This is a genomic window from Pseudomonas sp. ADPe (assembly GCF_014843515.1).
Lineage (GTDB): Bacteria > Pseudomonadota > Gammaproteobacteria > Pseudomonadales > Pseudomonadaceae > Pseudomonas > Pseudomonas citronellolis.
Map to the genome: position 1 here is coordinate 964,749 of NZ_CP062122.1, position 54,651 is coordinate 1,019,399.

Here is a 54,651-nt window from a genome sequence, read left to right on the forward strand (position 1 = left end):
CCGGCATCGCCCAGCTGCTGCACCACCCGCCCGGCTGATAGCCGGCCGCATTTCCCCCAACGCCTCCACATCCCGACGCCGCGTCCGCGCGCGGCGCCAGGGGAGGCTTTCGCCCGCCTCACCGACAGAAGAAGAAAACCACCATGAAGCTGCACCGAAGCCTTTCGCTCTGCGCCCTTGGCGCGCTGTACCTCAGCCCGGCCCAGGCCGCCGACCTCAACGCCCGCGACTTCTTTTCCGCCCCCGTGGGCACCAGCCTGGGGGTGACCTACCTGCCGCTGACGCGCTCCGACGACTACCACGGCGCGGCGGACAGCAGCGGCAAGGCCGACCTCAAGGTGAATGCCCTGGCCTATCGCCAGCTGTGGTTCAGCGACATCTGCGGGCGCCTGTGCACGCCGCAGTTCATCGTGCCCTACGCCGACATCGAGGCGCGCGGCCCCGGCGCCGCCGAACGCAGCCGCGAACGCGGGGTGGGCGACCCGCAGGTGGGCGGCACGCTGTTCTTCATCGACGAGCCGCAGACGCGCACCTACAGCGGCCTGCTGGCCCTGGTCAGCCTGCCGCTGGGCGAATACCACGCCAAGGACCCGGGCGTGTCGCCCGGCGCCAACCGCTGGGCCCTGCACCTGAACTACAACTACACCCGCGGCGTGGGCGAGAACTGGGTGCTGGAGGCCAACCTCGAAGCCCAGCTCTACGGCAACAACGACGACTACCTCGGCGCCACCCTCGAACAGAAGCCGCTGTACCGCCTGCAGGCCTTCGCCTCCTACGACTTCACCCCCGCCACCTATGCCGCGCTGCGCCTGATCGCCGCCGACGGCGGCGCCCTGCGCCTGGGCGGCCACGACATCGACGACAGCCACCAGCGCTACACCCAGGCCGGTTTCGAGGTCGGCCACTGGCTGGACAAGCGCAACCAGGTGCTGCTCGGCCTCACCCGCAATGTCTCCACCGCCAACGCGTATGCCCAGGACAACCTGCTGCTGCGCTTCGTCCACGCCTTCTGAGGTCGCCGCCATGACTGTTCCGCGCATTCCCTCGCCGGCCCTGCTGGCGGCCGTGGTGCTGTTCGCCGCCATCACCCCCGCGGTGCTGCTCACCGCTCCGGCCATCGCCAGCCAGTTGGCCGCCCAGATGCACCTGGAGCCGGCGCGCATCGGCGACCTGTTCGCCGTCGAGCTGGGCGCCATGAGCCTGGCCACCCTGCCCTCGCTGTTCTGGCTCAGGCGCGTGGACTGGCGCCTGGCCGGGCTGCTGGCGGCGCTGGGCTTCATCCTCGCCAACCTGGCCTCGGCGAACGCCGGCGGCTACCAGGCGCTGCTCGTGCTGCGCGCCCTCAGCGCCTTCTGCGGCGGCTCGCTGATGATCCTCTGCCTGTCCTGCGCCGCCGGCATGCCCAACCCCAGCCGCGCCTATGGCATCTGGGTGCTGGGCCAACTGGTGCTCGGCGCCGTCGGCCTGGCCGTGTTGCCGCGCCTGTACCAGGCCTACGGCCTGGGCGCCGGCTACCTGGCCCTGGCCGCGCTGATGCTGCTGGCGCTGCCGCTGGTGCGCGCCCTGCCGAGCGGCGCCATGGCCGCCGCCGGCCCGCGCAGGACCGTCGAGGCGCCGCGCTGGAAGATCGCCGCCGCCATCCTCGGCCTGCTCGGTTTCTACATCGCCCTGAGCGCGGTCTGGACCTTCGTCGGCGCCATCGGCGAACGCGCCGGGCTGGCCGCCACCCTCGGCGGCGAGGTGCTGGCCGTGGCCACCCTGGCCGGCATCGCCGGCGCCACCTGCGCCAGCCTGGCGGGCGAGCGCTGGCGCCGCGAGGGCCAGTTGGCCGCCGGCTTCGCGCTGATGGCCCTGGCCATCCTCCTGCTGCTCGGCGCCCCGGGCCTGGCGCGCTTCGCCCTGGCCGCCCTGCTTTTCAAGTTCACCTGGACCTACGCCCTGCCCTTCATCCTCGCCTGCCTCGCCGAGCTGGACGCCAGCGGCCGGCTGATGAGCCTGAGCAACCTGGTGATAGGCGCCGGCCTGGCTCTGGGCCCGGCCCTCGGCGGGCGGTTGATCGGCGCCGACGGCGGCTTCCACGGCCTGCTGCTGGGCGCCGCCGCGCTCACCGCGCTGTCCCTGCCGCTGATCCTCGGCAGCCGCCCGCGCGCGGCGGCCGCCACTGCGCAACCCCTATGAACACCTATGAATGGAGCCTTCCATGACCCGACGCACCGCATTCTTCTTCGATGAGCTGAGCCTCTGGCACAGCGCCAGCCAGCACGCCCTGTTCCTGCCCGTGGGCGGCTGGGTGCAGCCGCCGGCCGGCGGCGGCCATGCCGAGTCGCCGGAAAGCAAACGGCGCCTGAAGAACCTGATGGACGTTTCCGGCCTCACCCGCCAGCTGGACCTGCGCAGCGCCGAGCCGGCCAGCGAGCAGGACCTGCTGCGCGTCCACCCGGAGCACTACCTGCAGCGCTTCAAGGCCCTGAGCGACGCCGGCGGCGGCGAGCTGGGCGACCACGCGCCCATCGGCCCGGGCAGCTACGAGATCGCCCGGCTCTCCGCCGGCATGGCCATGGTCGCGGTGGACTGCGTGCTGCGCGGCGAGGCGGACAACGCCTACTCGCTGTCGCGCCCGCCGGGCCACCACTGCCTGGCCGACCAGGCCATGGGCTTCTGCATGCTGGCGAACATCCCCATTGCCATCGAGGCGGCCAGGGCGCGGCACGGCATCGAGCGGGTGGCGGTGGTGGACTGGGACGTGCACCACGGCAACGGCACCCAGGCCATCTACGAGGAGCGCGGCGACGTGCTGAGCGTCTCGCTGCACCAGGAGAACTGCTTCCCGCCCGGCTACGGCGGCGTCGCCGATCGCGGCCGCGGCGCCGGCCTGGGCGCCAACCTGAACGTCCCGCTGCCCGCCGGCAGCGGCCACGACGCCTACCTGCAGGCGCTGGACGAAATCGTCCTGCCGGCCCTGCGGCGCTTCCGCCCGCAACTGATCATCGTCGCCTGCGGCTACGACGCCAACGCCGTAGACCCGCTGGCGCGCATGCTGCTGCACAGCGGCTCGTTCCGCGCCATGACCGCGCGCCTGCGCGAGGCCGCCGAGCAGCTCTGCGACGGGCGCCTGGTGCTGGTCCACGAGGGCGGCTACGCCGAAGCCTACGTGCCCTTCTGCGGCCTGGCGGTGCTGGAGGAACTGAGCGGTATCCGCACCGCGGTGGAAGACCCGCTGCTGGAATTCCTCGGCCTGCAGCAACCGGGCAGCGAGGTGGCGGCCTTCCTCCGCCAGCGCGTGCGGGACCTGGCGCGGCAACTGGCGCCCTGAGCCATCGGCGGCCGGCGCACCCGCGGCGGCCGCCGATCCGTTTGTCCAGGCGTGGAAGAAAGCCCGGCGAACCCGTGGTCCAATCCAGGAGAAGGCCGGGCATCCGTGCCGGCCGACGAAGAACTGGAGGCCACGCCATGAGCACCCTGACCATCGAAGGTTGGTACAAGCCCGACCCCGACGCCAAGTCCATGCCCATCGAGGACATCCACTTCTACCTCAGCGGCACCGACCGCCGGCACCTGGAAGACGCCGAGGAAGAACTGCAGCGCACCCACGAGCGCGAGGCCTGGGTGGACGTCGACATGAGCACCCTGGAACTGGACCTGCCCGAGGGCTACGGCCCGCTGTCCGACTGCCGGATGCGCGTCTACCTGGACCAGGAGGAACGCGGCCACTTCCACCTGGTGGGCCACCGCGCCAGCGACGGCAGCCTGATCTACAGCAACGCCGTGCTCATCGACCAGCTGCTCTGACTCAGGCCACGCTCAGGGCGCTGGCCCGGTAGTCCTTGGGCGAGCGCTCGAAGTGCTTCTTGAAGGCGCGGCTGAAGTGCGCCGAGTCGGTGAAGCCCCATTTGTAGGCGATGGTGGTGATCGACTCGCCGCGCAGGATGGGGTTGGCCAGGTCGTCGGCGCTGCGCTGCAGGCGCGCGCGCTGGATGTAGCGGCAGACGCTGTCGCCCTGCTCCTCGAACAGGCGGTACAGGTGGCGCACCGAGATGTTCAGGCGCTGCGCCAGGCCCTGGGGGTTCAGGCCCGGCTGGGTGAGGGATTCGTCGATGACCTTCTGCACGTAGCTGCGCAGGTTGCCGCCCTGCAGCGCCTCGCTGCCGGGCGCCTCGCCGTGGCTGCCGAGGGCCGTGGGCAGGAGCGCGATGAAGGCGTTCTCCAGGGCCTCGCTTTCGGCGCCGGCGGGGTTCGAGCCGGACTCGCGGCACAGCTGGTCCACCAGCAGGTGCAACATGCGCCCGCTGGCGCAGGCGGCGGAGACCTTGCCGAACTTGCTGTGCCCGGGCAGCACCTTGTCCAGCGCCGCGCGCGGCAGGTGCAGGGAGGCGTGCTCGATGAGGCCGAAGGGGGTGATCTCGCAGCTGCCCACCGAATCCATCAGCAGCAGCTCGCCGGGGGCCAGTTGGATGTCCACGCCGTTCTGGCTGACCTGGGAGAAGCCGCTGCGCTGGCTGATCAGGAAGCAGTGGCGGTCGTCGTCCTGGTCCGCATTGAGGCGCTTGCGGGCGATCAGCCCGGCATTGGTGCGCAGGTGCGCCATGGTCAGGCCGGAGTGCGATTGCGCGTGGATCTCGCCGATGAACAGCGAACGGCTGAAGGCCAGCTGCGTCTCGAACTGACCGCAGATGGAGCGCAGCGCCGCGCTCCAGCCTTCCAGCCCGACCTGGGCGGCATGATGGGCTTGCATACGCACCTCCGTGGGGTGGCGTTGTTGTTGTCGCGAAACAGTTAACATGTTATCGAAATGCTCGCAACGAATTTCTGACAGCCGTTTCCTATGCAGCTGGCATGCCAGTGGGCGTGGATAACCTGTAAACGAACGCTGCGCTCAGAGCTCGCCGAGCAGGCGCCCCAGGTGGAACAGCGCACGCAGCAGGTGGTCGCGCTGTTCGCGCTCCAGGCGCAGGTAGCGGCGGAAGCTGGGCAGGCGGTTGACCACCTCGCTGGCGGCCATATGCTCCAGGCGGATGCGCCAGCGCCCGGCGCCGAATTCCAGTTCCAGGCGCTTGAAGTCCAGCGGCGGCAGCGCCCGTTGCAGGTGCTCGTCGGCCGCCAGGCGCTCGGCCAGGCGCGCGCCCAGGGCCGGGTCGCCGGCACGCTGGCGGCATTCCACGCCCTGGCGCCGCAGCACACCCTGGTGGCGCAGCTCGAAGCGCGCCTCGCCGGCGTGCGCCGCCGGCCCTTCGACGACGAACTCGGTGAGCACCAGGTGCATGAGGAACTGCGCCTGGGGCCGCTCGCGCAGCTCGAAGACCAACCCGCCGTCCACCGTGCTGAAGCGCCCGGCGCCGGGCTCCAGCGCTTCGAAGGCCAGGCCGCCGAGGTTGCGCCGGGCCTGCGCCAGGGTCACCCCCGGGCGGTAGCCCGAGGGCGGCCGGCGCAGCCAGTCAGACAGCCTTGGAAGCATGGCCGTAGAACTCGCTGGAATGGATGCCGGGCTCGGCGCGGAACTCCTTCTCCAGCACCTCTTCCACCGGCACCGGGCGGAACGGGTTGACCTTCTGCACCAGCAGGGTCCAGACCAGCGCGTAGGCGGCGGTGAGGCCGAGCATCACGGCGAAGGGCACGTAGATGTCGGCGGGGTTCATGCCCGGCGGGGTGATGTACCACATGCCGATGAGGATGCCGACGCTGGAGACGATCTGCGGCAGCGGGAACAGCGGCGAGCGGTAAGCCCGCGGCAGGTCCGGGCGGCGGATGCGCAGCAGCACCACGGAGAGGGTCACCAGCAGGTAGGCGGTGCTCCAGGCGCAGACCGCGGCCAGCACCAGGTTCATGATGTGGTCGGTGTTGCCGCGCAGCCACAGGGCGTGCAGGCAGGGGATCAGCACCGCCACCAAGATGCACAGCACCGGCGTCTTGAAGCGCGGCTGCAGGTAGGCGAAGCACTTGGGCAGCGCGCCGTCCACGGCCATGCCGTACATGATGCGCGGCACCCCGGCCATCAGGGTGTTGATGGTGGCGGCGCCGGCGAACAGGAAACCCACGCCCAGCCACAGCGGGCCGACCTGGCCCATCACCTGCTCGGCGAAGCGCGGGATGGCCATGGGCGTGTCCAGCAGGTGCACGCCGGCGGCCGGGTCGAGCAGCACGTTCTCCACCTGGCGCTTCATCGCCGCGCCGTAGATGAACATGCACGAGGCCACGCCGAACAGGCCCAGGGCCATGGCCCGCGGCATCACCTTGGCCGAGTTGCGCAAATCCGGCGCCAGCGGGGTGACGAACTCGCAACCGACGAACATGAACATGGCCATGCCCACCAGCGAGAGGATGGTCTGCAGGTCGGTGCCCACCAGCGAGGCGCCGAACCAGCCGTCCAGCTGCACCGCCGGGGCGGCCAGCAGGCCGAGCACGCCGAACACCATCAGGGTGCTCCACATGCCGAAGGTCAGCACCACCTCGGCGCGGCCGAAGGCGTTGACGCCGAACACGTTGAGGATGCCGAACACCACCACGAAGCCCACGCCCAGCAGCCAGGAGCCGCCGGCGGACTCGGCCAGGGTGTTGAGGTGCTCGAAGTTCACCAGCGCCATCACCCCGGAAAGGATGGTCTCGGCGGTGCCGGCGAAGACGTGGACGATCAGGTAGGCGGCGATGGTCCCGGTGATGGCGAAGAAGCGCCCCATGCCGCAGGAGATGTAGTCGTACACCGAGCCGCTGGTGGGCAGGATCGAGGCCGCCTCGGCGAAGGTGGTGGACTGCGCCAGCATCATCAGCACGGCGATCACCATGGCCGCGGCGAAGGCGCTGCCGCCGATGCCGAAGCCCATGGTGGCGGTGAGGATGACCGGGCTGGCCATGATCAGGCCGATGGTGCTGGCCAGGGCGGTGGGAAAACCGACAGTGCCGCGCTTGAGGTGCGCGTCGAGCTGCTGCTGGATGGACATGGTGGTGGGCCTCTAAGCAAATGTTCTGGTTTGTTGTGGCTTAGGCAGGGGCGGCACGATGGGGCCTGGCCGACACTCTGCGCCCGGCGCCTGCTGGCGTCTTGCCCAGGCTTGCCGGCGGACTTGTCCATGGCTGCCAGGGCGGCAGTGAGGGTCATGCCCGCCTGGCAGGCTCGGACAAGCCGCCGGCGCGCGCCGCGGCTAGCCTGGGCCATCGACCATCGCAGCCCAGGAGTTGCCCATGTCCAGCCCGCTGATCCCGATCCTCCCGGAGGTGCAGGCCTACCTCGCCCGCGCCCACGCCTCCTTCATCGACGGCGAACAGCGCACGCCGCGCGGCGACGCCCGCCGCACCCTGCGCAACCCCGCCGACGACAGCCCCCTGGCCGAAGTGCGCCTGGCCGACCTGGAGCAGGTCGACGCCTGCGTGCAGTCGGCCCACCGCGCCTTCCGTTCCGGCATCTGGAGCGGCCTGGCGCCGAGCGAGCGCGAGCGCCTGCTGCTGCGCTTCGCCGAGCTGGTGGAGCGCCACACCGAGGAACTGGCGCAACTGGAAAGCCTGGAACAGGGCAAGTCGATCCACATCGCCCGGGCCATCGAGGTCGGCGCCTCCCTCGGCTACGTGCGCTACATGGCCGGCTGGGCCACCAAGATCGAGGGGCAGACGCTGGACGTGTCCATCCCGATGCCGGCCGGCGCGCGCTTTTCCGCCTACACCCGGCGCGAACCGGTGGGCGTGGTGGCCGGCATAGTGCCGTGGAACTTCCCGCTGATGATCGCCCTGTGGAAGGTCATGCCGGCCCTGGCCTGCGGCTGCGCCATCGTCATCAAGCCGGCCGACGAGACGCCGCTGACCGCCCTGCGCGTGGCCGAGCTGGCCATCGAGGCGGGCATCCCCGCCGGCGTCTTCAACGTCCTGCTCGGCGGCGCCGAAGCCGGCGCGGCGCTGGTGGCGCACCCGCTGCTGAACAAGGTGTCCTTCACCGGCTCCACCGCGGTGGGCAAGCTGGTGGGCGGCGCGGCCCTGCAGAACATGACGCGCTTCACCCTCGAACTGGGCGGCAAGAACCCCATGCTGGTGCTGCCCGACGCCGACCTGGACAAGGCCATCGCCGGCGCCATCGGCGGCGGCCTGCTGAACCAGGGCCAGGTCTGCGCGGCGGCCTCGCGGCTGTTCGTCCACGCCAGCCGCCACGCCGAGTTCGTCGAGCGCCTGGGCGAACAGCTGGGCAAGCTGAGCATCGGCCCGGGCCTGGACCCGCAGGCCCAGATCAACCCGCTGGTCTCGCGCCGCCAGCAGGACAGCGTGCTGCGCCACCTGGCCCTGGCCCGGGAACAGGGCGCGCAGTTCATCTGCGGCGGCAACCGCCCGGACCTGCCCGGCTACTACGTCGAACCGACGGTGCTGGCCGGGGTGAACGCCGGCATGGCCTGCGCCCGCGAGGAAATCTTCGGCCCGGTGCTCTCGGTGCTGAGCTACGACGACCTCGACGCCGCCGTGGCGCAGATCAACGACAACCCCTACGGCCTGGCGGCAAGCATCTGGAGCAACGACCTGGGCCGGGTGATGGACCTGATCCCGCGGATCGAGGCGGGCACGGTGTGGGTCAACAACCACGTGCCGGTGGACCCCAACCTGCCGTTCGGCGGCTACAAGCAGTCGGGGCTGGGACGGGAGTTCGGACGGGCGGCGATCGAGGGGTTCACGGAGGGGAAGTCGGTTTGTATTGCGTATTGAGATGAGGGGGAGTTTGCCGGGGATATTAGTGTCTTGGGTTGACTCCGCTCCCTCTCCCTAACCCTCTCCCTGAAGGGAGAGGGGACCGTTCGGCGTGCGTTGGTATTCCACAGTTAGCCGGCAAGCACGAGGTATCCGGCATAGGCCATTCTCCCCTCTGGCACGGACAAGCCCCCTCTCCCTTCAGGGAGAGGGCTGGGGAGAGGGCGCTCTTGAACCCAACACCGATACCCCCGGCAAACCCCATTCGCGAGCAAGCTCGCTCCAATGGAATGCCACACCACCCCACATAGGAGCGCGCCCTGCGCGCGAATCGCGGGCAGGGCCCGCTCCTACAGGTGCGGGAACGCCCGGCTCAGAAACTCAACAACCACAGCGACAACCCCGGCACCAGCACCAGCAGCACGATGCGCAGCAGGTCCGAGGCGAGAAACGGCAGCACGCCCCTGGCGGTTTCCATGTAGGGCACGTCCTTGGCCAGCTTGTTGACGATGAACAGGTTCATCCCCAATGGCGGGTGGATCAGGCCGATCTCCACCACCATCAACGCCAGGATGCCGAACCAGATGGACTTCTCCCCCGCCGTCAGGTCGAAGAACTCCAGGCCCATGATCATCGGGTAGAAGATCGGGATGGTCAGCAGGATCATCGCCAGCGAGTCCATCACGCAGCCCAGCAGCAGGTAGATCAGCAGGATCACCGCCAGCACCAGCAGCGGCGCCAGGCCGCTGTCGCGGACCCAGGTGGCCAGTTCCACCGGCATCTGCGTCAGCGCCAGGCCGGAGTTGAGCAGGTCGGCGCCCAGCAGCACCAGGAAGATCATGGCGCTGGCCTCGGCGGTGCCGGTCAGGCTCTTGCCCAGGCCGTCCCAGCGCATGCCGCCGCGCAGCGCCGCCAGCAGGCCGCAGGCCGCGGCGCCGATGGAGGCCGCCTCGGTGGGGTTGGCCCAGCCGCCGTAGATGCCGACGATCACCACCAGGAAGATCGCCAGGATCGGCAGGATCTGCACGAAGGCCGCCAGCCTTTCACGGCCGCTGGCCTTGGGCGCCGGCTGGCAGGCATTGGGGTCGCGGGCGACCTGGATGCGGATCACCAGCATGTAGCCGATCACCGCGACCAGCGCCGGCAGCATGGCGGCGACGAACAGCTTGGCGATGGATTCCTGGGTCAGCACCGCGTAGATGATCAGCGGCACCGACGGCGGTATGAGGATGCCCAGGGTGCCGCCGGCGGCCACCGAGGCCGTGGCCAGGCGCCCGGAGTACTTGTGCCGCGCCAGCTCCGGCAGGGCCACCTGGCCCATGGTCGCCGCGGTGGCCAGGGACGAGCCGCAGATCGCCCCGAAGCCGGCGCAGGCGCCCACCGCCGACAGCGCCAGGCCCCCGCGCCAGTGGCCGATGAAGGCCGAGGCGCAGCGGAACAGCGCCTTCGACAGGCCGCCGTGGGTGGCGAACTGGCCCATCAGCACGAACAGCGGGATCACCGCCAGGTCGTAGTTGGACAGGCGCGCGTAGGCGAGGTTGTTGAGGGTATAGAGCAAGGCGCTGAGGTCGCCCTGGTTGATCACCAGGAAACACAGCGCGCCGGCCAGGAACATCGCCACGCCGACCTGCACGCGCAGCACCAGCATCGCCAGCAGGCCGGCGAACATCCACAGGCCCAGGGCCATTGCGCTCATCGTCCGGCTCCTTCTTCCAGCAGCGCCAGCAGGCTGCGGCACAGGGCGCACAGGCAGAGCAGCGCCAGGCTCGGCACCACCAGCGCCAGGGGGATCCAGTGCGGCACCGCCAGCAGGGTGCTGCTGTCCTCGTGGGCGTGGGCCTCCAGCACCTGCAGGCCGGTGCGCCAGGCCAGCACCGCGGCGACCGCGGCGAACAGCAGGTGCGCCACGGCATCGAGCCCGCGGCGCACAGCCGGGGGCATCCAGTTGGAGAACATCTCCACGCGGATGTGGCTGTTGCGCATCTCGCACAGCGGCAGGAAGGCGGCGATGGCCACCGCCGCGCCCATTTCCAGCAGTTCCATGTCGCCGGTGACCGGCGTCGACCACAGCTTGCGGCCGACGATGGACACCAGGGACATGCCCACCAGGGCCAGCAGCAGGGCGCCGCCGGCATAGGCGAAGCCCTGCGCCACGGATTCCAGCAGGCGCACCGGCAGGCCCTTGCCGCGAGCCGGCACGGCGCCTTCGAGGGACAGCATCTCGCTCATCGCGGCCACCCCTTACAGCTCGACGCCGGCGGCCCGGGACAGCTCGCGCAGCCGGTCGGCCAGTTGCCCGCCCGCCAGGCCCTTGCCCTCGGCGTCGGCCACCCACTCGGCGGTGACCTTGTCGCCGGCCTCGCGCAGGGTCTGGTAGGCCGCCGGCTCGAAGCTGGCGACGCTGTCCCTGGCGACCATGTCGCGGGCCCGCGCCAGTTCGTTCTCCCAGGCTTCGCCGAAGCGCTGCACCAGGGCGTCGCCGCTGTTGCGGTCGAGGATCGCCTTGAGGTCGTCGGGCATGCGCTCGTAGCTGCGCGGGTTCATCAGCATGCCCAGCAGGGTGATGGAGAAGGTCGGGCGGCCTTCCGGCACGTCGGTATGGTGCTGCGTCACCTCGTCGAGCTTCAGCGCCGGGATCAGCTCCCAACTGGCCAGGGCGCCGTCGATCACGCCCTTGGACAGCGACTCGGTGAGCTGCGCCGCCGGCATGCTCACCGGGGCGGCGCCCAGGCCGGTGGCCAGGCGGGCGCTCATGCGCGAGGAGGCGCGCAGCTTCAGGCCCTTGAAGTCTTCCAGGCTGCGCACGGCCTTGCCGGTGGTGTGCAGCTGCATGCCGCCGTCGCTGTGCAGGGCCAGCACGCGGTAGCCCTTGTAATCCTCCTGCAGGGCCTGCTGGTAGAACTGCCAGATGATCTTCGAGGCCTGCACGCCGTTGGCCGGCAGCATGAACGGCAGCTCCACCGCCTCGCTGCGCGGGAAGCGCCCGGGCGAGTAGCCGGGGGCGGTCCAGACGATGTCCACCACGCCGTTGCGCACCTGGTCCGGCAGTTGCCCCGGGGTGCCGCCGAGCTGCATGGAGGGGTAGATCTGGCACTGGATGCGCTGCTCCGACTCGCGGGCCAGGGTGTCGCACCAGGGCTGGATGACGTGCTGCTGGGCATTGGAGCTGGCCGGGAGGAAGTGCGCGATCTTCAGCGTCACGCGCTCGGCCGCCACGGCCGGGGCCAGGCTGCCACAGGCGAGCAGCAGGGCCAGGAAAGAGGATTTCTTCATGCCGTTACCTCGGTGTTGTTCTTATCGTCGGGTGGACACCTGGCGGCGCCCGGGGGCTAGATTCAGGCATATAGTTAATATTTTAACAATACGCCAAGCGAATCAGGCGGCGGATTGCCATCCGGGCAAATGTGACAAAATGTTATGAGACGCCCCTGAAAGGCCTATGAACACCGGGATTAAGGCTTTCTCAAGCAGGCAACGGCGCGCATTCCGCGGAAAACGGCCGATCCGCAGGAGGAAAGTTCCGGGTTGCTCCGGCATATCGTTAACAAATTAATTATGTGGTACAACCTCTCCCCGCTCGCTCCCGCCGAGGAGCGAAGAACAAGAACAAAACAAGAACAACAAGGGGAAGAGCATGTCCGCCACACACATTCAGAAGCGCATTCCGTTCCGCCTCGGCCTGTTGGCCACCGGCCTGCTGCCGCTGGCCGCCCAGGCCGATTTCATCGACGACAGCAGCGGCCGCCTGGACCTGCGCAACTTCTACCAGCTGCGCGACTACCGCCAGGACAACGCCGCGCAATCCCAGGCCGGCAACTGGTCCCAGGCCTTCGTCCTGCGCCTGCAGTCGGGCTTCACCGAAGGCCCCATCGGCTTCGGCCTGGACGCCACCGGGCTGCTCGGCGTCAAACTCGATTCCGGGCGCGGGCGCAGCGGCGACGGCACCCTGCCCTTCGGGCCCAACTCCCGCGAGCCGGTGGACGACTACAGCCACGCCGGGCTGACCGCCAAGCTGCGCTACTCGAAGACGCAGCTGAACATCGGCCTGCTGGAGCCGCAGCTGCCGGTGGTATTCCGCGACGACGTGCGCCTGATGCCGCAGACCTTCGACGGCGCCCTGCTGACCTCCAACGAGATCGACAAGCTGACACTCACCGCCGGCCAGCTGTGGAAGTCGCGCACCCGCGAGTCGGCGGGCAACGACGACATGTACATCATGGGCCGCAGCAAGGCCTTCGCCAGCGACGAGTTCAACCTCGCCGGCGCCAGCTACGCCTTCACCCCGAACCTGACCGCCAGCTACTTCTACGGCCAGCTCAAGGACATCTACCAGCAGCACTACTACGGCCTGGTGCACACCCTGCCGCTGGCCGAGGGCCTGTCGCTGCGCAGCGACCTGCGCTACTTCGACAGCGACGACGACGGCAAGGCCATCTCCGGCCCGGTGGACAACCGCAACCTGAGCATGATGTTCACCCTGCGCGCCGGCGCCCACGCCATCGGCGTGGCCTACCAGAAGATGATCGGCGACGACGGCTTCCCCACCCTCAACGGCTACACCCCGCCCTACTCGCACAACCTGATGACCATCCAGACCTTCACCCAGCCGGGGGAGAAGTCCTGGCAGCTGCGCTACGACTACGACTTCGCCTCCCTCGGCGTTCCCGGCCTGAGCTTCATGACCCGCTACACCCGCGGCGACGACATCCGCCGCGGCGCGGGCCTGGAGGACGGCCACGAGTACGAGCGCGACAGCGACCTGGCCTACACCCTGCAGGACGGGCCGCTCAAGGGGCTGTCGCTGCGCTGGCGCAACGTGACCGCGCGCAGCAGCCATGGCGCGGACATGGACGAGAACCGCCTGATCGCCAACTACAGCATCCCCATCTGGTGAGTCTCAGGCGGCCGCCCGCCGCCGCGCGCGCGGATCGCCCGGCAGGTAGGCGCCGGTGACCAGGCGCCAGGCCTCGGAAGTGCGCTTGCCGGGCACCCCGTCGATCTTGACGAAGACGCCCGGGAAGCTGTTCAGCCAGGTCTGCAGTTCCTCCACCCGGCGCACCTCGGCGGCGTCCTCGGAGAGGCTCATGGAGTAGTTCACCAGCAACGGCTGGGCAGCGCTCGGCTTGGGCTGGTCGACGAACTCCAGCAGGCCGCGCTCGGCCATGCGCCGCAGCAGCACCGCGGCGCCGCACTGCTTGGACTGGGCGCTGTCGGACCAGGTGCCGTCCTGCACGTACTTGCCGCTCTGGTAGTGGTTGCAATAGCTCCACAGGTAGGGCGAGAGCACGTGGGGGTGGTACAGCCGGTAGCCGAAGCCGTTGTAGGCCTCCAGCTGGTAGAGGGTGCCGGCCAGGCTCCAGTCGGTGGCGGCGCCCAGGCGCTTCAGGCGCAGGGCGTCCTCGGCGCTTTCCTCCCAGGTGAACGGTGGCTTGCCCTCCTTCGGCCGTCCCGCCGGCACCTGCACGGTGCGCGCCGTCAGCGGGTCGCCGTTGTGCAGGTGGCGGTCGAAGCGCAGGCCGCTTTCCATGCAGTGCACCACGCCGATGAAGCCCCAGGGGATGCCCAGGGCCTTGCCGACCTCGGCGTAGCGCGGCTGGTTGTCCTCGATGCGTTCGACCAGCGCCTCCACCTGGGCGGCGCGCGCCGGGCGGATCTGGCAGCTGTTGAAGAGTTGTTCGTATTCGCCGCGCAGCGCGGCGGTCAGCAATACCTTGGCCATGGCAGCAATCCCGTGTTGTGGTCCGACTCCGTTCAGGTCGTACCACGGCACGCGCCACCGGCCCTCAAGTGAAAGTGAAGGCCGCCAGCGGCAGCCGTCAATGGCGGGCGACGAACGCGGTGCCTCACTCGTCGCGGCGCAGGTCCGGTGGGATGGGCACGTCGGGCATCGGCCCGGGGCGCTTGCCCTTGCCGGCGCGGAACTGCCTGAGCTGGTAGACGTAGGCCAGCACCTGGGCCACCGCCAGGTAGAGGCCGGCGGGAATCTCCTGGTCCAGTTCGGTGGAGTAGTAGACCGCACGGGCCAGGGCCGGCGACTCCAGCACCGTGACCTTGTGCTCCTGGGCCACCTCGCGGATCTTCAGGGCGAGGAAGTCGTTGCCCTTGGCCAGCAGGCGCGGCGCGCCGCCGGCCGCCGCGTCGTACTTCAGGGCCACGGCGAAGTGCGTCGGGTTGGTGATCACCACGTCGGCATCGGGCACCGCCTGCATCATGCGCCGCTGCGCCATCTCGCGCTGCAGGCGGCGGACCTTGGCCTTGACCTCGGGCTTGCCCTCGGAGTCCTTGTACTCGTCGCGCACTTCCTGCTTGGTCATCAGCAGCTTCTGGCGGTTGTCCCAGAGCTGGTAGGGCACGTCCACCGCGGCGATCAGCAGCAGGCTGCAGGCCATCCAGAAGGCGCTCCAGCCCACCACCTTGACGCTTTCCACGATGGCCATCTGCAGCGGCTGGTGCAGCAGCGCCAGCAGCGCCTCCTTGTCCGAGCGCAGCACCAGCACCGCCACCGCCAGCACCACGACGAACTTGATCAGCGCCTTGAACAGTTCCAGCACCGACTTGGCGGAGAACATCCGCTTGATCCCTTCCAGCGGGTTCATGCGGCTGAACTTGGGCGCCAGGGCCTCGCCGGAGAACAGCCAGCCGCCCAGGGAGATGGGCCCGATCAGGGCGGCGCAGAGCAGCACCAGCAGGATCGGCCAGAGCCCCTCGGCGGCCCCGCGCGCGGCGGTGCCCAGCAGTTGCAGCATGCTCTCGCTGCGCATCGCCGTCTCGCGGGACATCTCGAAGCTGTTGCGCATCACCCCCATCAGCACCTCGGCCAGGTGCGCGCCGTAGACCAGCAGCGCGCCGGCCCCGGCCATCAGCACGGAGAGGGTGTTCAGCTCGCGGGAACGCGGCAGCTGGCCTTTCTTGCGGGCCTCGCGGCGACGTTTCTCTGTGGGTTCCTCTGTCTTGTCCTGGCCGCTCTCGCTTTCCGCCATCAGCGCGCTCCCACCAGTTCACGGAGCAGCGCCAGGGCCTCGCGGACGAGGTCCTGGTACTGCGAGAGGATTTCGGCGGTGCCGATCCAGACGATGATGAAGCCCATCACCAGGGTCAGCGGGAAGCCGATGGAGAAGATGTTCAGTTGCGGCGCGGCGCGGGTCATGGCGCCGAAGGCTAGGTTCACCACCAGCAGCGCGGTGACCGCCGGCAGGGCGATCAGCAGGCCGCCGCCGAGCACCCAGCCGAGCTTGCCGGCCACGGTGTACAGGTGCTCGGCCGACAGGCCCTGGCCCACCGGCAGGGTGACGAAGCTCTCGGCGATCACCTCCAGCACCACCAGGTGGCCGTTCATGGCCAGGAACAGCAGGGTCACCAGCAGGCTGAAGAACTGCCCCATCACCGGCACCGAGATGCCGTTGGCCGGGTCCACGGTGGAGGCGAAGCCCAGGCCCATCTGCATCGACAGCAGCTGCCCGGCGACCACGAAGACATGGAAGAACAGCTGCAGGGTGAAGCCGAGCATGGCGCCGATCAGCACCTGCTCGCCCACCAGCAGCATGGCGCGCAGGTTCAGGGCGTCGACCTGGGGCATCGGCGGCAGCGTCGGCACCAGCACCACGGCGATGGCCAGCGACAGGTACAGGCGCACCCGCGCCGGGACCATCTGGTTGCTGAAGATCGGCATGGTCATCAGCAGCGCGGCGATGCGGAACAGCGGCAGCACGAAGCTGCCGACCCAGGCGCCGATCTGCGCGTTGGTGAGTTCCAGCATCAGCCGATCAGCGTGGGGATGCTGGTGATCAGGCCCTGGGTGTACTCCATCAGCTCGCGCACCAGCCAGGGGCCGAGGACGATCAGGGTGCCGAGGGTCACCAGCAGGCGCGGCAGGAAGCTCAGGGTCTGCTCGTTGATCTGCGTGGCGGCCTGGAACATGGCCACCACCAGGCCCACCAGCAGGCTCGGCAGCACCAGGATGGCGACCATCATGGCGGTCAGCCAGAGTGCCTGGCGGAACAGGTCGACGGCGACTTCCGGGGTCATGGCGCGCCCTCCTCTCTAGTCAAACGGTGCCGAAGCTGCCGGCCAGGGTGCCGATGATCAGCGCCCAGCCGTCCACCAGGACGAACAGCATGATCTTGAACGGCAGCGAGATGATCAGCGGCGACAGCATCATCATGCCCATCGCCATGAGCACGCTGGCCACCACCAGGTCGATGATCAGGAACGGGATGAAGATCATGAAGCCGATCTGGAACGCGGTCTTCAGCTCCGAGGTGACGAAGGCCGGGACCAGGATGGTCAGCGGCGTGGCGTCGGCGTTGGCGATGTCGGTGCGCTTGGACAGGCGCACGAACAGGTCCAGGTCCGACTGCCGCGTCTGCGCCAGCATGAACGACTTCAGCGGCACCTCGGCGCGGCTCAGCGCCTCCGGGGCCTGGATCTGCTCGTTCAGGTAGGGCTGCAGCGCGGTGCTGTTGACCTTGTCGAACACCGGCGCCATGACGAACAGGGTGAGGAACAGCGCAAGGCCCACGAGGATCTGGTTCGACGGCGTGGTCTGCAGGCCCAGCGCCTGGCGCAGGATGGCGAAGACGATGATGATCCGGGTGAAGCTGGTCATCAGCATGACGAACGCCGGGATGAAGCTCAGCGCCGTCATGATCAGCAGGATCTGCAGGCTGACCGAGTATTCCTGCTGGCCCTGCGGGTTGGTGGTCACGGTGATCGCCGGGACCTGCAGCGGGTCGGCGGCGAAGGCCTGGGGCGCGAGCAGCGCCAGCAGCACGGCCAGCAGCGGCAGGCAGCGGCGCAGTGCCCGGGCGAAGGCGGGGAAGCTCATTGCGGGCGGCCCTTGTCCTTGTTCAGCAGCTCCAGCAGGCGCTGGGCAAATTCCGGCGGCGCCGGCTGCTCGCCGACCTCGACGCCGCGCACCGGCTCCTTGAGCACGTGCAGCGGGGTGATGCGCCCGGGGGTCAGGCCGAGGAGGATCTGCTCCTCGCCCACCTGCACCAGCAGCAGGCGGTCGCGCGGGCTCAGGGCCTGGCTGGCCACCAGCTTGATCGCCTGGTTGCCGCGCGGGCCGATCTGCTGCACCCGGCGCACCAGCCAGGCGAGCAGGAAGATCAGCGCCACCACCAGCACCAGGCCGAACAGCAGCTGCAGCAGCTGGGCCCCGGCGCTGCCGGTGATCAGGCTCGGCGAGGCGCTTGCATGGACGATGGCCGGCGCCGGCGCGGCGGCCGGCTCCTCGGCGGCCTGGGCCAGGGGCAGCAGCCCGGCCAGCGGCAGGGCGCAGAACAGCGCGAGCAGGCGGGCCATCATCAGCGCAGCTTCTTGATGCGTTCGCTGGGGCTGATCACGTCGGTCAGGCGGATGCCGAACTTCTCGTTCACCACCACCACCTCGCCGTGGGCGATCAGGGTGCCGTTGACCAGCACGTCCAGCGGCTCGCCGGCCAGGCGGTCGAGCTCGATCACCGAGCCCTGGTTGAGCTGCAGCAGGTTGCGGATGGTGATGTCGGTGTGGCCGACCTCCATGGAGATGGTCACCGGGATGTCAAGGATGACGTCCAGGTTCGGCCCTTCCAGGCCGGCGATGGTCGGCGCCCGCGGCGCCATGCCGAACTCCTCCATGGGCGCGCGCGGCGCCACCGGGGCGGCCGGCGCGGCGTTGCCGGCCATCATCGCGTCGATGTCGTCCTGGCTGGCGTCGCCCGCCTCGGACAGGGCCGCGGCCCATTCGTCCGCCAGGGCCTGCTCCTCGGGGGTCACTTTGTCTTCATCTGCCATTGTCGGGTCCTCTGGGGGGATGCGCTCAGCGCGGGCGCTCGAGCGGATCGAGAATCTGGAAGGCCAGGTTGCCCTTGTGCGAACCCAGCTTGACCTTGAAGGAAGGCACGCCGTTGGCGCGCATCACCATGAATTCGGGCATCTCCACCGGGATCACGTCGCCCGGCTGCATGTGCAGGATGTCGCGCAGGCGCAGCTGGCGGCGCACCACGGTGGCGTCCACCGGCACGTTGACGTCGAGGATGTCCTCGCGCAGGGCGTTCTGCCAGCGCTCGTCCTGGTCGTCGACGTCGGACTGGAAGCCGGCGTCGAGCATCTCGCGGATCGGCTCGATCATCGCGTAGGGCACGGTGATGTGCAGGTCGCCGCCGCCGCCGTCCAGCTCGATATGGAAGGTGGAGACCACCACCACCTCGCTGGGGCTGACGATGTTGGCCATGGCCGGGTTCACTTCCGAGTTGACGTACTCGAAGGTGATCGGCAGCACCGCGCTCCAGGCCTCGGCCAGGTCGACGAAGGCCTGCTCGATGACCATGCGCACCACCCGCAGCTCGGTGGGGGTGAATTCGCGGCCCTCGATCTTGGCGTGGCGGCCGTCGCCACCGAAGAAGTTGTCCACCAGCTTGAACACCAGCTTGGCGTCGAGGATGAACAGCGCGGTGCCGCGCAGCGGCTTCATCTTCACCAGGTTGAGGCTGGTGGGCACGTAGAGCGAATGCACGTACTCGCCGAACTTCATCACCTGCACGCCGCCCACGGCGACGTCGGCCGAGCGCCGCAGCAGGTTGAACATGCTGATGCGGGTGTAGCGGGCGAAGCGCTCGTTGATCATCTCCAGGGTCGGCATGCGACCGCGGACGATGCGGTCCTGGCTGGTCAGGTCGTAGGACTTGACCGCCGTGGGGTCGGAATCGACTTCGGTTTCCACCAGGCCGTCGTCGACGCCGTGCAGCAGCGCGTCGATTTCGTCCTGGGAGAGCAGATCTTGCACAGCCATGGCGGCTTACCTACTGGAGTACGAAATTGGTGAAAAGCACCTGTTCCACGGTCAACTGACCGGTGGCCTTCTTGGCCAGTTCCTGGATGCTGGCGGTCGCCTGCTGTCGCAGCATCTCCTTGCCCACCGGGGTGGTCAAGGCGTCGAAATTCTGGCTGGAGAACAGCATCACCAGCTGGTTGCGCACCAGCGGCATCTGTTCGCGCAGGGCGTCCAGCTGGGCCTGGTCGCGGCCCATCAGGGCCACGGCGACCTGCAGGTAGCGCTGCCGCCCGCCCTGGTTGAAGTTGACCACGAAGGACGGCGCCAGCACCTCGTAGAGCGCCGGTTTCTTGCCGCTGCCGGCCTCCGCGGCCGGCGCCTCGGCCGGCTTGGCGCCGCGGCTGAGGAAGAACCAGGTGCCGCCCACCGACGCCCCGACCGCCAGCAGGAAGGCCAGGCCCAGGATGATGATGAGCTTGAGCCGGCCCTTGCCGGCGCCGCCCTCGGCGGGTGGAGTGGTCTGCTGATCGTTCTTAGCCATGCCAGAAATCCGTCACTTGCGCGGTCCGTTGCCTGTCCATAAGGATAGGAGCAAGGGCTGTGCCAGGTCATGCCCGGCCGCCGCGGCGGATATTACAGGCTGCCGATGAGCGGAGCGAGGGGCGGCGTGCGGGAGGGCGGAAGTGCGGGGCTTTGCGTTTGCAATGCCCATGCGACCGTGGCGATGGGTATCGCTTCGCTCAACGCCATCCTACGAGGGTGCTCCGCCGGCTCGCTCCTACGAAAGCGCTGCCAACCGGTGGTGTGGGAACGGCAGGGCCGGCGTCAGGCGTAATAATCCACCATCCCCAACCCACCCAACTGCGGCCGCGCGCGGATTTCGCTGACGCCGCTGAGCACCGGCTCGTCGTCGCCTTCCGCGCCCGCCGTGGCCGCGCCGCCGCGGGCGTTGCCCTGCTGCTGGCCCTGGCCTTGCCAACCACGGGCCAGGGACTGGTCGGAGACGTTGACGTTGACCTGGTTCATGCCCTGCTGGCCGAGCATCTCGCGCAGGCGGTGCTGCTGGCTGTCCAGGGCCTCGCGCACGCCGGCGCTGGCGCTGGCGAAGGTCACCTGGGTCTGGTCGCTGGTCATGTGGATGCGCACTTCCAGGCGCCCGAGGTCGGCCGGCTCCATCTGGATGTCGGCGGACTTCAGGTTCTGGCTGGACATCCACATCACCCGGTCCACCACCTGGTCGGTCCAGCCGTTCTGCTGCATGGCCACCGGCTGGCCGGGCGCCTGCGGGTTGACCGGGCGGCTGGTGAGCGCCTGCTGGGTGCCGTTGAGCGCCTGGGTCATGGCCTCCAGGCGATGGGCGAAGCTCTCGTTGCGCGTCTCGGTCTTGGGCTGTGCCACGTCGTCGGCCAGCTGCCCGGCCAGTTCGCCGGCGGCATCGGTGGCCTTGGCCTCGGTCGAACCCTGGGCATCCTTGAGGCCGGCCAGCAGGCTGGTCATGTCCAGCTTGGCGTCGCCCTTGCCCTGGTCGTCGGTCAGCTTGAGGTTGATTTCACCCTTGCCGGCGGTGGGCAACTGCAGGGCCTGGGTCACCTCCTCGGCGCCCGCTTCCGGCAACAGGGCCACGCCCTGGGCCTGGTTGAGCTTCTGCAGGTCGCCATCGCTGTTGGCGGCATTGAGCTGGGCCTGGCCGAGCTGCGCGACGCTGTCCTGCACCGGCGGCTGCGCGCCCATGGCCAGCGCCAGCAGTGGGTCGAGGCTGGGGTCGGGCGGCTGCTGGCCGTCGTCGTCGGTCGACGCCTGTTCCTGGGCCGGCAAGGGCTTGCCACCATCGGCAACCTTTGGCTGCTCGCTGCCGGCTTCCGGCGCCTTGGCGCTGTCCTTGGCCGGCGCGTCGTCCTGCCCGCGCGGCTTGTCGCGGCTGGCCTTGGTTTGGGCCTGCGGGCGCTCCTTGGCGGCCGGCCGGCTCTCCTGGGCGTACACGTCGGCGAAGCTGGAACCCTTGTCGTTGCTGGTGTTGGCCGAATCCTGCGCGGCCCTGGACGGGGATGTCCGGGGGCTCGCTGGCGCGGTCGGCGAAAGTAGGATGTCCGGGGCGACAGCCATCGGCGATCTCCGTTCTCGTTTGCGTCGATGACACGGAGATAGCAAGGGCCGGGCCAGTTTCCCGGATCGCTCGTCAGGAACGTTGCAGGCGCTGCTGGCGCAACAGGATGCGGACGATGGCGAACTCGCGTTCGACCTGCTCGATCAGCCCGGCGGCCTTGGCCATGTCGCCCTGCCGGGCGGCGTCTTCCAGGCGCTTGCACAGCGCGGCCAGGGCCGGCGCGCCCATGTTCCCGCAGCTGCCCTTGAAGCTGTGCGCGGCGTGGCGCAGGGCCTGGCCGTCGAGTTCCGCCAGGGCCTCGTGGAGGTTGCGCAGGCGCTCCTCGGAGTCCGCGACGAAGGTGTCCAGCAACAGCGGAAACTCTTCCGCCATCACCTCCCGCAAAGCCTTCAGTACGGCATCGTCGAGATGCACATCGGACATTCGCTCGCTCCCTGGCTACCCGTGGCCAGGGCCGGCGCACGGGAAGTGCCGGATTATGCCTGAGCGGACCAGAAAAACTCCACGGACACCGACTTGCCGTCCGCCGACCACTGGCAGCGGTCGGGCAGGCTGCGCACCAGGGTCAGGCCGCGGCCGCTGAAGGAACCCGGCGCGCACTGCGTCTGGGCCTGCAGCACGGCATTGACGTCGAAGCCGTTGCCGCTGTCCTCCACCCGCACCAGCAGGCGGCCGCCATCGCCATGGGGGGAGAGGTCGATGTGGAAGCGCACGAAGCCGTGGTCGAGGCTTTCCAGGCGCCTGCGGCGTTCCTCGTAGTAGCGGGCGAAGCCCTGGGCGTCGCACTTCAGGCGCGACTCCAGGCCCATCACGCCGTGCTCCAGGGCATTGGAATAGAGCTCGGCGAGCACCGTGTACAGCGCCCCGCCGCGGGGGCGCAGGTCATGCACCTCCATCAGCAGCTGCAGCAGGAACGGCAGAGGGTTGAAGTGGCGCAGCGTGGGCGCGCGGAACTCGAAACTGCAGGACCAGTCCTGGGTGCCGCCCAGCCCGCTCTCGGAAAACGCCAGCGGCGGCCGCTGCAGGCTGGCGTCGGGCACCAGGGCCACTTCCAGCATGCTCAGGTCGTCCTGGGCCTCGCCGCGGAAGCGCACCAGCGCCGCCTTCACCCCGTCGAACAGCCGCGAGGCGTCGCGCTGCTCCTCGAACACCTGGCGCAGGCGCTGCTCGCCGAACATCTCGCCCTGCGGGTTGCTCGCCTCCAGCACGCCGTCGGAGAACAGCAGCACGCGGTCGCCGTCCTCCATGGGGAAGACTTCGCAGCGCTCGTCGAAGGCCGCCGGCTCCAGGATGCCCAGCGGCAAGTGGCGCGACACCAGGGGCTGGAGCTCTCGGCCCTGGCGGAACAGGTAGCCGTCGGGCAGGCCGCCGTTCCACACCTCCAGCAGGCCGCGCTGGAAGCTCAGGTTAAGCATGCTGGCGCAGCAGAACACCCCCACCGGCAGGATGCGCTTCAGCTTGGCGTTCATCTCGCGGAGGATGTCGGCGATCGGGTAGCCCTTGGCGGTCATGCCGTAGAACACCTCGGCCAACGGCATGGCGCCGATGGCCGCCGGCAGGCCGTGGCCGGTGAAGTCGCCGAGCAGCACGTGCATGCCGCCGGAGGGCTTGTAGGCGGCCAGCAGCAGGTCGCCGTTGAACAGCGCGAAGGGCGACTGCAGGTAGCGGATGTTCGGCGCGTTCAGGCAGCCGGAATGCGCCACCTTGTCGAACACCGCCTTGGCCACCCGCTGCTCATTGAGCAGGTGCTCGTTGTGCCGGGCGATCAGGTCGCGCTGCGCCAGCACCTCGCGCTGCAGGTGATGCAGGCGGCCCATGGCGCGGATCTTGGCTTCGAGGATCACCCGGTTGTAGGGCTTGGAGAGGAAGTCGTCGCCGCCGGCCTCCAGGCTCTGCACCAGGGCCTCGGTCTCGCTCAGCGAGGTGAGGAAGATGATCGGCACCAGCTCCTCGCCGGCCTGGCGGCGGATCCGCCGGGCCGCCTCGAAGCCGTCCATCACCGGCATCAGGGCGTCCATCAGCACCAGCTGCGGGCGCTCCTGCTCGAACAGCGCCAGGGCCTCCAGGCCGTTGGCGGCGGTCAGCACGCGGTGGCCCTGGCGGCTGACGATGGTGGACAGCAGCAGGCGGTCGGCGGCGTTGTCGTCGGCGATCAGGACCGTGAGGAAGTTGGCCATGACCGCCACGGCTCAGGAGATGCGGAACAGTTGTTCGAAATTGGAGATGGAGAGGATCTTGCGCACGTCCGGGCTGCAGTGCACCAGGCTGATCTGCGCATGTTCGCCGCCGGCGTGGTCGCGCAGCAGCAGGAGCATGCCCAGCGCCGAGCTGTCCAGGTAGGTGGCGCCCTTGAGGTCGACGACGTAGCGCCGCGGGGTGGTCTCGACGCGCTCGTAGGCGTCGCGGAATTCCTGGTGCGCACCGAAGTCGAAGCGGCCCTGGACGACGATGGTCAGTTCCTGGCCGTCGGCCGAAGGTACGGATGTGATGGCCATGGAGGCCTCCCTGCTGAATGGACTGCGCATGCTGGGGAAGATTTAGCAGCTAGTCCGCGGCCCGGCAACCTCGGCGAACGCCGGTACGCAAAGGTTCGCTCCGGCCGACAAATGGACCGCCGGTCATTGCCCGGTCAAGGAATGGCTTTACCCTGTAAAGGTGCGGAGGGGACCGCACCTGCCAAGGAGCATTTCGAAGATCTAGGGGGGAGCCATGATCATCCACCGTCTGCTGCTGGGCGCCACGCTGTGCGCCAGCCTGGCCGCCAATGCCCAGGTCATGCAGCGCCAACTCGGCGACTTCGACCTCAAGTTCGCCACCTCGCCGGCCCGCAGCATGGCCCAGGGCCTGATCCAGCCCGGCGGCCTGGACAGCCTGCACGGCGGGCTCGACGCCAGCCACGACTCGGGCTGGTACTTCGGCGGCTGGGCCGCCAACCTGGAACCGGACAAGCCCACCGAAGTCGACTCCTACGCCGGCTTCAAGCGCCCGCTGGGCAATGGCCGCCTCGGCTACGAGCTGGGCAGCATCCGCTACGTGCACCCGCAGCGGCCGGACCTGGACACCCAGGACGTCTACGGCGGCCTGTCGATCTTCGGCAGCCGCCTGGGCGCCGCCTACAGCAACAGCGCCGGGCGCAGCAGCGCCACCCTGTTCGCCGACCTGGGCCTGACGCCGCCGCTGGGCTTCGACCTGACGCTGAAGTACGCCAGCTACAGCCTGGAGAACCCGGTGAGCGTGACCAATGGCTACGTCAGCGGCTTCAACGACTGGTCGGTGAACCTCAGCCGCCCCTGGCTGGGCCTGGACCTGAACTTCTCCTACAGCGGCAGCAGCCTGAGCGGGACGGACTGCACCGCCTATTCCGGCCACAACGCCTATTGCGACAGCGCCGTGACCTTCAAGGCGTCGCGGTCGTTCTTCTGAGCCTGCGCGGATAATCGCGGACGGAGTCCGCTCCTACGGTTCCAGGAGACACGGGCGTAGGAGCAACCGTCTTGCCGGCTGCACCGAGATGCGCCTCAACGGATGGGTTGAGCCTTGGCGAAACCCATGCGGTTGCGGTGATGGGTATCGCTTCGCTCAACACCATCCTACGAAAAGCCATGCTCGCTCATGCAGTAGGACCTTGTCCGCGATAGCCGGACGTATCGGCGCGATTCGCGGATAAGATCCGCTTGCTCCTACGGGTTGTCCCAACACCGTGCCCATGCAGGAGCGCGCCCTGCGCGCGATTCGCGGGCAGGGCCCGCTACAATCACCGCCCTCGACCGCCTACAACCGCTCCCGATACTCCCCCGGCGTCACCCCGAACCAGCGGCGGAAGGCGCGGAAGAAGTTGCTCGGCTCGGAGAACCCCAGCAGGTAGGCGATCTCCAGCAGCGTCATGTGCGGCGTCGCCAGGTACTGCTGGGCCAGCTCGCGGCGGGTGTCGTCGAGCAGTTGCTGATAGCTGCTGCCCTCCTCCTGCAAGCGCCGCTGCAGGGTGCGCTCGGACAGGTGGAGGATTTCCGCCACCGCCTCGCGCCGCGGCTCGCCCTGGGGCAGCAGGCGGCACAGCACCTGGCGCGTCTGGTGGCTGAAACGGCTGCTGCCGAAGCGCGCCAGGTACTCGCCGGCGAAACGGTCGTGCAGGCGCGCCAGTTCGGCGTTGGCCGTGGGCAGCGGCGCATTCATGTCCTCGTGGGAAAACAGCATGGCGCACTGCCCGTGGCCATGGCTGAGCGGCGCCTGGAACAGCGCCTGGTAGGGCGCCAGGTCGACCGGCGGTTCGCCCGCCAGGCGGACCTCCAGCGGGCGGATGTCGCGCCCGGTGATCCAGCGCACCAGGGCGATCATGCTGGCCAGCGAACTTTCCGCGCTCTGCCGTGGCGGCAACAGGCGGTCGCCATGCACCTGCACGCTGAACAGGCAGCCCTCGGGCAGGCGGCGGAAACTCACGTCCGCCCCCTCGGCGATGATCCGCTGGTAACGCTCCAGGCGCTCGAAGGCCTCGGCCAGGGTGCGGCTGGACATCATCGAATACCCCAGCACCGGGAACGCCGGGGTGTGCACGCGGGCGAAGTTGAGGGCGATGGCCGGATTGCCGCTGCGCTGCACGGCCAACTGCCACAGGCGCGTCATGTCGTCCTGGGGGAAGCGCGCGTCCGGGTCGGCGAGGACGGCAAGGTCCAGGCCCAGCTCGGCGAACAGCTCGCGGCCGTCCAGCCCCTCCAGCTCGATGGCAAGGAGGATCCCACGAACCCAACTGGACAGGGTGGTACGCTCAGGCATCTCGGTTCTTCTTGTTGTCAGCGCGCGCAAGGAATGGCGGGGTTGGATACTAAACTGGCTGCAGGGGTCATCTGCAAGTCATCGGCCGCCTTCGTAGACTGCGGCCATCACAACAACAGGAGGTGCGCCATGACCACCCACACCGCCGAGCGTTTCCACAGCTTCGCCGAGTTCTACCCCTTCTACCTGCAGGAACACAGCAACCCCACCTGCCGCCGCCTGCACTACGTGGGCAGCCTGCTGGTGCTGGCGATCCTCGCCTACGCCATCGCCAGCGGCAACCTGCTGTGGCTCATCGCCCTGCCCTTCGCCGGCTACGGCTTCGCCTGGGTCGGCCACTTCGTCTTCGAAAAGAACCGCCCGGCCACCTTCAAATACCCGCTGTGGTCGTTCATGGGCGACTGGGTGATGCTCAGGGATGCCTTTACGGGGCGGATTCGGTTCTGAGGTTGCAGCAGCTTGCTCGCGAACGACAGGGGTTCGCGAGCAAGCTCGCTCCTACGAAAAGCATGAAGCGTGATCTAGCGCCGGATCAGTAGCTCCCGCGCCTTCGCCATTTCCTCCGCCGGCAGTTCCGCCCAGAGCACCGGCTTGCCGGCGATGAGTGCGCCCAGGGCGGCGCCGTCGCGGTAGAGCACGCGGTTGCCGGCTACTGCGGGTACCTTGCTGCCCGGCAGCAGGGTGCCGGCTAGGTTGAGTGGGTCCACCGCCGAGAGCACCAGGTATTCGCCGTCCTTTTCGCGCCGGCGCACCTCGCGCAGCAGGCCGACGGCCTCGGGCAGGGCGAACTGTTCGCCGGTGAGGCCGGCGACGAAGCGTCCGCCGCGGATTTCCCCGCGGGCTTCCAGACGGTGGTAGACGCGCAGCAGGTCGCGCCAGGGCGGCAGCCAGTCGGCCTCGCGCTCCAGCACGCGCCAGCAGACCACGCCGTAGCGGCGCAGCAGGGTCATGGCCACGTGCTCCAGCACTTCCGCCTGCAGGCGCGGCGGCTGGCCTTCGATCAGCTCGTTACGCGGGCGGCGCAGCAGCGCCCAACGGCCGGCGTCGGCCATGCCGAACAGTGGGGTGCGGGCCCGGCGCTCCTGGCGGCTGCGCTTGGCCGCTGGCAATAGCAGCGCGCGCAGGCCGGCGAAGCTGTCGGCGTTCACCCGGCCCACCGCCACCAGTTCGCCCAGGGCCATTTCCAGTTCGCTACGCAGCAGGTGCGCCTCGCTGGTGAGTTCGTCGAAGAAGAGTGCGCCCTGCTCCTGCAACGCTTGCAACACCTTCTGCGCCTTCGAGGACAGCTCGGGCTCCGGCGCATCGGCGCAGAGCGCGCCCCACAGCGGCAACTGGCGGCGCGGCAGCAGGACGATGGGCGTGCTGCGCAGCGGCCCGGCGCCGCTGCGCCCGCGCGCCGTGCCGCGGCTGGGCAGGCGCGCCCAGACCAGGCGGCCGGCGCGGCACAGGTCGTCCAGCCAGTTGATGCCGTAGTCGGCCACCCGCGCCGGCAGCAGGTCGCTTTCCCAGGCCCCGGCGGCGGCCTGGAAGCCTTCCAGCTGGCTGAGCACGCCGGCCAGGGCCTCGGCGCCGCGCGCCCGGGTGGTTCTGGAGACGCGCTGCCAGTCGAACAGGAAGCGCATGAAGTCGGCGCGTTCCACCGGTTCGATCTCGCGGCGCAAGCGGCGCACCGTGTAGCGGTGGATGCGTGCCAGCAGGTGGCGCTCGCACCACTCCTCCTCGTCGGCGCCTGGGCTGAAGCGGCCGCGCAGCACGTAGCCCTCGCGCTCCAGGCCAGCCAGGGCGAAGGCGATGTCGGCGGGCGGCAGGTCGAGGTCCATGGCCAGTTGCGCCTGGGTGCGCGGGCCGAAGCCGGTCAGGCGCGCGCGCAGCAGTTCCAGGCGCGCATCCTCGGCGGACCAGCCTTCCTGCAACGCCAACGGCAGGTCCAGCTCGGGCGCCAGCCGTGCCTGTGGATAGACCGCCCGCAACTGGCTGAGGCGTTCGGCGGCCACCCAGAGGTCGGCCGCGCCGCTGCGCAGGCGCGTCGCCCGCCCGGCCTTGGCCAGGCGCCCGAGCAGCAGTTCCCAGCCCAGGTTGGCGCGGGCTTCCTCGGCGAGGATGCAGCCCAGGCCGGTCAGCGCCTCGTGCATCTCGTCGGCGTCGCGGGCCTCGGGCCAGGCTTCGGCGCGCACCGCGGCGATGGCCTCGGGATCGAGGGCGCCGAGGTCGTCGGCCGATTCCGGGTCGCTCCAGCGCCGGCTCAGCACGGCCTGGGTGCGGCGTTCTTCCAGCGGGGCGTCGTCGAGGTAGGCATAGGGGCTGGCGCTGAGCACTTCCGCCGCCAGCGGCGAAGGCGCCGGCAGGTCGCGGGCGTGCAGCGCCACCTCGCCGGCCTCCATGCGCCGCAGCAGGGCCAGCCAGCCCTCGCAGTCCATGGCTTCGTGCAGGCAGTCGTCGAGGGTCTGGGCCACCAGCGGGTGGTCGGGAATCTCGCGCTCGCCGACGATGTTCTCCAGGCACGCCACCTGGTCGGGGAACACCGCCGCCAGCAGGTCCTCGCTGCGCATGCGTTGCAGTTGCGGCGCCACCTTGCGCCCGCCGCGGAAGCGCGGCAGGGCCAGCGAGGTGGTGGCGTTCCAGCGCCAGCGCACGCCGAACAGCGGCGCGTCGAGCAGGGCCTGGATCAGCACGTGCTCGGCGCTCTTCGAGTTCAGGTAGCGCCACACCTCGTCCAGCGGGAAGCTGTGGCTGGTGGACAGCGAGAGGATGATGGCGTCTTCGGTGGCCGCCGCCTGCAGCTCGAAGTTGAAGGTGCGGCAGAAGCGCTTGCGCAGGGCCAGGCCCCAGGCGCGGTTGATGCGGCTGCCGTAGGGCGAGTGCAGCACCAGTTGCATGCCGCCGGATTCGTCGAAGAAGCGCTCCAGCACCAGCGCCGACTGGCTCGGCAGCACGCCGAGGGCGGCGCGGGCGCGGGCCAGGTATTCCACCAGTTGCCGGGCCGCGGCTTCCTGCAGGCCCAGCTCGTCCTCCAGCCAGCGCAGCGCCGGGGCCAGGGGCGCGTCGCTGCCCTGCCCTTCGGCGAGCAAGGCGTCCAGACGCTCGCGCAGGCGCGACACGCTCACCGACAGCTCGTCGCTGCGCCCGGGCGCCTCGCCCAGCCAGAACGGAATGTTCGGCGGCAGGCCCTGGGCGTCCTCGACGCGCACCTTGCCCGGCTCCACGCGGAGGATGCGATAGGAGACGTTGCCCAGCTGGAACACGTCGCCGGCCAGGCTTTCCACGGCGAAGTCCTCGTTCACCGTGCCCACGGTCAGGCCCTGGGGCTCCAGCAGCACCTGGTAGTCGCCGGCGTCGGGAATGGTGCCGCCGGAGGTCACCGCGGTCAGCCGCGCGCCGCGCCGGCCACGCAGCAGGCCGTGCACGCCGTCACGGTGCAGGTAGGCGCCGCGCTGGCCGTTGCGGCTGGCGTAGCCCTCGGCGAGCATGCGCAGCACGGCGTCGAAACGCTCGCGCGGCAGGCCGGCGTAGGGCTGGGCGTGGCTCAGCAGCTGGAACAGCTCGTCCTCGTTCCATTCGCGGCAGGCCACTTCCGCGACTATCTGCTGGGCCAGCACGTCCAGCGGCGCGTGGGGGATCGCCAGGGCATCCAGTTCGTCGCGGCGCACGCTGTCGAGCAGCGCCACGCATTCGATCAGCTCGTCGCGGGAGGTGGAGAACAGCCGCCCTTTCGGCGTGCCGCCGACGCTGTGCCCGGAACGCCCGACACGCTGCAGGAAGGCGGCGATGGAGCGCGGCGAGGCGACCTGGCAGACCAGCTCGACGTCGCCGATGTCGATGCCCAGCTCCAGCGAGGCGGTGGCCACCAGCACCTTCAGGCGCCCGGCCTTGAGCCGCTGCTCGGCGCCCAGGCGCTGTTCCTTGGACAGGCTGCCGTGGTGCGCGGCGACCTTGTCTATCCCCAGGCGTTCGCCCAGGTGGCGGGTGATGCGCTCGGCCAGGCGGCGGGTGTTGACGAACACCAGGGTGGTGCGGTGTTCCTCGGCCAGCGCGGCGAGGCGGTCGTAGACGCTGTCCCAGACCTCGTGGGACATCACCGCCTCCAGCGGCGCCGGCGGCACTTCGATGCCCAGGTCGCGGGCGCGGCTGTAGCCGATGTCGACGATGCGGCAGTCGGCGTTGCCGCAGAGGAACCGCGCCACCGCCTCGACGGGCTTCTGCGTGGCCGACAGGCCGATACGCACCAGCGGCTCGGCGCACAGGGCCTGCAGGCGTTCCAGCGACAGCGCCAGGTGGCTGCCGCGCTTGCTGCCGGCCAGGGCGTGGATCTCGTCGACGATGACGCTGCGCGCGCCGGCCAGCATCTGCCGCCCGGAGTCGGAGCCGAGCAGCACGTAGAGCGATTCCGGGGTAGTCACCAGGATGTGCGGCGGCCGCCGGCGCATGGCCTCGCGCTCGCCCTGGCTGGTGTCGCCGGTGCGCACCGCGCTGCGGATGTCCACGGCCGGCAGGCCCTGGCGCTCAAGCTCGGCGCGGATGCCGGCCAGGGGCTCTTCCAGGTTGATGCGGATGTCGTTGGACAGCGCCTTGAGCGGCGAGACGTAGACCACGCAAGTGCGGTCCGGCAGCTCGCCGCCGTTGGCCAGGCCCTCGCGCACCAGTTGGTCGATGGCCGAGAGGAAGGCGGTGAGGGTCTTGCCCGAGCCGGTGGGCGCGGCCACCAGGGTCGAGCGCCCGGCGCGGATCGACGGCCAGGCCTGCACCTGGGCCGGGGTGGGCGCGGCGAAGTGGCGGGCGAACCAGGCGGCGACGGCGGGGTGGAAACCCTGCAGGACGTCGGCGGGCGTGGCGCTGCTGGCGAGTCGGTTCATGGGCACCAATATGGTGGCGGCGGGCCAGGCCCTCAAGCACCGCCGATCGTGGCTGGCCTGGCGCGGCGCAGGCATCGCGCGGCCAGGTCACGAGGGACCGAAGGAAACAGCCTCAGCACTCTACACAAACGACAGCGCCCCTCGGAGATCACCTACAAGCAGTACGGGCATGTCATAACAACGCCTCCCCTTATCATCTCGGCGCATCACGAATCGCGCACTGACTTCCTACCAGGACAGGGCGCCCAGCCCGCCCTGGAGGACACTTCGTTTGGCAATTTTCGGCAAGCTCTCCGACTTCCCGCTCGCGGAAGTCCTCTCGGTCATCGGCAAGCGCGCAGGCCAGCTGACGCTTGAAGAAGCGGACGGCAGGCGGCTCCGCCTGCGGCTGCAGAACGAACGGCTGCTCGGCCTGAGCCTCGAGCAGCCGATCGGCGAGCCGGGCGAGATCAAGCGCGCCCTGCAATCGATCGGCGACGCAAGCTTTCACTTCGAACCCACGCCGCCCATGGAGGCGAAACCCGGCCAGCACCTACCCATCGACCAGGTGCTCGCCAGCCTGGCGCCCTCGTCCCGGGCGGAGCCGTCGGTGCACCCGGACACGCGCTTCGTGCTGATCCGCGGGCGCACGGTGACGCTGCCGGCCGAGCTCGACGCCTTCCTGGCCAGGGCCATGCCCCTGCTGGCCGAGGGTTGCAGCGCGCGGCAACTGGCCCAGGCGCTGAAGCTGGAAGTCCGCGAGACCTGCGCATCCCTGCAGCACCTGCGGGAGATCAAGAAAATCTGGCCGGTGCGCGCCCACGAGAGCGCCGGTGCATCGACGAAACATGCCAACCCCACCCTCGCCAGCCGTCTGAAGAGGCTCTTCCGCCCATGAACCAGGACAGCGCACCGCCGATCAAGGTCGTCGTCTCCGGGCCCGTGGGCTCGGGCAAGACCACCCTGATCCGCAACCTCTCGCAAATCCCCGTCGTCGACACCGAGGTGCCCAGCAGCGAAGCCATCGGCAAGGCGAACACCACTGTGGCGCTGGACTTCGGCCGGATCACCCTGGGCGCCACCGACATCCATCTGTTCGGCACGCCCGGCCAGGAGCGCTTCAGCTTCATGTGGGAACTGCTCAGCGAAGGCGCCGACGGCCTGGTGCTGATGCTGGCCGCCGATCACCCGGAGCAGTTCGGCCAGGCCCGCAGCATCCTCGAGGCGATCACCAGCGTGCAGCCGGTGCCCTTCATCGTCGCCCTCACCCACTGCGACGCCGACGACCAGGCCTGGGTGCCGGCCGAGGTCGCCGCCTACTTCGACCTGCCACCGCAGCACGTCATCGCCACGGACGCCCGCGACCGGCAGAGCGCCTGCGATGTCCTGGTACAGCTGCTGGCCAACGACGCCCCATCACCCGCCCCCCACCACGGAGAAACCCCATGACCCGACAAGAACGCCTGCAAGCCGAACTCGACCGCCTCCGGCAGTCGGTCCCCAGCATCCGCGGGGTGCTGCTCGGCAGCCTGGACGGCATGCCCATCGTCGACGCCATCAGCGACCATGGCATCGAACCGGCGCGCATCGCAGCCATGGCCGCCGCTGCCCTGGGCGTGGGCCGGCGCATCGGCGAAACCCTCAAGAGCGGCGCGATGAAGGAACTGAGCCTGCTGGCGGAAGACGGCCGGGTGTTCATCCACCTGGCCGGCGACAAGGCCTGCCTGGCGATCGTCGCCGCGCGCGACAGCAACGTGGGCCTGATCAACCTCGAAGTGGCGGACAGCCTCGCCACCCTCGACAGCATTCTCTGAGGAGCCCCCCATGCATGCAGACCGACTGTCCTGGGCCACCAAGGACGCCGCCATCGTTCACGAACTGATCGCCCTGCTGGACCTGTCCGACAAGGAATGCGCACTGCTCGCAGGCCTCGCCGAACAGGCCAAGGCCATCAGCCCGGCGCTGATCGAAGACTTCTACCAACGCCTGCTGAGCCAGGAGGCCACCCGCGAATTCATCACCGACCAGAAGCGCCTGGGGGAATCCCTGGCCACCTGGTTCTGCGAGCTGTTCGGCGGCGTCTACGACGACACCTACGCGCTCAAGCGCCTGAACATCGGCCTGATCCACGTGCGCATCGGCCTGCCGGTGCGCTACCCGCTGGTCATGCTCGACCTGATCGCCCGCTACGGCGAAGAGGTGGCCGGCCAGGCCGGCGCCGAGGCGCTGACGGCCTTCCGCAAGGTCCTGGCGCTGGACGTGGCGACCTTCAACCAGGCCTACGAGAACAACCAGCTGCAGCACCTGGCCGACCTCACCGGCAACGAACGGCTGGCCCGCCGCCTGCTGTCCGGCGGCTGAGCCGGGCGCTACCCTTCGCGGATTCCCCCGACGGACCGCGAGACATGGCCGAGAAAGACCGCGACTGGTACTGGCAGAACCTGAAGAACCCCGGCCAGCCCGGCGAACCACCGCCGCGCCGGCGGCAGTGGCACCTGCGCCGGGCGTTCAGGCACCTGCTGCAACTGGCCCTGCTGGTGGCGCTGGCGATAGGCGCCGGTGCCCTCTGGCAGAACCCTGCCAGCCACCAGTGGGGCGAGGCGCGCTGGCACGCCCTGCTCGGCCGCCTGGGCCTGGAGCGCCCGGCCGACAAGGTCACGGCCCAGCCCATGAAGTACACCGACAGTTCCCGGAGCCTGGCCGAGTGCATCAAGCCGGGGAACCTGATCGACGACGAGGTGCGCGCCTGCGTGAAGGGGCAGCGGGTAAAGACCTGGTGACATCCGCCAGCGGAGTCTATCGCGGACGGAGTCCGCTCCTACGCGATCCCCATCCACACCATTCCCATGTAGGAGCGCGCCCTGCGCGCGATTCGCGGGCAGGGCCCGCTCCTACAGGGAGGCACGGTGCAAAGAGGCAAACCGAGCGGATCTTATTCGCGATCCGGCTGGCGTGTGTCGGTGATCACGGACGGAGTCCGCTCCTGCCATACCGGCGGGCACGGCTTCTCGTAGGATGGCGTTGAGCTTGCGAAACCCATGCGGTTGCGCTGATGGGTATCGCTTCGCTCAACGCCATCCTACGAAAAGCCGTGCTTCCTGGAACCGTAGGAGCGGACTCATCCGCGATCGCCCTCTCCCCAGCCCTCTCCCGCAAGCGGGAGAGGGCTGTCCGGTGTGGGCGGATAGTCTGGAGTCGGCCGGGAATCCGGGTTCGCGAGCAAGCTCGCTTCTACAGGAGCCGAACCCCGATGTCAGGACTCCCCGCCCTGCCCCAGCCCATGCTGGCGCAGCTTGTTGGCGATGGTGGTGTGCGACACCCCCAGGCGCTTGCCCAGCAGCCGGCTGCTGGGGTGTTCGCGGTACAGGCGTTCCAGCACCGCGCGTTCGAAGCGGCCGACGATGGCGTCGAGGCCGCCTTCCAGGGAGAAGTCGCCCAGCGGGTGCGGCGCGCCGTAGTCCGGCAGGCGGATGTGCTCGACCTTGATGGTGCCGCCCTCGCACAGCGACACCGCCTGGAACAGCACGTTCTCCAGCTGGCGCACGTTGCCCGGCCAGTGGTAGCGGCCCAGGCGGTCCATGGCCTGGGGCGCCAGCTGCGGCAGCGGGCAGCCGATCTGCCGGCTGGCCTGGTCGAGGAAGTGCTCCACCAGCGGCGTCAGGCCGTCGAGGCATTCGCGCAGCGGCGGGATGTGCAGCGACAGCACATTGAGGCGGTGGTACAGGTCCTGGCGGAACTCACCCTTGGCGCACAGCTCGGACAGGTCGACCTGGGTGGCGCAAATCACCCGCACGTCCAGGTACACCTCCTCGTCGCTGCCCACCCGGCGGAAGCAGCCGTCCTGCAGGAAGCGCAGCAGCTTGGCCTGCAGGCGCGGGCTCATCTCGCCGACGCCGTCGAGGAACAGGGTGCCGCCGGCGGTCAGCTCCAGCAGGCCGAGCTTGCCTTCCGGGCGCGCGCCCTCGAAGGCGCCGGGGCCGTAGCCGAACAGCTCGGTCTCGGCCATGGATTCCGGCAGCCCGGCGCAGTTCAGCGCCATGAATGGCGCCTGGCCGCGCGGGCTGGCCAGGTGGCAGGCGCGGGCCAGCAGTTCCTTGCCGGTGCCGGTCTCGCCCTCGATCAGCAGCGGCGCGTCCAGCGGCGCCATGCGCCTGGCCTCGCGCACCACCGCGGCCATCACCCGCGAGCTCTGGAAGATGCTGTCGAAGCCGCGCAACTCATGCTTGCGCACGTTGTAGATGCGCTCACCCACGCGGTCGGCGCGGTGCAGGGTGAGCACGGCGCCGGCCAGGGCCTCGCTTTCGTCGTGTTCGGATTGCAGCGGGGCGATGTCGGCGAGGAACACGTCGCCCTTGATCTTCACCCGCAGGCCGTTGATCCGCGCCTTGTTGGCGCGCACCAGTTCCGGCAGGTCGAGGTCCTCGGCGTAGCGCGCCAGGGGAATGCCCGGCACCTCGTCGACGCGCACCCCGAGCAGCTGCGCGGCGGCGCGGTTGCCGGCGACTATCTGCCCGGCCATGTCGATGGACAGCACCGGGAAGTCCAGCGCCGCCAGCAATGCGTTGAGCTCCAGGTGGCGGCGCTCGCTAGGCATCAGGCCGACACGCTTGACGCCGAACACCCCGGGAATGACCTCCAGCTTGGGCTTGAGCGACTGGAACTGCAGGTTGATCAGGTTCGGGCAGAGCAGGTAGATGGCGTTGCCCTGCTCGCCGCCGACCTCGCCGCGGTTGACGTTGATGCCGTAGTCGACCAGCAGGTTGAGGATGTCGCGCAGGATGCCGACGCGGTTCTGGCAGTGGACTTTGATACGCATGGCGAGCCCGGAGATTGTCGTTGTGCGGGGCGGCGCCCGGCCGGGTTTCGCCGGCAAGGCGGAAATTTCCGTCAAGAATATGTGACAGTTGACGCCAGCAGCAAGCCGATGACTCGCGATTCGGCGCGATTCGTAATCTTTTCTTTACGGGCGAAGGGGATTTGCAGCGCTTGCCCAAGGTCCACGGGGGCTGCATGGGCACGCCGACGCGGCTATTGATGAGGCATCAAAACAACAAAGGCCTCGAAGCCGGAGGACCCATGAAGACAACGCAGTACGTGGCCCGCCAACCTGACGAAGACGGTTTCATCCACTACCCCGAAGCCGAGCACCAGGTCTGGAATACCCTGATCACCCGCCAGCTCAAGGTGATCGAAGGCCGCGCCTGCCAGGAATACCTGGACGGCATCGAGCAGCTCGCCCTGCCCCACGAGCGCATCCCGCAACTGGGCGAGATCAACAAGGTGCTCCAGGCCGCCACCGGCTGGCGCGTGGCCCGCGTCCCGGCGCTGATTCCCTTCCAGACCTTCTTCGAGCTGCTGGCCAGCCAGCAGTTCCCGGTGGCCACCTTCATCCGCACTCCGGAAGAGCTGGACTACCTGCAGGAGCCGGACATCTTCCACGAAATCTTCGGCCACTGCCCGCTGCTGACCAACCCCTGGTTCGCCGAATTCACCCACACCTACGGCAAGCTCGGCCTGGCCGCCAGCAAGGAAGAACGCGTGTACCTGGCGCGGCTGTACTGGATGACCATCGAGTTCGGCCTGCTCGACACCCCGCAGGGCCGGCGCATCTACGGCGGCGGCATCCTCTCCTCGCCGAAGGAGACCGTCTACAGCCTTTCCGGCGAGCCCGAGCACCAGGCCTTCGACCCCGTGGAAGCCATGCGCACACCCTACCGCATCGACATCCTGCAGCCGCTGTACTTCGTGCTGCCGGAGCTCAAGCGCCTGTTCGAGCTGGCCCACCAGGACATCATGGCGCTGGTCCGCCAGGCCATGCAGCTGGGCCTGCACGCGCCCAAGTTCCCGCCGAAGCAGGCAGCCTGAACCCCGAGGCCTGCCCGACATCTTTTCGTAGGAGCGAGCTTGCTCGCGAACAAACGCAGTGCCATGCGGTTCGCAAGCAAGCTCGCCTCTACAGTCCTAAGATCAATATCTTGCGTGACGCCCCCTACAAGGAGAACCCCATGACCGCCCTCAACCAAGCCCATTGCGAAGCCTGCCGCGCCGACGCGCCCCACGTCTCCGACGAGGAACTGGCGACCCTGATCAAGCAGATCCCGGACTGGAACATCGAGGTCCGCGACGGCCACATGGAGCTGGAGCGCGTGTACCTGTTCAAGAACTTCCGCCACGCCCTGGCTTTCACCAATGCCGTTGGCGCCATCGCCGAGGAGGAAGGCCACCACCCGGACCTGCTCACCCAGTGGGGCAAGGTCACCGTCACCTGGTGGAGCCACGAGCTCAAGGGCCTGCATCGCAACGACTTCATCATGGCCGCGCGCACCGACGAGCTGGCCAAGCTCGCCGAAGGCCGCAAATGAACCACTTCGCCCCCATCCCGCGCGTGCCGGGCGACCCCATCCTCGGCCTGCTCGATGCCTACCGCGCCGACCCCAACCCGGCCAAGCTGGACCTGGGCGTGGGTGTCTACAAGGACGCCCAGGGCCTGACGCCGATCCCCCGCGCAGTGAAGCTGGCCGAGCAGCGCCTGGTGGAGCACGAGACCACCAAGAGCTACGTCGGCGGCCACGGCGACGCGCTGTTCGCCGCGCGCCTGTGCGAACTGGTGCTGGGCAGCGACTCGCCGCTGCTGGCCAGCCAGCGCGCCGACGCCAGCCAGACGCCCGGCGGCACCGGCGCCCTGCGCCTGGCGGCGGACTTCATCGCCCGCTGCCTGCCCGGGCGCGGCATCTGGGTCAGCGACCCGACCTGGCCGATCCACGAGACGCTGTTCGCCGCCGCCGGCCTGAAGGTGCACCACTACCCCTACGTCGGCGCCGACAACCACCTCGACGTGGAAGGCATGCTCGCCACCCTGGAGCAGGTGCCCCACGGCGACGTGGTGCTGCTGCACGCCTGCTGCCACAACCCCAGCGGCTTCGACCTGGCCTACAACGACTGGCAGAAGGTGCTGGAGGTGGTGCGCCGCCGCGAACTACTGCCGCTGATCGACTTCGCCTACCAGGGCTTCGGCGACGGCCTGGAGGAGGATGCGCGCGCCGTGCGGCTGTTCGCCGAGAGCCTGCCGGAACTGCTGGTGACCAGCTCCTGCTCGAAGAACTTCGGCCTCTACCGCGACCGCGTCGGCGCGCTGATCGTCTGCGCCGCCAATGCCGAGCAACTGGGCAACGTGCGCAGCCAGCTGGCCAGCCTGGCGCGCAACCTCTGGTCCACGCCGCCGGCCCATGGCGCCGAGGTGGTGGCGACCATCCTCGGCGATCCCGAGCTGAAGCAGGTCTGGCTGGAGGAAGTCACCGCCATGCGCACGCGCATCGCCGGGCTGCGCCTGGGCCTGGTCGAGGCGCTGCAGCCCCACGGCCTGGCCGAGCGCTTCGCGCACATCGCCATCCAGCGCGGCATGTTCTCCTACACCGGCCTGAGCCCGGACCAGGTGCGCCGCCTGCGCGAGGAACACAGCGTGTACCTGGTCGGCAGCGGCCGCGCCAACGTCGCCGGGCTGGACGCCAGCCGCCTGGACGACCTGGCCAGGGCCATCGCCGCGGTCTGCGCCTGAAAACTATTTCCACCCTCGCTCGACCGGCCGCTGGCCGGTCTTTTTTTGCCCGCGTTCAGCGCGGCGACAGCGGCCCGGCCTGGCGCTTCCAGCGCCCCGGGGTGGTCCCGGTCCAGCGCTGGAAGGCCCGGCAGAAGCTGGCCGCCTCGGCATAACCCAGGCACTGGGCGACGCCGTTCAGGTCCATGCGCGACTCCAGCAGCAGGCGCTCGGCCAGGCGCAGGCGGATGCCGTCGCTCAGCGGCTGGAAGCGCTGCCCTTCGGCGGCCAGGCGGCGCTGCAGGGTGCGTTCGGAAAGCCCCAGGCGCTGCGCCACCTCACGGCAGCCCGGCAGGCTCGCGGCATCGCGCACCAGCAGGCGCTGCACCGCCCGCGCGGTAGGCGTGGCGGCCAGGGGCAGCGCCAGTTCTTCGCAGAGCTTCTCGCACAGTTGCTCGCCGCTGCTGCGGCTGTCCGGGTTGGCCTGCGGCAGGCTGGCCTCCAGGTCGGCGCGGGCGAACAGCAGGGCATTGCGCGGGGCGCCGAAGCGCACCGGGTACGGCCAGGCGCGGGCGTAGGCGTCGAGGTCGGCCGGCGCCTCGGCGCGCAGCTCCAGCGCCAGCGGCTGCACCGGGCGCTGCAGCAGTTCGCCGGCCAGTTGCAGGCAACCGGCGATGCCGCGCTCGACCACGAAGGCGCGGGCGTCCGGCGGCAGCACCTGGTCGTCGAAGATCATCCAGTGCCCGCGCGGCTCGGCCTCGCGGCTCACCGGGCACAGCGTCAGGGCCAGGCTCTGGTAGCGGCCGAAGGTCTCGAAGGCTTCCCGCAGGCTGCGGCAGGCGAGCATGGTGAAGCCCAGCAGCCCCAGCGAGGTGAGGTGGTAGCGGCGTCCGGCGGCGAAGCCCAGGCCGGGGCGGGCGCCCTGCTGCAACAGGTTGCGGATCACCGCCAGCTCCTGCCAGGCCTGGATCTGCGCGTGGCGCCCGGCCAGCTCGCGCGGCTCGATGGCGCTGCCCACCAGGCAGGCCTCCGCGGCCAGGCCCTCGCTGCGGGCGCAGTCGAGCAGGTGGCGCACGCCGGTGATGTCACGGGTCTGTCGCCAGTCCATGGGGCCTCCTGCAGGTGGCGGGAATCATCAATTTCTGGCGCCGATCATCATGGCGCAAGTGCGCCGCGGCGACCATCCTCAACAGGCCGACAACACCAACAAGAGGGCACCCCATGTTCGAGTTCTTCTACGCCTTGCCGAGCCAGAACCGCGCCGCCAGCTACCGTCACTTCCAGATCGTCCCGGCCACCGGCGCCATAGGCGCGGACGTCAGCGGCGTCGACCTGCGCAGCCTGGGCGAGGAAGGCTTCGCCGAGCTGCGCCAGGCGCTGCTGGCGCACAAGGTGCTGTTCATCCGCGGGCAGTCGCTGGGCGTCGAGGACCTGGAGGCGGTCACCCTGCGCTTCGGCGAATTCGGCCGCGAACCCTACGTGCAGGGCCTGCCCGAGCATCCCCACGTGGTGCGGGTGGTCAAGGAAGCCGACGAGAAGACGCCGGTGGTGTTCGGCGGCGCCTGGCACAGCGACTGGTCGTTCCAGGAGCGCCCGCCGGCCTTCACCCTGCTCTACGGCCACGACATCCCGCCGTTCGGCGGCGACACCCTCTACGCCAACCTGGCGCTGGCCTACGAATGGCTGTCGCCCAAGCTGCGCGCGCAGCTGGAGAGCCTGGACGCCATCCACAGCCCGGAACGCGCCTACGGCGCCGAGGCCAAGCACAACGAGCTGATGGAGAACATGGCGGTGCGCTACGGCAACGCCGATGGCGAGACCCGCTCGCACCCGCTGGTAACGCGCCACCCGGAGACCGGCAAGAAGATACTCTTCGTCAACCCGGCCTACACCAGCGGCATCAAGGGCATGCGCCCGGCCGAGGCGCAGCCGCTGCTGGACTACCTCTATAGCATTGCCACCCAACCGGCCTTCACCTGCCGCATGCGCTGGAGCCAGGGCACCCTGGCGATCTGGGACAACCGCAGCACCTGGCACTACCCGGTGTCGGACTACCATGGGATGCGGCGTGAGATGTATCGGACTACGGTGGTGGGTGAGGTGCCAAGCCGGTGAGAGGCGCTGCTTCGCTGCTTCACTGCTTTTCGTAGGAGCGAGCTTGCTCGCGAACAGCGTTTACTGGCGGCAACTGTGTTTCAGATTGACTCCGCTCCCTCTCCCCAGCCCTCGGCTGCGCGCCCCGCCCTGAAGGGAGAGGGGGCTTGTCCGTGCCGAGAGTAGGAATGGTTTCAGCCGAAAACCTTCGGTGCTGCCGGCTGACTCAGGAATACCCACGTACTCCGAACGGTCCCCTCTCCCTTCAGGGAGAGGGTTAGGGAGAGGGAACAGAGGTGGGCCCGGCAGCGGAGTCACCGGGGAGCCTGTTCGCGAGCAAGCTCGCTCCTACGAAAAGCCCAGCTCACTCCCCCGCAAACCTCTGCGCATGCTCCCGCAACATCCCCCGCAACAACTGCGCCGCCGGCGACAGATAGGCCCCCTCCCGCACCGCCAGGCCCATGGTCCGCGTCAAGGTGGTTTCCGCCAGCCTCACCTCGCGCAACTGGCTCATCCCATGCAGCCCGCCGTCCAGCGTTTCACGGGCGACGAAGCTGAGCAGCCGGGTGCGGGCGATCAGGTTGGGCAGCATGGGAATGGCGTTGGTCTCGATCTGCACCCGCGGCGGCGGCAGGCCGTGGGCCTGGAAGGTGGCGTCCATCCAGCGCCGCGACGACACGCTGGGCGCCGGCAGCACCCAGCGGTAGCGGCACAGGTCGGCGATGGCCACCGGGCCGTCGAACAACGGATGCTCGCGGCTGGCCACTACTACCACCTGGTCCTGCAGCAGCGGCTCGCTGACCAGATGCGCGTCGTCGAGGATGCGCGAGCAGATCGCCATGTCCAGGCGTCCGCCGCGCAGGGCCTCGCGCAATACGTCGTCCTGGCCCAGGGACAGGCTGATGGTCACCTCCGGGGCACGCCGCAATAGTTCCTCCACCAGCGGCGGCAGCAGGTACTCGGCCATGGTCGCGGCGCAGCCCAGGCGGATGTTGCCCACCAGGCCGCTGGCGAAGTCGCGCACCTCGCGGCGCGTCTCCTCGATGTCCTGGCGCAGCTGGCGGGCGCGCAGCAGCATCAGCTCGCCGGCCGGGGTCAGGCGGATGCGCCGGCCCTCGCGCTGGAACAGGCTGGTGCCCAGGGACTGCTCCAGGCGCTGGATGCTCTTGGTCAGCGCCGGCTGGCTGCGCCCCAGGCGGTCCGCCGCGCGGCCCAGGTGGCCGAGCTCGGCGATGGTTTCGAAATAGGCGAGATCGCGCAGGTCCATGGCGGCCAACGATAGATTTCAGGAATGAATTCATGACTATTAGAAAATAGACTTGATGGATTGCGCTATCGATAATTTTCCCCGTTGTCCGCAGTCGGGAGCCTTCGCGTGTCCAGCCCTCCAGCCCAGAGCCTCAGCCGTATCCCCGCCAGCCTGCAGTGGCCGGCCCTGATCCTGGCGGCCGGCGGCGCCGGGCAGCTGCTCGCCTGGCTGGGCATCCCCGCCGCGCTGTTCCTCGGCCCCATGCTGGTAGCCATCGCCTTCGGCGTCGGCGGCGCCGGCATCCGCCTGCCGCGCCAGGCCTTCCGCCTCAGCCAGGGCTGCATCGGCCTGCTGGTGGCCCACGCCATCAATTGGTCGGTGCTGCAGGCCATGGCCGCATCCTGGCCGCTGATGCTCTGCGCCACCCTGCTCACCCTGCTGCTCAGCGCCCTGGTCAGCTACGCCATGGTGCGCTTCGGCGGCATCCCCGGCAGCACCGCCGCCTGGGGCACCGCGCCCGGCGGCGCGGCGGCCATGGTGGCGATGGCCGAGTCCCACGGCGCCGATCCGCGGGTGGTGGCGACCATGCAGTACGTGCGGGTGGTCTGCGTGGTCATGGCCGGCGCCCTGGTCGGCCGCCTGCTGGGCCTGGAAGGCGGCGGCTCGGCGGCCCACAGCACGCCGCTGAACGAAGCCGGCCACCTGCCCGACCTGGTCAACTGCCTGCTGCTGATCTTCGTCGGCGTCAGCCTGGGCGCGCGCCTGCCGGCCGGCCCGCTGCTGGTGCCGCTGGTGGCCGGCGCCGCGCTGCAACTGGGCGGGCTGTTGCAGATCGCCCTGCCGCACTGGCTGCTGGTGCTGGCCTACGGGGTGATCGGCTGCTACATCGGCCTGCGCTTCGACCGCGCCAGCCTGGCCTACGTCGGCCGCCACCTGCCGGCCATGCTGGTCAGCGCCCTCGGCCTGATCCTCAGCTGCGCGCTCTTCGCCTGGGCCCTGGCGGCCGTCACCGGCATGGACTTCCTGTCCCTCTACCTGGCCACCAGCCCCGGCGGCCTGGACGCCATGGCGATCATCGCGGTGGACACCCACTCCGACATCGGCCTGGTGCTGGCCATGCAGACCCTGCGGCTGTTCGTGGTGCTGTTCAGCGGCGTGTCCATCGCCCGCCTGGTGATCCGCCTGAGCCACGCCTGAAGCGCGGCGCCTTGTGCGCGCGGCCGGGGGCGTCCAAGATCGGAAGCCCTTCGACTCGGCCAAGGACAGCCCCCATGCACCGCCCCACCGCCTGGCATGTCACCCACTGGAGCGACGACCCCTTCAGCCTCGGCGCCTACAGCGCACTGCTGCCCGGCGGCAGGCCCGCACACCGCGCCAACCTCGGCGCCTGTCTGGACGGCCGCCTGGTGCTCGCCGGCGAAGCCTGCAACCCGCGGGCGCCGGCCATGACCCACGGCGCCTGGGACGACGGCCTGCGCGCCGCCGAACTGGCCCTGCGCGCGGGCGCCCGCCGGGTGATCGTCATCGGCGCCGGGTGCGCCGGCCTGGCCGCCGCGCGGCGCCTGCGCGAACAAGGCGTCGACTGCGTGGTGCTGGAGGCCCGCGAACGCGTCGGCGGGCGCACCCACAGCATCCGCCTGGGTGATGCCAGCGTGGACGTCGGCGCCGCCTGGCTGCAGCAGTTCGCCGATAATGCCCTGGCCCGCGAGGCACAGGCGCTGGGCCTGGCGCTGGTGGAAACCGACTTCGGCCAACCGCTGGCCGCCGCCAGCGACGGCCCGCTGCCGGACATAGACGCGGCCTGGCAGGCCCTGCGCAACGGGCTGGACCGGCAGTTGCCGCTAGCCGAGGCGGTCGAGCGCTACCTGGCCGACCTGGACGCCGCGCAGGCCCGCGCCACAGGTTTCGCCATCGACGCCAACCTCGTCCTCGAAGCCTGCCTGCCGCTGGCGCAGCTCTCGTCGGACGCCCTGGACGAGGAAGGCGTCGGCAACGGCGACCGTTTCCTCCCCGGCGGCTACGGCCAGTTGATCGCGCACCTGGCGCAGGGCCTGGACATCCGCCCGGGCCAACCGGTGACGCACATCGACTGGTCGGGCGAGCAGGTGCGGGTGAACGACGAGCGCGGCGACTTCTGCATCTGCAGCGTGCCGCTGGGCGTGCTCAAGACGCTGCGCTTCACCCCGGCGCTGCCGGCGGCGCAGCAGGATGCCCTGGCCCACCTGGGCATGGGCCGCCTGGAGAAGGTGGTGCTGCAGTTCGAGCAACGCTGGTGGCCGCGCTCGCCCTCGGGCTACCTGCGCTGGTACGACAGCCCGGCCAGTTGGGGCGAATGGCTGGACCTCACCGATGCGGTGGGCGTGCCGACGGTGGCCGGGCTGATCGCCGCCGACGCCGTGGAACGCCAGTTCGCCGGGCGCAGCGACGAGCAGATCGCCCTCGCCGCCCGCGATGCCCTGCAGGCCTGGGCCGCCGCGGTGGAAGGTTCACGCCAGATATCCCAGGCTCCGTAGGATGGCGTTGAGCGCAGCGATACCCATCGAGAGGAGTCGCTTCGCTCGTCCCCTCCTACGCAGAGCCGGCGGAGCCTCTCAGTAATCCACCTTGCCGCGCCCGGCCTTGATCGCCCCGCGCTTGCTCTTGCCCTCCAGGCGGCGGGTCTTGGAGCCGAGGGTCGGCCGCGTCGGCTTGCGCTTCTTCTGCACCTTGGCCACCGAGCGGATCAGCTCGGCCAGGCGCTGCAGCGCGTCCTCGCGGTTCTGTTCCTGGGTGCGGTACTGCTGGGCCTTGATCACCACCACGCCGTCGCCGCTGATGCGCTGGTCGCTCAGCGCCAGCAGGCGCTCCTTGTAGAAATCCGGCAGCGACGAGGCGCGGATGTCGAAGCGCAGGTGCACCGCGCTGGACACCTTGTTGACGTTCTGCCCGCCGGCGCCCTGGGCGCGGATGGCGCTCAGCTCGATTTCGGCGTCGGGGATCTGCACGGCGTTGGAGATGACGAGCATGGCGGGGAATTCGGACGGAGGGAAAGCACAGCATAACGCGCAATCGCCAGCAGGCACAGAACGCAGCCCGGCGCGGCGCAAGGCCGATTCCTGACTCGCGGATCAATTTTTGAATACACTTATGTATACAAAAATCTCTTGCAATGAATCCAACAGACCTTTAGAACCGTCCCTGTCCGGTCGCGGGCAGTCACGCGGCAACCGGCCCCATAACAACAACAAGATCGAGGTGCAGCATGTTCCGCCCGGTATCATCCGTGCCGGCGCCCAGCGCCGTCCGCCAACACCCGCATACGTCCCGCCGCCTGAGCACCGGCAGCCGTATCGCCCTGAGCGCCGCCCTGTTGGCCGGCCTCCCCCTGGACGCGGCCTTCGCCGACGACGACCGCTTCTTCGAGTGGACCAGCAACACGCTGGGCTTCCGCTACGGCCAGCAGTTCACCAACCCGAACAACCCGGACAAGTTCGCCAAGCGCATCTACAGCTTCAGCCACGCCGACGGCTACCGCTACGGCAGCAACTTCTTCCACCTGGACGTGTTCCTCTCCGACAGCCGCGACCCGCGCAAGGGCACCGATCACGGCGGCAGCGAGGTCTACGCGGTGTACCGCCACCAGTTGTATGCCTCGCGGGTGTTCGACGTGCCGCTGGGCAAGGGCCTGGTGAAGGATCACGCGCTGACCTTCGGCTTCGACGCCAGCCGCAACAACAACCTGGCCTCGGCGAAGAAGCGCGCCCTGGTGATAGGCCCCACGATGAAGTTCAACGGCGCCGGCGTGCTCGACCTGAGCCTGCTGTACTACCGCGAGAAGAACCACTTCGGCGTGCCCGGCGCAAAGCACCCGGACCACACCTTCGACGGCACCTACATGCTCAACCTGACCTGGCTGAAGCCCTTCCAGCTCGGCGAGCGCATGGCCAAGTTCCAGGGTTTCCTCAACCACGTCGGCGAGAAGGGCGAGGACTACAACGACAAGGACACCGCCGCCGAGACGCTGGTGCGCACCTCGCTGATGGTGGCGGCCCTGCCCGGCGCCAAGCGCCAGCCGAACCTCTGGCTCGGCGTGGGCTACGAGTACTGGCACAACAAGTTCGGCGTGGACGGCGGCACCGGCAGCCGCACCTCGACGCCGACGGTGAACCTGGAGTTCAGTTTCTGAGGTTCGGGCCTCGGTACGGGTACGGCTTCTCGTAGGAGCGAGCCCCGTAGGATGGGTTGAGCGAAGCGATACCCATCACCAATGCCCGCATGGGTTTCGCAGGCTCAACCCATCCTACGAAAGCACCTCGGCGCAGCTCTCACCAATGAAAAAGCCCGGCGCAGACCGGGCTTTCTTCATCGCGACGAACTCAGCGCTCCTTGCAGGAAACCCCGTCGGCGGGCTCGCCGCCCTTCCAGTCCTTGTACAGGGTGGCTTCCTCGCCCTTGGTCCACCAGATGTACTGGCCGGCGGCGTACTTGGCGCCTGAGGCCGAGATGACGTTGGCGAACACCAGGCTGGCGCTATCGCTCACCGGCACCACCGCCAGGTGGTTGTCGCCCTTGTTCAGGTACTGGACGCTGAACTTGCGGCCGTCGTCGCACTTGTAGTCGACGCTGCGCGAATCCAGCTTGGCGTCGCCGGGCAGGACCAGCGCGTCCACCGGCGGCGCCTTCTTCTCCTCGCCGCCACAGGCGACCAGCAGCACGGGAACGGCGGCGGCCAGCAGCCAGAATGCTTTTTTCATGGGTGTCCCTCTGACGAAAAATGGCCAGGACACTCTAGCCAAGGTTCGCTGCCGGCGGCAACGCCGCGCGCCCCGGCGAAAAGTCGGGCGCGCGGCTCGCCCTCATTCGGCCAGGGCCAGCGCCGGCTGCGCGGCGCGCGAGCGCTTGAGGCGGTAGCAGGCGAACATCACCAGCAGCCACAGCGGGATCACGTACACCGAGACCTGGATGCCCGGGATCATCGCCATCACCCCGAGGATGAACACCACGAAGGCCAGGCACAGCCAGTTGCCGTAGGGATAGAAGATGGCGCGGAAGGCGGTACGCACGCTGTCGCGGTCCATGCGCTGGCGGAACTTCAGGTGCGCGTAGCTGATCATCGCCCAGTTGATCACCAGCGCCGCCACCACCAGCGACATCAGCAGCTCCAGCGCCTGGTGCGGGATCACATAGTTGACCACCACCGCGAGGAAGGTCACCAGCGCCGACACCAGCAGCGCGCGCACCGGCACGCCGCGCTTGTCCACCTTCGCCAGGGCGCGGGGCGCGTCGCCCTGCTCGGCCAGGCCGACCAGCATGCGACCGTTGCAGTAGGTGCCGCTGTTGTAGACCGACAGCGCCGCGGTGAGCACCACGAAGTTGAGGATGTGCGCGGCGGTGTCGCTGCCCAGCAGCGAGAACACTTTCACGAAGGGGCTGCCGCTGTAGTCGTCGCCGGCCGCGCTGATGCTCTGCAGCAGGCTGTCCCAGGGCGTCAGCGCGAGCAGCACGGCCAGGGCGCCGACGTAGAAGATCAGGATGCGCCAGAGCACCTGGTTGATCGCCTTGGGGATCACCGTCTTCGGCTGGTCGGCCTCGGCGGCGGTGAAGCCGAGCATCTCCAGGCCGCCGAAGGAGAACATGATGAAGGCCATGGCCATCACCAGCCCGCTGGCGCCGTTGGGGAAGAAGCCGCCGTGGCTCCACAGGTTGCTCACCGAGGCCTGCGGGCCGCCGTGGCCGGAGAACAGCAGCCAGCAGCCGAGCAGGATCATGCCGACCACGGCGCTGACCTTGATCATCGCGAACCAGAACTCGGCCTCGCCGAACAGCTTGACGTTGGCCAGGTTGATGAGGTTGACCAGCACGAAGAACACCGCGGCGCTGGCCCAGGTGGGCACGTCCGGCCACCAGTAGTGCACGTACTTGCCCACCGCGGTGAGTTCGGACATGCCGACCAGGATGTACAGCACCCAGCAGTTCCAGCCGGAGAGGAAGCCGGCGAAACCGCTCCAGTACTTGTGGGCGAAGTGGCTGAAGGAGCCGGCCACCGGCTCTTCGACGATCATCTCGCCGAGCTGGCGCATGATCAGGAAGGCGATCACTCCGGCGATGGCGTAGCCGAGCAGCATGGATGGCCCGGCCGACTTGAGCACCCCGGCCGAGCCGAGGAACAGGCCGGTGCCGATGGCACCGCCGAGGGCGATCAGCTGGATGTGGCGATTCTTCAGGCCGCGCTGCAACTGGCCTGCGTGCTGGGTATCACGCGTCATTGCGTCACCTTTTGTTGTTATCTGTGACGGATCGGGCCCCGCGGTTCGTGGCCGCGCGGCATGCAAGGCGCATCGCGCCGCGACGAATTGCCGCCGGGCGCGGGGCAGGCGCCATATCAGCGGCTGCGGTCGCTGCGAACAAGTCCGCAACCCTTGTGGGAAAGCGCCCGGCCAGCGTCGCGGGCGGCAGCTTTTCGTTACAGCCATGGCGGGCTGCGCAGTGCGTCGGCGGCCGCGTAAAGCCTTCGTTACACAGCGGTTCGTCAGGTTTCCAGGGTAGATGCACGGCGCTACACCGCTGTGGGGTGGTGGCGTAGGGCGGATAACCGTTTGCGGTTATCCGCCGCGCCATGTTCTTGCTTGCGAAGGAGCCCCACAGTGGAGAGTGTTCGCGAGCAAGCTCGCTCCTACGAGAAGCCATGCTCGCCTGCAACGGAGCGGACCTTGTCCGCGATAGCCGGGGGTATCGGCGCGATTCGCGGATAAGATCCGCTCCTACGCTGCCCCACCCGCACCATTCCCATGTAGGAGCGCGCCCTGCGCGCGAATCGCGGGCAGGGCCCGCTTACAGGTCACCGTGAGGCGTGGCACTCTCCCCCGTAGGACCTTGTCCGCGATAGCCGGGGGTATCGGCGCGATTCGCGGATGAGATCCTACGCTGCCCCACCCACGCCATTTCCATGTAGGAGCGCGCCCTGCGCGCGAAATCGCGGGCAGGGCCCGCTACAGGTTGCCGGGGCACGGTATTCCTCCCCCGTAGGAGTGGACCTTGTCCGCGATTAGCCGGAGCCTCCGGCGCGATTCGCGGATGAGATCCTACGCCGCCCCACCCGCACCATTCCCATGGGCGGCGCAATCCGCCTGCCTCTACGCCTGCCTCTACCCCGCCAAACGCCCCCGAGGCGGGGCTTCAGCCGGCCACGCGCACCTGAGGGCGGCGCGTGGTGCCGGCCAGTTCCCGGGCCAGGCAGTGGTCGAGGAACAGTTCCATATAGCGGAAGCTCTTGCAGATGGCCGCGCGCAGTTCGTCCCAGCGCCCGGGGGCGATTTCCTGGCCGCACAGGGTGCAGATGATCTCCAGGGCTTCCCAGGGGTGGTCGTCGTCGTAATGGGCGTGCAGGCGCAGCCACTTCATCGCGCTCTTGCGCAGTTCCGCCGGCAGCGTCTGCTCGTAGGCGTCGCTGGAGCAGACCAGCGCCGACCAGTCGCCGGTCACGCCCTCCACCGCGTAGTTGGTGGCCGCCATGGCCACCGCCAGGTCGTCCGAGGCGCTGCTGTGCCAGCACCAGTGGCCGAGGGCGTGCAGCGCCTCGGGCACCTCCTGCGCACGCAGCGCCGCCAGGCCCACGCCATAGGCCTCGGCCCAGCGCAGCCAGTGGTCGGCGTGGTTCAGTTCGACGCGGATGTTGCGCATCAGCCAGCGCCGCGCCATGTCCTCGCCGGGGGAACGGCCGAAGCGCGTCTTCAGCAGGTTCTGCGACATATAGAGGGGGAACTGCTCGACCACCGGCCAACCGCCGATGAGGTAGGTGCGCATGGTCGCGGCGCCAATCTGGCCGTCGCGCAGGCGGCGGTAGAACTCATGCCCGGAGACCGCGCGGCGGGCGCCTTCGCAGGCGGCCACCAGGTCCTGTGCCCACTGCGGGTAACTGGTCAGGTCCTTCAGCGACCCGACGCGGAGAAATGCTTCGTTCATGCTGGCCCATCCTTGTGCGTCGACGAAATCGACCGCCAGACTAGATGACGGGCCGCCGGCTGTCACCGTCCGGAGGTGGTGTCCGGCTCCACCAGGGCCGGCTCCGCCTGCCCGGAATAGTGACGGTTGAACGGCAGCGGGCGGCCCACGGCGTAACCCTGGGCATAATCGATACCGATTTCCCGCAGCGCCTCGAGGATTTCCTCCGACTCGACGAACTCCGCCACCGTGCGCTTGCCCATGACGTGGCCGATCTGGTTGATCACCTGGACCATGGCGCGGTCGATGGGGTCGTCGAGCATGTCCTTGATGAAGCTGCCATCGATCTTCAGGTAGTCCACCGGCAGGTGCTTGAGGTAGACGAAGGACGACATGCCGGCGCAGAAGTCGTCGAGGGAGAAGCGGTAGCCCATGGCCTTGAGTTCATGGATGAACTGGGTGGCGCTGACCAGGTTGGCGATGGCGCTGGTCTCGGTGACCTCGAAGCAGATGTTCTCCGGCGCCAGGCCGTAGGCCGGCTGCAGTTCGCGGAGCATCTGGATGAAGCTGGCGTCGCCGATGGTCGCCCCGGACAGGTTGATGGCGCAGGTGGCGATCGGCTCGCAGCCGGCCTCGCGGCGTTCGGCGAGGATCTCGAAGGCGCGGTTGGCCACCCAGCGGTCGATCAGCGGCATCAGGCCGTAGCGCTCGGCGGCCGGGATGAAGTCGTTGGGCGGCACCAGGCGGCCGTTCTCGTCCAGCACGCGCAGCAGCAGCTCGACGTGCAGGCCCTCCTCGGCCTGCGGGTCGACGGCGCGGATGCGCTGGGCGAACAGGCGGAAGCGGTCCTCGTCCAGGGCCTGGCGGATGCGCTGGACCCAGGCCATCTCGCCGAAGCGCATGGACAGCTCGCTGTCGTCCGGGCTGAACACCTGGGCGCGGTTGCGGCCCTTCTCCTTGGCCAGGTAGCAGGCCATGTCGGCGCAGCGCAGGGCCTCCTCCACCGACACCAGCATGGCCGTGACGTGCACCACGCCGATGCTGACGGTGATGTTGAAGGGCCGCCGGTCCCAGACGAAGTGCAGGTTCTCGACGCCCTGGCGGAGGTTCTCGGCGATCTGCTCGGCGACCTCCGGCGGGCAGTTCTCCAGCAGCACGCCGAACTCGTCGCCGCCCAGGCGCGCCAGGGTGTCGCCCTCGCGCAGGCAGCTTTCGAGGACGCTGCAGGCCTGGCGCAGCAACTCGTCGCCGGCGGCGTGCCCGCAGGTGTCGTTGACCAGCTTGAACTGGTCAAGGTCGAGGTACATCAGGCTGTGGCGGTCGTTGCGCTGCGCCGAGCGCTCCAGCGCCTGCTCCAGGCGGTACTCGAACTCGCGGCGGTTGCTCAGGCCGGTCAGGGAATCGTGGGTGGCCTGCCAGGACAGGCTTTCCATGTACTGCCGCTCGCGGGTCATGTCGTGCAGCACCAGCGCCGCGCCGACGATGCGCCCGCCGACGCGGATCGGCGTGCCCACCAGGGTCACCACCACGCCGCTGCCGTCCAGGCGCTGCAGCAGCTTGCTGATCTCGCTGCCGGCCTCCACCTCGCCGCGCAGTACCTGCCCGACCAGGGCCAGGTCCTCTTCCTCGGAGGTCTCGTCGAGCATGCGCAGCAGCGACTTCAGCGGCAGCCCCACGGCCATCTCGCTGTCCCAGCCAATCATGCGTTCGGCGGCCGGGTTGAGGTAGGCGATGTGGGCGTTCTCGTCGATGGTGATGACCGCGTCGCCGATCGCCGCCAGGGTCGTCTGGGCCTTCTCGCGCTCGCTGTCCAGCGCGCTCTGGAAGGCGCGCTGGGCCAGCAGCAGGTTGCGCGTGCGCCAGGCCGCCAGGAGGATCAGGGCCAGGCCGCTGACGATGTTGGCCGCCAGCAGCAGGCGCATCACCGAGCGCGAACCCTGGGCGAGCGCAGCGCTGAAGGCCATGGAGGCGGGGGTCACGCCTTCGTTGATGGCCTGGATGCGCTGGTCCCAGTAGCTGATGTCGCCGGGGCCGACCTGGCCGGTCTGGATGCGCTGGTGCATCTCTTCGGCGATGGCCTGGAGCTGGTCGAGGTAGCGGTCGCCCTCCTTCCAGTAGCGCACCGCCTCGTTGAAGTAGCTGAAGTCGTGGAAATAGCGGTAGAGGGTGATGATGGCGCCGACGTCGTCGGGATGGTTGCCGCCGGCGAGGATGCCTTTGCGCGCCAGTTCGTAGTCCGGCTGCGGGCTGTCCAGGGCGGTGCGCAGCAGGCGGTCGCCGAGGGGGATGGCGATGGCTTCCTGGTAGCGCCGGTAGTCGTCGGCGTCGCGCGTCTCGCCGTAGCGCTGCAGGTAGTGGATGGCGTCCTTCTGGCCCTTGGACCAGAGGCTCTCGCCGCCGACGTAGGCGCGCACTCCCGAAATCAGGTAAAGGCTGCCTACGCCAAGCAATCCCTGCAGCAGGACCACGGCGATGAACGGCCATACCAGCTTCCACAGCCGGGAGTCATGGCGAATACGGCTCTGCCCAATAGCACCCATGGATATTGTCGGATTCCTTTCGTGTCCTTACCGCTGCGGCAGCCCGCCGTAGCCGGACTGGAGCGCAACGGCCCCTCCTTACTCTTAGCGCATGGTAGCCATTCCACAAGGCGGGGGTACAGGGCCTGGGCCGAGGAAAATCTCAAAATTGTCCGACAATATGCCGCCGGCCGTCGCCTGCGCCGCTGCCAACCCCTGCGCCAGGGCCTCCGGTCAGCCGATGGGCGACAGTGGCGCACTTCGTCGGTGGTGGACGTGTCGGTGCCGCAGGGCAATTCCGTTCGCGAACGCGAAGCGCAGCGATGCGGATTCAGGGTGACGTCGAGCGATCAGGCCACGCCGGCCGCCGGGGAGCGCCGTTCGCGAGCAAGCTCGCTCCTACATCCGCCGGCAAACACCATGCCCGTAGGGTGGGTTGACACGAAGCGATACCCATCGCCATGGCGATGGGTTTCGCAAGCTCAACCCATCCTACGAAAAGCGCCTCGGCGCGGGCGGCAAGACAGTGGCGTCGGCATGACAGGAGGAACACCGACGTAGGATGGTGTTGAGCGAAGCGATGCCCATCACCACCAACAGCGAAACAGGAATCAGCCCTGGCGGCCGCGCTCCAGCCAGCGTTCGAGCATCGGCGCCAGCTCTTCCAGCGGCTGGTAGCCATTGGTCAGCAGGGCCAGCTGGCCGTTGCGCTCGGCCAGCAGGGTGGGGAAGCCGGCGATGCCCAGGTCGCGGGCCCAGGAGAAGTCGGCCTGGGTCGCCAGGTGGTTTTCCTGGCTGTCGAACAGCTCGGCGAACTCGATGCGCGGCAGGCCGACGCTTTCGGCCAGCTGCGCCAGGGTCGCGGCCTCGGTGACGTCGCGCCCCTCGACGTAGAAGGCCTGCTGGATGGCCTTGACCAGCGCCCAGGCGGCCTCCTTGTCCAGGCGCCGGGCGGCGACCACCGCGCGGCAGGCCGGCTCGGTGTCGTAGACGAAGCCTTCGGGCAGCGCGCCCTCGAAGCGGAACGGCTGACCGGTGGCCTGCTGCACCGCCTGCCAGTGCTCGAGGATGTAGCGCCGGGTGGTCGGCTCCAGCGCCGCGCCGTGGCCGGTGCGCAGCCCGCCCATGACCAGCGCCAGCGGTACGCCGGCGGCGCCCGCCTGCTCGATCAGCGCCTGGGCCACCGGGGCGAAACCCCAGCACCAGGAGCACATGGGATCCATCACGTAGAGCAGGCGGGCGTTGGCCAAGGATCAGTCCTCCAGGACGGCCTGCCGCGGGTCGCGGCCGATGGGGTGGGGCTGGTTGCGCAGCTTCGCCAGTTCGATCTGCTTCTGCCGCTCGCGGGCGCTGGCGCGGGTCTTCTCGCTCAGCGTGTCCCAGCAGTGCGGGCAGCTGATGCCCGGGGCGTAGTGCTCGCTGGCGCGGTCCAGGGCCGAGATCGGGTTGCGGCAGGCGTGGCACTGGTCGTAGTCGCCCTCGGTGAGGTCGTGGCGCACGGTCACCCGGTTGTCGAACACGAAGCAGTCGCCGCGCCACAGGCTCTGTTCCTCGGGCACTTCCTCCAGGTACTTGAGGATGCCGCCCTTGAGGTGGAAGACCTCTTCGAAGCCCTCGCCGAGCATGTAGCTGGAGGCCTTCTCGCAGCGGATGCCGCCGGTGCAGAACATGGCGACCTTCTTGTGTTTGGCCGGGTCGTAGTGGGCCTTGACGTATTCGGGGAACTCGCGGAACGACTTGGTCCTGGGATCGACGGCGCCTTCGAAGGTGCCGATGGCCACTTCGTAATCGTTGCGGGTGTCGATCAGCAGCACCTCGGGGTCGCTGATCAGCGCGTTCCAGTCCTGCGGCTCGACGTAGGTGCCGACGCGGCGGTTGGGATCGACGCCGGGCACGCCCAGGGTGACGATCTCTTTCTTCAGCTTGACCTTGGTGCGGTAGAACGGCTGCTCGTCGCAGTAGGATTCCTTGTGGTCGACGTCGGCCAGGCGCGGGTCCCGGCGCAGCCAGGCGAGCAACGCGTCGATGCTCTCGCGGGTGCCGGACACGGTGCCGTTGATGCCTTCCTCGGCAAGCAGCAGGGTGCCCTTGATGCCGTTGTCCAGCAGGGTCTGCAGCAGGGGTTCGCGCAGCGCGACGTAGTCCGGCAGGGAAACGAACTTGTACAGCGCCGCCACGACGATGGAGCGGGTCATGGGGTACATCCTCCAGTGGTCGCCCGCGTAAAG

52 protein-coding genes (1 of these 52 cut by a window edge) are annotated in these 54,651 nt (G+C 69.1%); 21 read left to right on the forward strand and 31 right to left on the reverse strand.

Annotated features, from left to right (window positions below; genetic code table 11):
- The 5 genes from IG194_RS04390 to IG194_RS04410 all read left to right on the forward strand — a co-directional run.
- Positions 1–38, forward strand: the 3' portion of a protein-coding gene (locus IG194_RS04390; RefSeq protein ID WP_043314774.1) for a response regulator transcription factor. Its footprint begins 949 nt before the window's first position; the window shows 38 of its 987 coding nt (coding positions 950–987); its start codon lies beyond the left edge, outside the window; it ends in the stop codon at positions 36–38.
- A gap of 105 nt (positions 39–143) precedes the next feature.
- Positions 144–1,013 carry a transporter gene (locus IG194_RS04395; protein ID WP_058490577.1) on the forward strand — a complete coding sequence of 290 codons (870 nt, stop codon included), beginning with the start codon at positions 144–146 and terminating at the stop codon, positions 1,011–1,013.
- Positions 1,014–1,023: 10 nt separating this feature from the next.
- Positions 1,024–2,178 carry an MFS transporter gene (locus IG194_RS04400; RefSeq protein WP_058490579.1) on the forward strand — a complete coding sequence of 385 codons (1,155 nt, stop codon included), beginning with the start codon at positions 1,024–1,026 and terminating at the stop codon, positions 2,176–2,178.
- A gap of 22 nt (positions 2,179–2,200) precedes the next feature.
- Complete coding sequence (locus IG194_RS04405) at positions 2,201–3,313, forward strand: class II histone deacetylase (RefSeq protein ID WP_058490581.1); 1,113 nt, start codon at positions 2,201–2,203, stop codon at positions 3,311–3,313.
- A gap of 137 nt (positions 3,314–3,450) precedes the next feature.
- Positions 3,451–3,789 carry a hypothetical protein gene (locus IG194_RS04410; RefSeq protein WP_009621654.1) on the forward strand — a complete coding sequence of 113 codons (339 nt, stop codon included), beginning with the start codon at positions 3,451–3,453 and terminating at the stop codon, positions 3,787–3,789.
- A 1-nt stretch (position 3,790) separates the two neighbouring features.
- Here the strand turns inward: IG194_RS04410 and feaR are convergent, their stop codons facing one another.
- From feaR to IG194_RS04425, 3 genes are all read right to left on the reverse strand, one after another.
- Entirely contained in the window at positions 3,791–4,732 is a 942-nt protein-coding gene (feaR, locus tag IG194_RS04415; RefSeq protein ID WP_058490583.1) for a transcriptional regulator FeaR, read from the reverse strand.
- Between the two features lie 141 nt (positions 4,733–4,873).
- On the reverse strand, positions 4,874–5,452 hold the full coding sequence (locus IG194_RS04420; RefSeq protein ID WP_058490585.1) for a DUF3156 family protein: 579 nt from the start codon (positions 5,450–5,452) through the stop codon (positions 4,874–4,876).
- Positions 5,433–6,932, reverse strand: a complete 1,500-nt coding sequence (locus IG194_RS04425) for an APC family permease (protein WP_043314781.1) — start codon at positions 6,930–6,932, stop codon at positions 5,433–5,435. Before IG194_RS04425 ends, IG194_RS04420 begins: the two co-directional genes overlap by 20 nt.
- A gap of 241 nt (positions 6,933–7,173) precedes the next feature.
- Between IG194_RS04425 and IG194_RS04430 the strand changes: the two genes are divergently transcribed.
- Positions 7,174–8,670, forward strand: coding sequence for an aldehyde dehydrogenase family protein (locus IG194_RS04430; RefSeq protein ID WP_058490587.1), 1,497 nt, complete (start codon positions 7,174–7,176; stop codon positions 8,668–8,670).
- 355 nt (positions 8,671–9,025) lie between these two features.
- Here IG194_RS04430 and IG194_RS04435 read toward each other — a convergent pair whose 3' ends face one another.
- The 3 genes from IG194_RS04435 to IG194_RS04445 are packed head-to-tail and all read right to left on the reverse strand — an operon-like array spanning position 9,026 to position 11,925.
- Entirely contained in the window at positions 9,026–10,348 is a 1,323-nt protein-coding gene (locus IG194_RS04435) for a TRAP transporter large permease (protein ID WP_058490589.1), read from the reverse strand.
- Complete coding sequence (locus IG194_RS04440) at positions 10,345–10,881, reverse strand: TRAP transporter small permease (RefSeq protein WP_058490591.1); 537 nt, start codon at positions 10,879–10,881, stop codon at positions 10,345–10,347. The genes IG194_RS04435 and IG194_RS04440 overlap by 4 nt, the downstream gene beginning before the upstream one ends.
- 12 nt (positions 10,882–10,893) lie before the next feature.
- Positions 10,894–11,925, reverse strand: a complete 1,032-nt coding sequence (locus IG194_RS04445) for a TRAP transporter substrate-binding protein (RefSeq protein WP_058490593.1) — start codon at positions 11,923–11,925, stop codon at positions 10,894–10,896.
- Between the two features lie 361 nt (positions 11,926–12,286).
- Between IG194_RS04445 and IG194_RS04450 the strand changes: the two genes are divergently transcribed.
- Positions 12,287–13,546 carry an OprD family porin gene (locus tag IG194_RS04450; RefSeq protein ID WP_058490595.1) on the forward strand — a complete coding sequence of 420 codons (1,260 nt, stop codon included), beginning with the start codon at positions 12,287–12,289 and terminating at the stop codon, positions 13,544–13,546.
- Between the two features lie 3 nt (positions 13,547–13,549).
- Here IG194_RS04450 and IG194_RS04455 read toward each other — a convergent pair whose 3' ends face one another.
- From IG194_RS04455 to IG194_RS04515, 13 genes are all read right to left on the reverse strand, one after another.
- Complete coding sequence (locus IG194_RS04455; protein ID WP_058490596.1) at positions 13,550–14,371, reverse strand: hypothetical protein; 822 nt, start codon at positions 14,369–14,371, stop codon at positions 13,550–13,552.
- A gap of 124 nt (positions 14,372–14,495) precedes the next feature.
- Complete coding sequence (gene flhB, locus IG194_RS04460) at positions 14,496–15,632, reverse strand: flagellar biosynthesis protein FlhB (protein ID WP_058490598.1); 1,137 nt, start codon at positions 15,630–15,632, stop codon at positions 14,496–14,498.
- On the reverse strand, positions 15,632–16,408 hold the full coding sequence (fliR, locus tag IG194_RS04465; RefSeq protein WP_058490600.1) for a flagellar biosynthetic protein FliR: 777 nt from the start codon (positions 16,406–16,408) through the stop codon (positions 15,632–15,634). Before fliR ends, flhB begins: the two co-directional genes overlap by 1 nt.
- Positions 16,408–16,677 carry a flagellar biosynthesis protein FliQ gene (gene fliQ, locus IG194_RS04470; RefSeq protein WP_009621633.1) on the reverse strand — a complete coding sequence of 90 codons (270 nt, stop codon included), beginning with the start codon at positions 16,675–16,677 and terminating at the stop codon, positions 16,408–16,410. The genes fliR and fliQ overlap by 1 nt, the downstream gene beginning before the upstream one ends.
- A 19-nt stretch (positions 16,678–16,696) precedes the next feature.
- Positions 16,697–17,476, reverse strand: a complete 780-nt coding sequence (gene fliP / locus IG194_RS04475; protein ID WP_058490602.1) for a flagellar type III secretion system pore protein FliP — start codon at positions 17,474–17,476, stop codon at positions 16,697–16,699.
- The gene (gene fliO / locus IG194_RS04480) at positions 17,473–17,955 is read right to left on the reverse strand and encodes a flagellar biosynthetic protein FliO (protein ID WP_058491069.1); all 483 of its coding nucleotides are present in this window, start codon (positions 17,953–17,955) and stop codon (positions 17,473–17,475) included. The genes fliP and fliO overlap by 4 nt, the downstream gene beginning before the upstream one ends.
- A 2-nt stretch (positions 17,956–17,957) precedes the next feature.
- On the reverse strand, positions 17,958–18,425 hold the full coding sequence (gene fliN / locus IG194_RS04485; RefSeq protein WP_009621630.1) for a flagellar motor switch protein FliN: 468 nt from the start codon (positions 18,423–18,425) through the stop codon (positions 17,958–17,960).
- Positions 18,426–18,450: 25 nt separating this feature from the next.
- Positions 18,451–19,422, reverse strand: coding sequence for a flagellar motor switch protein FliM (fliM, locus tag IG194_RS04490; RefSeq protein ID WP_009621629.1), 972 nt, complete (start codon positions 19,420–19,422; stop codon positions 18,451–18,453).
- A gap of 10 nt (positions 19,423–19,432) precedes the next feature.
- Positions 19,433–19,945: a flagellar basal body-associated protein FliL gene (gene fliL / locus IG194_RS04495; RefSeq protein ID WP_009621628.1), complete on the reverse strand. Its 513-nt coding sequence runs from the start codon at positions 19,943–19,945 to the stop codon at positions 19,433–19,435.
- A 284-nt stretch (positions 19,946–20,229) separates the two neighbouring features.
- A complete protein-coding gene (locus IG194_RS04500) occupies positions 20,230–21,507 on the reverse strand; it encodes a flagellar hook-length control protein FliK (RefSeq protein ID WP_058490604.1) in 1,278 nt (425 codons plus the stop codon).
- A 73-nt stretch (positions 21,508–21,580) separates the two neighbouring features.
- Positions 21,581–21,931 (reverse strand): Hpt domain-containing protein, encoded by a 351-nt coding sequence (locus IG194_RS04505; protein ID WP_009621625.1) that lies wholly within the window; start codon positions 21,929–21,931, stop codon positions 21,581–21,583.
- Positions 21,932–21,984: 53 nt separating this feature from the next.
- Complete coding sequence (locus tag IG194_RS04510) at positions 21,985–23,685, reverse strand: fused response regulator/phosphatase (RefSeq protein WP_082996344.1); 1,701 nt, start codon at positions 23,683–23,685, stop codon at positions 21,985–21,987.
- Positions 23,686–23,697: 12 nt separating this feature from the next.
- Positions 23,698–24,003, reverse strand: coding sequence for an STAS domain-containing protein (locus tag IG194_RS04515; RefSeq protein WP_009621621.1), 306 nt, complete (start codon positions 24,001–24,003; stop codon positions 23,698–23,700).
- Between the two features lie 214 nt (positions 24,004–24,217).
- Between IG194_RS04515 and IG194_RS04520 the strand changes: the two genes are divergently transcribed.
- The gene (locus tag IG194_RS04520) at positions 24,218–24,931 is read left to right on the forward strand and encodes a TorF family putative porin (protein WP_058490606.1); all 714 of its coding nucleotides are present in this window, start codon (positions 24,218–24,220) and stop codon (positions 24,929–24,931) included.
- A 348-nt stretch (positions 24,932–25,279) separates the two neighbouring features.
- Here the strand turns inward: IG194_RS04520 and IG194_RS04525 are convergent, their stop codons facing one another.
- The gene (locus IG194_RS04525; RefSeq protein WP_058490608.1) at positions 25,280–26,278 is read right to left on the reverse strand and encodes an AraC family transcriptional regulator; all 999 of its coding nucleotides are present in this window, start codon (positions 26,276–26,278) and stop codon (positions 25,280–25,282) included.
- Positions 26,279–26,407: 129 nt separating this feature from the next.
- Between IG194_RS04525 and IG194_RS04530 the strand changes: the two genes are divergently transcribed.
- A complete protein-coding gene (locus IG194_RS04530) occupies positions 26,408–26,725 on the forward strand; it encodes an Mpo1-like protein (RefSeq protein WP_009621613.1) in 318 nt (105 codons plus the stop codon).
- A 74-nt stretch (positions 26,726–26,799) separates the two neighbouring features.
- Here IG194_RS04530 and IG194_RS04535 read toward each other — a convergent pair whose 3' ends face one another.
- Positions 26,800–31,128, reverse strand: a complete 4,329-nt coding sequence (locus IG194_RS04535; RefSeq protein WP_141679804.1) for a DEAD/DEAH box helicase — start codon at positions 31,126–31,128, stop codon at positions 26,800–26,802.
- A 271-nt stretch (positions 31,129–31,399) separates the two neighbouring features.
- Between IG194_RS04535 and IG194_RS04540 the strand changes: the two genes are divergently transcribed.
- From IG194_RS04540 to IG194_RS04560, 5 genes are read left to right on the forward strand one after another with little or no spacing between them, the layout of a single operon-like run.
- The gene (locus tag IG194_RS04540; protein WP_009621610.1) at positions 31,400–32,005 is read left to right on the forward strand and encodes a DUF4388 domain-containing protein; all 606 of its coding nucleotides are present in this window, start codon (positions 31,400–31,402) and stop codon (positions 32,003–32,005) included.
- Entirely contained in the window at positions 32,002–32,556 is a 555-nt protein-coding gene (locus tag IG194_RS04545; protein ID WP_058490610.1) for a GTP-binding protein, read from the forward strand. Before IG194_RS04540 ends, IG194_RS04545 begins: the two co-directional genes overlap by 4 nt.
- Complete coding sequence (locus IG194_RS04550; RefSeq protein ID WP_009621606.1) at positions 32,553–32,921, forward strand: roadblock/LC7 domain-containing protein; 369 nt, start codon at positions 32,553–32,555, stop codon at positions 32,919–32,921. The genes IG194_RS04545 and IG194_RS04550 overlap by 4 nt, the downstream gene beginning before the upstream one ends.
- Before the next feature lie 10 nt (positions 32,922–32,931).
- The gene (locus tag IG194_RS04555) at positions 32,932–33,468 is read left to right on the forward strand and encodes a protoglobin domain-containing protein (RefSeq protein WP_043270837.1); all 537 of its coding nucleotides are present in this window, start codon (positions 32,932–32,934) and stop codon (positions 33,466–33,468) included.
- 44 nt (positions 33,469–33,512) lie between these two features.
- The gene (locus IG194_RS04560) at positions 33,513–33,887 is read left to right on the forward strand and encodes a hypothetical protein (RefSeq protein WP_058490612.1); all 375 of its coding nucleotides are present in this window, start codon (positions 33,513–33,515) and stop codon (positions 33,885–33,887) included.
- A gap of 473 nt (positions 33,888–34,360) precedes the next feature.
- Here the strand turns inward: IG194_RS04560 and IG194_RS04565 are convergent, their stop codons facing one another.
- Positions 34,361–35,923, reverse strand: coding sequence for a sigma-54-dependent phenylalanine hydroxylase transcriptional regulator PhhR (locus tag IG194_RS04565; RefSeq protein ID WP_009621602.1), 1,563 nt, complete (start codon positions 35,921–35,923; stop codon positions 34,361–34,363).
- A 260-nt stretch (positions 35,924–36,183) separates the two neighbouring features.
- Here IG194_RS04565 and phhA point away from each other — a divergent pair, with 260 nt between their 5' ends.
- The 3 genes from phhA (at position 36,184) to IG194_RS04580 (ending at position 38,662) form a co-directional block, all read left to right on the forward strand.
- Positions 36,184–36,972, forward strand: coding sequence for a phenylalanine 4-monooxygenase (gene phhA / locus IG194_RS04570; protein WP_058490614.1), 789 nt, complete (start codon positions 36,184–36,186; stop codon positions 36,970–36,972).
- A 140-nt stretch (positions 36,973–37,112) separates the two neighbouring features.
- The gene (locus IG194_RS04575) at positions 37,113–37,469 is read left to right on the forward strand and encodes a 4a-hydroxytetrahydrobiopterin dehydratase (RefSeq protein ID WP_043270842.1); all 357 of its coding nucleotides are present in this window, start codon (positions 37,113–37,115) and stop codon (positions 37,467–37,469) included.
- Complete coding sequence (locus IG194_RS04580; RefSeq protein ID WP_058490616.1) at positions 37,466–38,662, forward strand: amino acid aminotransferase; 1,197 nt, start codon at positions 37,466–37,468, stop codon at positions 38,660–38,662. Before IG194_RS04575 ends, IG194_RS04580 begins: the two co-directional genes overlap by 4 nt.
- Positions 38,663–38,717: 55 nt before the next feature.
- Here IG194_RS04580 and IG194_RS04585 read toward each other — a convergent pair whose 3' ends face one another.
- Entirely contained in the window at positions 38,718–39,749 is a 1,032-nt protein-coding gene (locus IG194_RS04585) for an AraC family transcriptional regulator (RefSeq protein WP_058490618.1), read from the reverse strand.
- A 113-nt stretch (positions 39,750–39,862) separates the two neighbouring features.
- Between IG194_RS04585 and IG194_RS04590 the strand changes: the two genes are divergently transcribed.
- The gene (locus IG194_RS04590; RefSeq protein WP_058490620.1) at positions 39,863–40,756 is read left to right on the forward strand and encodes a TauD/TfdA dioxygenase family protein; all 894 of its coding nucleotides are present in this window, start codon (positions 39,863–39,865) and stop codon (positions 40,754–40,756) included.
- Positions 40,757–41,099: 343 nt separating this feature from the next.
- On the opposite strand, the gene IG194_RS04595 is transcribed toward IG194_RS04590, so the two are convergent.
- A complete protein-coding gene (locus IG194_RS04595) occupies positions 41,100–42,002 on the reverse strand; it encodes a LysR family transcriptional regulator (protein ID WP_058491075.1) in 903 nt (300 codons plus the stop codon).
- A gap of 108 nt (positions 42,003–42,110) precedes the next feature.
- On the opposite strand from IG194_RS04595, the gene IG194_RS04600 reads away from it, so the two are divergent.
- A complete protein-coding gene (locus IG194_RS04600; protein WP_058490622.1) occupies positions 42,111–43,181 on the forward strand; it encodes an AbrB family transcriptional regulator in 1,071 nt (356 codons plus the stop codon).
- Positions 43,182–43,255: 74 nt separating this feature from the next.
- On the forward strand, positions 43,256–44,497 hold the full coding sequence (locus tag IG194_RS04605) for a flavin monoamine oxidase family protein (protein ID WP_064987635.1): 1,242 nt from the start codon (positions 43,256–43,258) through the stop codon (positions 44,495–44,497).
- A gap of 78 nt (positions 44,498–44,575) precedes the next feature.
- Here IG194_RS04605 and arfB read toward each other — a convergent pair whose 3' ends face one another.
- Positions 44,576–44,989, reverse strand: a complete 414-nt coding sequence (gene arfB / locus IG194_RS04610) for an alternative ribosome rescue aminoacyl-tRNA hydrolase ArfB (RefSeq protein WP_058490624.1) — start codon at positions 44,987–44,989, stop codon at positions 44,576–44,578.
- Between the two features lie 236 nt (positions 44,990–45,225).
- Here arfB and IG194_RS04615 point away from each other — a divergent pair, with 236 nt between their 5' ends.
- Positions 45,226–46,149, forward strand: a complete 924-nt coding sequence (locus IG194_RS04615) for a nucleoside-binding protein (RefSeq protein WP_082996343.1) — start codon at positions 45,226–45,228, stop codon at positions 46,147–46,149.
- Between the two features lie 190 nt (positions 46,150–46,339).
- On the opposite strand, the gene IG194_RS04620 is transcribed toward IG194_RS04615, so the two are convergent.
- From IG194_RS04620 to IG194_RS04645, 6 genes are all read right to left on the reverse strand, one after another.
- A complete protein-coding gene (locus IG194_RS04620) occupies positions 46,340–46,717 on the reverse strand; it encodes an MliC family protein (RefSeq protein ID WP_009621587.1) in 378 nt (125 codons plus the stop codon).
- A gap of 102 nt (positions 46,718–46,819) precedes the next feature.
- A complete protein-coding gene (locus IG194_RS04625; RefSeq protein WP_058490626.1) occupies positions 46,820–48,229 on the reverse strand; it encodes an amino acid permease in 1,410 nt (469 codons plus the stop codon).
- Positions 48,230–49,139: 910 nt separating this feature from the next.
- Positions 49,140–49,925: a TenA family transcriptional regulator gene (locus IG194_RS04630; RefSeq protein ID WP_043270856.1), complete on the reverse strand. Its 786-nt coding sequence runs from the start codon at positions 49,923–49,925 to the stop codon at positions 49,140–49,142.
- Between the two features lie 62 nt (positions 49,926–49,987).
- The gene (locus tag IG194_RS04635) at positions 49,988–52,435 is read right to left on the reverse strand and encodes an EAL domain-containing protein (RefSeq protein ID WP_412536058.1); all 2,448 of its coding nucleotides are present in this window, start codon (positions 52,433–52,435) and stop codon (positions 49,988–49,990) included.
- 599 nt (positions 52,436–53,034) lie between these two features.
- On the reverse strand, positions 53,035–53,637 hold the full coding sequence (locus IG194_RS04640) for a DsbA family protein (RefSeq protein ID WP_176707183.1): 603 nt from the start codon (positions 53,635–53,637) through the stop codon (positions 53,035–53,037).
- Between the two features lie 39 nt (positions 53,638–53,676).
- The gene (locus IG194_RS04645; RefSeq protein WP_009621578.1) at positions 53,677–54,618 is read right to left on the reverse strand and encodes a rhodanese-related sulfurtransferase; all 942 of its coding nucleotides are present in this window, start codon (positions 54,616–54,618) and stop codon (positions 53,677–53,679) included.
- Between the last annotated feature and the right edge of the window lie 33 nt (positions 54,619–54,651).

Excerpts from the sequence above, each read along its gene's own strand:
- IG194_RS04395 (WP_058490577.1), top strand. The coding sequence starts at position 144 with ATGAAGCTGCACCGAAGCCTTTCGCTCTGCGCCCTTGGCGCGCTGTAC.
- IG194_RS04400 (WP_058490579.1), top strand. The coding sequence starts at position 1,024 with ATGACTGTTCCGCGCATTCCCTCGCCGGCCCTGCTGGCGGCCGTGGTG.
- IG194_RS04405 (WP_058490581.1), top strand. The coding sequence starts at position 2,201 with ATGACCCGACGCACCGCATTCTTCTTCGATGAGCTGAGCCTCTGGCAC.
- IG194_RS04410 (WP_009621654.1), top strand. The coding sequence starts at position 3,451 with ATGAGCACCCTGACCATCGAAGGTTGGTACAAGCCCGACCCCGACGCC.
- feaR (WP_058490583.1), bottom strand. The coding sequence starts at position 4,732 with ATGCAAGCCCATCATGCCGCCCAGGTCGGGCTGGAAGGCTGGAGCGCG.
- IG194_RS04420 (WP_058490585.1), bottom strand. The coding sequence starts at position 5,452 with ATGCTTCCAAGGCTGTCTGACTGGCTGCGCCGGCCGCCCTCGGGCTAC.
- IG194_RS04425 (WP_043314781.1), bottom strand. The coding sequence starts at position 6,932 with ATGTCCATCCAGCAGCAGCTCGACGCGCACCTCAAGCGCGGCACTGTC.
- IG194_RS04430 (WP_058490587.1), top strand. The coding sequence starts at position 7,174 with ATGTCCAGCCCGCTGATCCCGATCCTCCCGGAGGTGCAGGCCTACCTC.
- IG194_RS04435 (WP_058490589.1), bottom strand. The coding sequence starts at position 10,348 with ATGAGCGCAATGGCCCTGGGCCTGTGGATGTTCGCCGGCCTGCTGGCG.
- IG194_RS04440 (WP_058490591.1), bottom strand. The coding sequence starts at position 10,881 with ATGAGCGAGATGCTGTCCCTCGAAGGCGCCGTGCCGGCTCGCGGCAAG.
- IG194_RS04445 (WP_058490593.1), bottom strand. The coding sequence starts at position 11,925 with ATGAAGAAATCCTCTTTCCTGGCCCTGCTGCTCGCCTGTGGCAGCCTG.
- IG194_RS04450 (WP_058490595.1), top strand. The coding sequence starts at position 12,287 with ATGTCCGCCACACACATTCAGAAGCGCATTCCGTTCCGCCTCGGCCTG.
- IG194_RS04455 (WP_058490596.1), bottom strand. The coding sequence starts at position 14,371 with ATGGCCAAGGTATTGCTGACCGCCGCGCTGCGCGGCGAATACGAACAA.
- flhB (WP_058490598.1), bottom strand. The coding sequence starts at position 15,632 with ATGGCGGAAAGCGAGAGCGGCCAGGACAAGACAGAGGAACCCACAGAG.
- fliR (WP_058490600.1), bottom strand. The coding sequence starts at position 16,408 with ATGCTGGAACTCACCAACGCGCAGATCGGCGCCTGGGTCGGCAGCTTC.
- fliQ (WP_009621633.1), bottom strand. The coding sequence starts at position 16,677 with ATGACCCCGGAAGTCGCCGTCGACCTGTTCCGCCAGGCACTCTGGCTG.
- fliP (WP_058490602.1), bottom strand. The coding sequence starts at position 17,476 with ATGAGCTTCCCCGCCTTCGCCCGGGCACTGCGCCGCTGCCTGCCGCTG.
- fliO (WP_058491069.1), bottom strand. The coding sequence starts at position 17,955 with ATGGCCCGCCTGCTCGCGCTGTTCTGCGCCCTGCCGCTGGCCGGGCTG.
- fliN (WP_009621630.1), bottom strand. The coding sequence starts at position 18,425 with ATGGCAGATGAAGACAAAGTGACCCCCGAGGAGCAGGCCCTGGCGGAC.
- fliM (WP_009621629.1), bottom strand. The coding sequence starts at position 19,422 with ATGGCTGTGCAAGATCTGCTCTCCCAGGACGAAATCGACGCGCTGCTG.
- fliL (WP_009621628.1), bottom strand. The coding sequence starts at position 19,945 with ATGGCTAAGAACGATCAGCAGACCACTCCACCCGCCGAGGGCGGCGCC.
- IG194_RS04500 (WP_058490604.1), bottom strand. The coding sequence starts at position 21,507 with ATGGCTGTCGCCCCGGACATCCTACTTTCGCCGACCGCGCCAGCGAGC.
- IG194_RS04505 (WP_009621625.1), bottom strand. The coding sequence starts at position 21,931 with ATGTCCGATGTGCATCTCGACGATGCCGTACTGAAGGCTTTGCGGGAG.
- IG194_RS04510 (WP_082996344.1), bottom strand. The coding sequence starts at position 23,685 with ATGGCCAACTTCCTCACGGTCCTGATCGCCGACGACAACGCCGCCGAC.
- IG194_RS04515 (WP_009621621.1), bottom strand. The coding sequence starts at position 24,003 with ATGGCCATCACATCCGTACCTTCGGCCGACGGCCAGGAACTGACCATC.
- IG194_RS04520 (WP_058490606.1), top strand. The coding sequence starts at position 24,218 with ATGATCATCCACCGTCTGCTGCTGGGCGCCACGCTGTGCGCCAGCCTG.
- IG194_RS04525 (WP_058490608.1), bottom strand. The coding sequence starts at position 26,278 with ATGCCTGAGCGTACCACCCTGTCCAGTTGGGTTCGTGGGATCCTCCTT.
- IG194_RS04530 (WP_009621613.1), top strand. The coding sequence starts at position 26,408 with ATGACCACCCACACCGCCGAGCGTTTCCACAGCTTCGCCGAGTTCTAC.
- IG194_RS04535 (WP_141679804.1), bottom strand. The coding sequence starts at position 31,128 with ATGAACCGACTCGCCAGCAGCGCCACGCCCGCCGACGTCCTGCAGGGT.
- IG194_RS04545 (WP_058490610.1), top strand. The coding sequence starts at position 32,002 with ATGAACCAGGACAGCGCACCGCCGATCAAGGTCGTCGTCTCCGGGCCC.
- IG194_RS04550 (WP_009621606.1), top strand. The coding sequence starts at position 32,553 with ATGACCCGACAAGAACGCCTGCAAGCCGAACTCGACCGCCTCCGGCAG.
- IG194_RS04555 (WP_043270837.1), top strand. The coding sequence starts at position 32,932 with ATGCATGCAGACCGACTGTCCTGGGCCACCAAGGACGCCGCCATCGTT.
- IG194_RS04560 (WP_058490612.1), top strand. The coding sequence starts at position 33,513 with ATGGCCGAGAAAGACCGCGACTGGTACTGGCAGAACCTGAAGAACCCC.
- IG194_RS04565 (WP_009621602.1), bottom strand. The coding sequence starts at position 35,923 with ATGCGTATCAAAGTCCACTGCCAGAACCGCGTCGGCATCCTGCGCGAC.
- phhA (WP_058490614.1), top strand. The coding sequence starts at position 36,184 with ATGAAGACAACGCAGTACGTGGCCCGCCAACCTGACGAAGACGGTTTC.
- IG194_RS04575 (WP_043270842.1), top strand. The coding sequence starts at position 37,113 with ATGACCGCCCTCAACCAAGCCCATTGCGAAGCCTGCCGCGCCGACGCG.
- IG194_RS04580 (WP_058490616.1), top strand. The coding sequence starts at position 37,466 with ATGAACCACTTCGCCCCCATCCCGCGCGTGCCGGGCGACCCCATCCTC.
- IG194_RS04585 (WP_058490618.1), bottom strand. The coding sequence starts at position 39,749 with ATGGACTGGCGACAGACCCGTGACATCACCGGCGTGCGCCACCTGCTC.
- IG194_RS04590 (WP_058490620.1), top strand. The coding sequence starts at position 39,863 with ATGTTCGAGTTCTTCTACGCCTTGCCGAGCCAGAACCGCGCCGCCAGC.
- IG194_RS04595 (WP_058491075.1), bottom strand. The coding sequence starts at position 42,002 with ATGGACCTGCGCGATCTCGCCTATTTCGAAACCATCGCCGAGCTCGGC.
- IG194_RS04605 (WP_064987635.1), top strand. The coding sequence starts at position 43,256 with ATGCACCGCCCCACCGCCTGGCATGTCACCCACTGGAGCGACGACCCC.
- arfB (WP_058490624.1), bottom strand. The coding sequence starts at position 44,989 with ATGCTCGTCATCTCCAACGCCGTGCAGATCCCCGACGCCGAAATCGAG.
- IG194_RS04615 (WP_082996343.1), top strand. The coding sequence starts at position 45,226 with ATGTTCCGCCCGGTATCATCCGTGCCGGCGCCCAGCGCCGTCCGCCAA.
- IG194_RS04620 (WP_009621587.1), bottom strand. The coding sequence starts at position 46,717 with ATGAAAAAAGCATTCTGGCTGCTGGCCGCCGCCGTTCCCGTGCTGCTG.
- IG194_RS04625 (WP_058490626.1), bottom strand. The coding sequence starts at position 48,229 with ATGACGCGTGATACCCAGCACGCAGGCCAGTTGCAGCGCGGCCTGAAG.
- IG194_RS04630 (WP_043270856.1), bottom strand. The coding sequence starts at position 49,925 with ATGAACGAAGCATTTCTCCGCGTCGGGTCGCTGAAGGACCTGACCAGT.
- IG194_RS04640 (WP_176707183.1), bottom strand. The coding sequence starts at position 53,637 with ATGTGCTCCTGGTGCTGGGGTTTCGCCCCGGTGGCCCAGGCGCTGATC.
- IG194_RS04645 (WP_009621578.1), bottom strand. The coding sequence starts at position 54,618 with ATGACCCGCTCCATCGTCGTGGCGGCGCTGTACAAGTTCGTTTCCCTG.